The 44,528-nt window shown below is 69.5% G+C and carries 42 protein-coding genes, 1 tRNA gene and 1 pseudogene; 16 read left to right on the top strand and 28 right to left on the bottom strand.

What is annotated here, in order from left to right; translation table 11 throughout:
• The 7 genes from VGD44_RS08775 to VGD44_RS08745 all read right to left on the bottom strand — a co-directional run.
• Positions 1–2,267: M1 family metallopeptidase (locus VGD44_RS08775; protein WP_331085977.1), on the bottom strand; the 2,267-nt coding region annotated here is incomplete at its 3' end.
• Positions 2,268–2,551: 284 nt separating this feature from the next.
• On the bottom strand, positions 2,552–3,343 hold the full coding sequence (locus VGD44_RS08770; protein WP_331085975.1) for a glutathione S-transferase family protein: 792 nt from the start codon (positions 3,341–3,343) through the stop codon (positions 2,552–2,554).
• The gene (locus VGD44_RS08765) at positions 3,340–3,975 is read right to left on the bottom strand and encodes a glutathione S-transferase family protein (protein ID WP_331085973.1); all 636 of its coding nucleotides are present in this window, start codon (positions 3,973–3,975) and stop codon (positions 3,340–3,342) included. The genes VGD44_RS08770 and VGD44_RS08765 overlap by 4 nt, the downstream gene beginning before the upstream one ends.
• Positions 3,972–4,316 (bottom strand): c-type cytochrome, encoded by a 345-nt coding sequence (locus VGD44_RS08760; RefSeq protein WP_331085971.1) that lies wholly within the window; start codon positions 4,314–4,316, stop codon positions 3,972–3,974. Before VGD44_RS08760 ends, VGD44_RS08765 begins: the two co-directional genes overlap by 4 nt.
• Position 4,317: 1 nt before the next feature.
• The gene (locus tag VGD44_RS08755; protein WP_331085969.1) at positions 4,318–5,277 is read right to left on the bottom strand and encodes a virginiamycin B lyase family protein; all 960 of its coding nucleotides are present in this window, start codon (positions 5,275–5,277) and stop codon (positions 4,318–4,320) included.
• Between the two features lie 29 nt (positions 5,278–5,306).
• Positions 5,307–6,104, bottom strand: coding sequence for an enoyl-CoA hydratase/isomerase family protein (locus tag VGD44_RS08750; RefSeq protein WP_331085967.1), 798 nt, complete (start codon positions 6,102–6,104; stop codon positions 5,307–5,309).
• Positions 6,105–6,106: 2 nt separating this feature from the next.
• On the bottom strand, positions 6,107–7,072 hold the full coding sequence (locus tag VGD44_RS08745) for an alpha/beta hydrolase (protein ID WP_331085965.1): 966 nt from the start codon (positions 7,070–7,072) through the stop codon (positions 6,107–6,109).
• A 169-nt stretch (positions 7,073–7,241) separates the two neighbouring features.
• On the opposite strand from VGD44_RS08745, the gene VGD44_RS08740 reads away from it, so the two are divergent.
• Complete coding sequence (locus tag VGD44_RS08740) at positions 7,242–8,033, top strand: tetratricopeptide repeat protein (protein WP_331085963.1); 792 nt, start codon at positions 7,242–7,244, stop codon at positions 8,031–8,033.
• A 77-nt stretch (positions 8,034–8,110) separates the two neighbouring features.
• Positions 8,111–9,193 (top strand): NAD-dependent epimerase/dehydratase family protein, encoded by a 1,083-nt coding sequence (locus VGD44_RS08735; protein ID WP_331085961.1) that lies wholly within the window; start codon positions 8,111–8,113, stop codon positions 9,191–9,193.
• A gap of 3 nt (positions 9,194–9,196) precedes the next feature.
• On the opposite strand, the gene VGD44_RS08730 is transcribed toward VGD44_RS08735, so the two are convergent.
• Positions 9,197–10,444 (bottom strand): cytochrome P450, encoded by a 1,248-nt coding sequence (locus VGD44_RS08730; protein WP_331085959.1) that lies wholly within the window; start codon positions 10,442–10,444, stop codon positions 9,197–9,199.
• 183 nt (positions 10,445–10,627) lie between these two features.
• Between VGD44_RS08730 and VGD44_RS08725 the strand changes: the two genes are divergently transcribed.
• The gene (locus VGD44_RS08725) at positions 10,628–11,122 is read left to right on the top strand and encodes a hypothetical protein (RefSeq protein ID WP_331085957.1); all 495 of its coding nucleotides are present in this window, start codon (positions 10,628–10,630) and stop codon (positions 11,120–11,122) included.
• On the opposite strand, the gene VGD44_RS08720 is transcribed toward VGD44_RS08725, so the two are convergent.
• Positions 11,119–11,520 (bottom strand): hypothetical protein, encoded by a 402-nt coding sequence (locus VGD44_RS08720; protein ID WP_331085955.1) that lies wholly within the window; start codon positions 11,518–11,520, stop codon positions 11,119–11,121. The genes VGD44_RS08725 and VGD44_RS08720 overlap by 4 nt on opposite strands.
• A gap of 101 nt (positions 11,521–11,621) precedes the next feature.
• Between VGD44_RS08720 and VGD44_RS08715 the strand changes: the two genes are divergently transcribed.
• A complete protein-coding gene (locus VGD44_RS08715) occupies positions 11,622–11,927 on the top strand; it encodes a hypothetical protein (RefSeq protein ID WP_331085953.1) in 306 nt (101 codons plus the stop codon).
• Between the two features lie 18 nt (positions 11,928–11,945).
• Here VGD44_RS08715 and VGD44_RS08710 read toward each other — a convergent pair whose 3' ends face one another.
• Entirely contained in the window at positions 11,946–12,197 is a 252-nt protein-coding gene (locus VGD44_RS08710) for a hypothetical protein (RefSeq protein WP_331085950.1), read from the bottom strand.
• Positions 12,198–12,424: 227 nt separating this feature from the next.
• On the opposite strand from VGD44_RS08710, the gene VGD44_RS08705 reads away from it, so the two are divergent.
• The 3 genes from VGD44_RS08705 (at position 12,425) to VGD44_RS08695 (ending at position 16,341) form a co-directional block, all read left to right on the top strand.
• Positions 12,425–14,623: a M10 family metallopeptidase C-terminal domain-containing protein gene (locus tag VGD44_RS08705; protein WP_331085948.1), complete on the top strand. Its 2,199-nt coding sequence runs from the start codon at positions 12,425–12,427 to the stop codon at positions 14,621–14,623.
• A 137-nt stretch (positions 14,624–14,760) separates the two neighbouring features.
• Positions 14,761–15,573, top strand: a complete 813-nt coding sequence (locus VGD44_RS08700) for an enoyl-CoA hydratase/isomerase family protein (protein ID WP_331085946.1) — start codon at positions 14,761–14,763, stop codon at positions 15,571–15,573.
• A gap of 3 nt (positions 15,574–15,576) precedes the next feature.
• Entirely contained in the window at positions 15,577–16,341 is a 765-nt protein-coding gene (locus VGD44_RS08695; protein WP_331085944.1) for an SDR family oxidoreductase, read from the top strand.
• 2 nt (positions 16,342–16,343) lie between these two features.
• Here VGD44_RS08695 and VGD44_RS08690 read toward each other — a convergent pair whose 3' ends face one another.
• A complete protein-coding gene (locus tag VGD44_RS08690; protein WP_331085942.1) occupies positions 16,344–17,156 on the bottom strand; it encodes an enoyl-CoA hydratase/isomerase family protein in 813 nt (270 codons plus the stop codon).
• Positions 17,157–17,216: 60 nt separating this feature from the next.
• Here VGD44_RS08690 and VGD44_RS08685 point away from each other — a divergent pair, with 60 nt between their 5' ends.
• The gene (locus VGD44_RS08685) at positions 17,217–18,146 is read left to right on the top strand and encodes an aldo/keto reductase (protein WP_331085940.1); all 930 of its coding nucleotides are present in this window, start codon (positions 17,217–17,219) and stop codon (positions 18,144–18,146) included.
• A gap of 140 nt (positions 18,147–18,286) precedes the next feature.
• Here the strand turns inward: VGD44_RS08685 and VGD44_RS08680 are convergent, their stop codons facing one another.
• Genes VGD44_RS08680 through VGD44_RS08670 form a run of 3 tightly spaced genes read right to left on the bottom strand, consistent with a single transcriptional unit; the run spans position 18,287 to position 22,597 of the window.
• Positions 18,287–18,949, bottom strand: a complete 663-nt coding sequence (locus tag VGD44_RS08680; protein WP_331085938.1) for a hypothetical protein — start codon at positions 18,947–18,949, stop codon at positions 18,287–18,289.
• Between the two features lie 7 nt (positions 18,950–18,956).
• Positions 18,957–21,611 (bottom strand): phosphoenolpyruvate carboxylase, encoded by a 2,655-nt coding sequence (gene ppc, locus VGD44_RS08675; protein WP_331085936.1) that lies wholly within the window; start codon positions 21,609–21,611, stop codon positions 18,957–18,959.
• Positions 21,611–22,597 (bottom strand): DUF885 family protein, encoded by a 987-nt coding sequence (locus tag VGD44_RS08670; protein ID WP_331085934.1) that lies wholly within the window; start codon positions 22,595–22,597, stop codon positions 21,611–21,613. Before VGD44_RS08670 ends, ppc begins: the two co-directional genes overlap by 1 nt.
• Before the next feature lie 78 nt (positions 22,598–22,675).
• Between VGD44_RS08670 and VGD44_RS08665 the strand changes: the two genes are divergently transcribed.
• A complete protein-coding gene (locus tag VGD44_RS08665; protein WP_331085932.1) occupies positions 22,676–23,599 on the top strand; it encodes an alpha/beta hydrolase in 924 nt (307 codons plus the stop codon).
• Here VGD44_RS08665 and VGD44_RS08660 read toward each other — a convergent pair.
• Together VGD44_RS08660 and VGD44_RS08655 are read right to left on the bottom strand one after the other, a co-directional pair.
• A complete protein-coding gene (locus VGD44_RS08660; protein ID WP_331085930.1) occupies positions 23,586–24,014 on the bottom strand; it encodes a hypothetical protein in 429 nt (142 codons plus the stop codon). The two genes, VGD44_RS08665 and VGD44_RS08660, sit on opposite strands and share 14 nt — an antisense overlap.
• A 73-nt stretch (positions 24,015–24,087) precedes the next feature.
• Positions 24,088–25,692 carry a pectate lyase gene (locus VGD44_RS08655; protein WP_331085928.1) on the bottom strand — a complete coding sequence of 535 codons (1,605 nt, stop codon included), beginning with the start codon at positions 25,690–25,692 and terminating at the stop codon, positions 24,088–24,090.
• A gap of 87 nt (positions 25,693–25,779) precedes the next feature.
• Here VGD44_RS08655 and VGD44_RS08650 point away from each other — a divergent pair, with 87 nt between their 5' ends.
• From VGD44_RS08650 to VGD44_RS08640, 3 genes are all read left to right on the top strand, one after another.
• Complete coding sequence (locus tag VGD44_RS08650) at positions 25,780–27,348, top strand: carboxylesterase/lipase family protein (RefSeq protein ID WP_331085927.1); 1,569 nt, start codon at positions 25,780–25,782, stop codon at positions 27,346–27,348.
• 106 nt (positions 27,349–27,454) lie between these two features.
• Positions 27,455–27,622 carry a YdcH family protein gene (locus VGD44_RS08645; RefSeq protein ID WP_331085925.1) on the top strand — a complete coding sequence of 56 codons (168 nt, stop codon included), beginning with the start codon at positions 27,455–27,457 and terminating at the stop codon, positions 27,620–27,622.
• A gap of 267 nt (positions 27,623–27,889) precedes the next feature.
• Positions 27,890–28,120 carry a MotA/TolQ/ExbB proton channel family protein gene (locus VGD44_RS08640; protein ID WP_331085923.1) on the top strand — a complete coding sequence of 77 codons (231 nt, stop codon included), beginning with the start codon at positions 27,890–27,892 and terminating at the stop codon, positions 28,118–28,120.
• 225 nt (positions 28,121–28,345) lie between these two features.
• Here VGD44_RS08640 and VGD44_RS08635 read toward each other — a convergent pair whose 3' ends face one another.
• The 6 genes from VGD44_RS08635 to glmU all read right to left on the bottom strand — a co-directional run bounded on the left by VGD44_RS08635 (position 28,346) and on the right by glmU (position 35,276).
• Positions 28,346–29,170: a class I SAM-dependent methyltransferase gene (locus VGD44_RS08635; RefSeq protein WP_331085921.1), complete on the bottom strand. Its 825-nt coding sequence runs from the start codon at positions 29,168–29,170 to the stop codon at positions 28,346–28,348.
• A complete protein-coding gene (locus VGD44_RS08630) occupies positions 29,170–30,549 on the bottom strand; it encodes a class II 3-deoxy-7-phosphoheptulonate synthase (RefSeq protein WP_331085919.1) in 1,380 nt (459 codons plus the stop codon). The genes VGD44_RS08635 and VGD44_RS08630 overlap by 1 nt, the downstream gene beginning before the upstream one ends.
• Before the next feature lie 87 nt (positions 30,550–30,636).
• Positions 30,637–31,821: an O-antigen ligase family protein gene (locus VGD44_RS08625; protein WP_331085917.1), complete on the bottom strand. Its 1,185-nt coding sequence runs from the start codon at positions 31,819–31,821 to the stop codon at positions 30,637–30,639.
• Between the two features lie 27 nt (positions 31,822–31,848).
• The gene (gor, locus tag VGD44_RS08620; RefSeq protein ID WP_331085915.1) at positions 31,849–33,231 is read right to left on the bottom strand and encodes a glutathione-disulfide reductase; all 1,383 of its coding nucleotides are present in this window, start codon (positions 33,229–33,231) and stop codon (positions 31,849–31,851) included.
• Positions 33,232–33,240: 9 nt separating this feature from the next.
• On the bottom strand, positions 33,241–33,927 hold the full coding sequence (rpiA, locus tag VGD44_RS08615; protein ID WP_331085913.1) for a ribose-5-phosphate isomerase RpiA: 687 nt from the start codon (positions 33,925–33,927) through the stop codon (positions 33,241–33,243).
• Entirely contained in the window at positions 33,924–35,276 is a 1,353-nt protein-coding gene (gene glmU, locus VGD44_RS08610; protein ID WP_331085911.1) for a bifunctional UDP-N-acetylglucosamine diphosphorylase/glucosamine-1-phosphate N-acetyltransferase GlmU, read from the bottom strand. The genes rpiA and glmU overlap by 4 nt, the downstream gene beginning before the upstream one ends.
• 109 nt (positions 35,277–35,385) lie before the next feature.
• Between glmU and VGD44_RS08605 the strand changes: the two genes are divergently transcribed.
• The 4 genes from VGD44_RS08605 to VGD44_RS08590 all read left to right on the top strand — a co-directional run bounded on the left by VGD44_RS08605 (position 35,386) and on the right by VGD44_RS08590 (position 39,202).
• A complete protein-coding gene (locus VGD44_RS08605) occupies positions 35,386–37,647 on the top strand; it encodes a transferrin receptor-like dimerization domain-containing protein (RefSeq protein ID WP_331085909.1) in 2,262 nt (753 codons plus the stop codon).
• Entirely contained in the window at positions 37,637–38,347 is a 711-nt protein-coding gene (gph, locus tag VGD44_RS08600) for a phosphoglycolate phosphatase (protein WP_331085907.1), read from the top strand. The genes VGD44_RS08605 and gph overlap by 11 nt, the downstream gene beginning before the upstream one ends.
• An 18-nt stretch (positions 38,348–38,365) precedes the next feature.
• Positions 38,366–38,440, top strand: a tRNA-Val gene (locus tag VGD44_RS08595).
• A 192-nt stretch (positions 38,441–38,632) separates the two neighbouring features.
• Positions 38,633–39,202 (top strand): hypothetical protein, encoded by a 570-nt coding sequence (locus tag VGD44_RS08590; protein WP_331085905.1) that lies wholly within the window; start codon positions 38,633–38,635, stop codon positions 39,200–39,202.
• Positions 39,203–39,548: 346 nt separating this feature from the next.
• On the opposite strand, the gene VGD44_RS08585 is transcribed toward VGD44_RS08590, so the two are convergent.
• From VGD44_RS08585 to VGD44_RS08560, 6 genes and pseudogenes are all read right to left on the bottom strand, one after another.
• Positions 39,549–39,956 (bottom strand): hypothetical protein, encoded by a 408-nt coding sequence (locus VGD44_RS08585; protein WP_331085902.1) that lies wholly within the window; start codon positions 39,954–39,956, stop codon positions 39,549–39,551.
• 9 nt (positions 39,957–39,965) lie between these two features.
• Complete coding sequence (locus tag VGD44_RS08580) at positions 39,966–42,002, bottom strand: hypothetical protein (RefSeq protein ID WP_331085900.1); 2,037 nt, start codon at positions 42,000–42,002, stop codon at positions 39,966–39,968.
• Between the two features lie 137 nt (positions 42,003–42,139).
• Positions 42,140–42,379, bottom strand: coding sequence for a hypothetical protein (locus VGD44_RS08575; protein WP_331085898.1), 240 nt, complete (start codon positions 42,377–42,379; stop codon positions 42,140–42,142).
• A gap of 48 nt (positions 42,380–42,427) precedes the next feature.
• Positions 42,428–43,012, bottom strand: a complete 585-nt coding sequence (locus tag VGD44_RS08570; RefSeq protein ID WP_331085896.1) for a carboxymuconolactone decarboxylase family protein — start codon at positions 43,010–43,012, stop codon at positions 42,428–42,430.
• A 182-nt stretch (positions 43,013–43,194) separates the two neighbouring features.
• Positions 43,195–43,796: pseudogene (locus VGD44_RS08565) on the bottom strand (protocatechuate 3,4-dioxygenase subunit beta); the annotation flags it as partial.
• A gap of 33 nt (positions 43,797–43,829) precedes the next feature.
• On the bottom strand, positions 43,830–44,528 hold a 699-nt coding region (locus tag VGD44_RS08560), incomplete at its 5' end, for a TonB-dependent receptor (protein ID WP_331085894.1).

Below are 44,528 nucleotides of genomic sequence, written 5' to 3'. Positions count from 1 at the left end.
CCTTCGAACAGGTTGTTCTCGCGGTCGGCGTCGGCGGTCTCCCACAGAGGGTCGATCTCGGCGCGGCGAAGGGTCTTGGGCGTGACGTACTGCCAGTTCACCTCGCGGCTGTTCCGCCGCCAGATCTCGGCCGGGATGCGGACCGTCTCGGTCGTGCCGTCGGTGAAGTCGAGCTTCAGGATCACCGGCATCACCACGCCGCCGACATTCTTGAACCGGAACCGGTAGAAGGTGTCGGTCTGGTTGCGGGCTCTGCGCTCCTCGGGCGTCAGCTCCTCGTCGGCGGTCTTGGCCTTCTTGCGCTGCGCCTTGGTGGCGTCGTCGCGGTCGATGCTGTCGTAGTAGTCGCGCACCTTCGGGTCGCGCTCGGCCACGGTGGGCGCGGTGTTGCGGCTCTCGGTCAGGCTGGGCGGCTCGCCGGCCTTGCGCTCCTTGCGCAGCGTCGCCGCGGCATCCGGATCGGCCGGCTCGAGCCTGCCGGCGATCACCCGGTCCAGGGCGATGTCCACGTGGTCGGTCGAGTAGAACCAGCCGCGCCAGAACCAGTCGAGGTCCACGCCGCTCGACTCTTCCATCGTCCGGAAGAAGTCGTAGGGCGTCGGGCCCTTGAAGCGCCAGCGCGTGGCGTAGTCGCGGAACGCCTTGTCGAACAGCTCGCGGCCCAGGACCGTCTCGCGCAGGATCACCAGCGCCGTCGCCGGCTTGTGGTAGCTGTTCGAGCCGAACTGCAGCAGCGAATCCGACTGGGTCATGATCGGTACCTGGTTCTGGCTGACCATGTACTCGACGATGTCCTTGGGCTCGCCGCGGCGGCTCGGGAAGTCCTTCGACCAGCGCTTCTCGGCCTGAAACTGCAGGAACGAGTTCAGGCCTTCGTCCATCCAGGTCCACTGCCGCTCGTCGGAATTGACGATCATCGGGAAGTAGGTGTGGCCGATCTCGTGGATGATCACGCCGATCAGCCCGGCCTTGGTGCGTTCGGTGTAGGTGAGGTCGCCGGTCTTGCGGTCCTTCACCGGGCGCGGCCCGTTGAAGGTCATCATCGGGTACTCCATCCCCCCGTTGATCCCGTTGATCGACTGGGCCTTGGAGTACGGATAGGGGAACGCGAACTCGTTGTAGGTGTGCAGGGTGTGGGCGATCGCCTTGGTCGACCAGGCGTCCCACAGCGGCCGCGCCTCCTTCGGATAGAAGCTCATCGCCATGACCAGCGGCCGCTCGGCGCTGTCCTGGCGCACGCCCATGGCGTCCCAGACGAACTTGCGGCTCGAGGCCCAGGCGAAGTCGCGCACTTTCTCGGCGCGGAACACCCAGGTCTTCACACCCGTCGGCTTGCCCTTCTCGGCCGCCAGCGCCTCGGTCGGCGTGACGACGTAGACCGGGTCCTTGGCGCTGCGCGCCTGCTCCAGCCGGGCGCGCTGGGCCGCTGTCAGCACCGCGCCGGGGTTGGTGAGGTCGCCGGTCGCGGCCACCACGTGGTCGTTCGGCACGGTCAGCGCCACCTCGTAGTCGCCGAACTCCAGGGTGAACTCGCCGGCCCCCAGGAAGGCCTTGTTGTGCCATCCTTCGTAGTCGGTGTAGCGCGCGAGCCTGGGAAACCACTGGGCGCCCAGGAACAGGCAGTTGCCGTCCTCGTCAGGCTTGGTGAAGCACTCATAGCCGTCGCGGGCGCCGACCACCTTGGTCTCGTTCAGCGCGTACGACCACTCGATGGTGAAGGTCGTGGACGCGCCCGACGCCAGGCTCTGCGGCAGGTCCAGGCGCATCAGGCTGTCGACCACTTTGTGCGGGATCGTGCGGCCCGAGCCGTCGCGCACCGAGGTCAGCTTGAAGCCGCCCTCCCAGTCCTTGAACTTCTGGATTCGCCGCAGCGACGGCAGGCTGATCTCGTCGGCCGAGCCGACCGTCGCCGTCCGTTCGGCGATCGAGTCGCGGCGGAAGATGTTCTGGTCCAGCAGCAGCCAGAGGTAGCTCAGCCGTTCGGGCGAGTTGTTGCGGTAGGTGATCGTCGCCTTGCCGGTGACGGTTTTGGAGGGTTCGTCCAGGCGGGCCTGGATGCGGTAGTCGACCTTCTGCTGCCAGTAGCGATGGCCCGGCGCGCCGCTGGCGGTGCGGTAGTCGTTGGGCGTGGGCCACGCCTCGCCTTCCAGCTGCCGGAACACGTCCTCGAATGGCGCCTTGGTCTGCTCGATGGGATCCGCCGCGGCGGAGGACATGCAAAACACGCTGGCGAGACCCGCCAGCGCGACCACCAGAAACTTCTTCATAAACGCCCCGAACTGACCGTCCGCGTGCATCCCGTCTTTTCAGGCGGTTGGCAAGACAGACCCCGTTGCTCGGGGATACCCATTCGACGAACGGTCGGAGGCGCCTGACAGCCTTCTGCCTAAGCCCTCCTCCTCGATGGAGGAGGATTGGGTGGAGGTGTGGCCGCCGAGCTGACGCAAATGGCGCAAGTGGGCGCCGACGCCTGACGGCGTTCCAAACGTCCACCGCCCTGCGCGCACCTCCATCCCCGGCCCTTCCCCCATCGAGGAGGAAGGGAGGGAACCTACCCGAACCGCGGGGCGAAACGGATGTTGTCGCGCTCCAGGCCCTTCACCACCACGTCCAGGCCGCCGGACTTGATCATCCACTCCAGGCGGTGGTCGCGGTACTCGCGCTTGAAGAGCCCCTTCTCCACCAACTCGGCCACGTTGGGCATCGTCGCGCCCGAGTTCAGCGCCGCGATGTCGGCCACGCAGGCGGCGACCGAGGCGCGCGCGTTGGCCCGCTCCAGCCATGCGGCGAGCTTCGTGCCCCGCGCGGGCGGATTGCCCTGCCCCACCGAGCCGTTGACGTACGGAACCACCGACAGGTCGCCCCACCCGAACGCGTCGCCGTTGAACCACGGCCGGTCGCCGAGTTGCTTCTCCAGCCAGGCGAAGAAGCCCTCGGTCTGGGCCTTCGCCGCGGCGAACAGGGCCTCGGCCTGCTCGCCCTCGGCGCGGCGGAACCAGCGGATCTCCGAGATGCCCCAGTTGATGGCCTCGAAGTGGGTGTCCATCACCTCTTCCAGCATCCGCACCCGCGCCCGCTCGGCCGCCGACGTCGGGCGCATGGCGGGGTCCGGATAGGCGTCGTCGAGGTACTCCAGGATGATCGTGGAATCGAAGATGCGGACGTCGCCGTCCACCAGCGCCGGCACCTCGGCCCGAGGGCTCGCCTCGACGAACTCGCCCTGTGCGCCGCCGGCCCCGAGCCCGCCCGGCATCTGCGTCTCGAACGCCAGACCCTTCTCCCGGAGTGAGATCTTGACCTTCTGGGCGTAGGGCGACAGCGGGTGGTCGTAGAGCGTGATCATGACGACAGCGCCTCCGAGAGATCCATCTTCTGCGCCGCCTTCGCGGCCCTGAAAGCCGGGCGCGACGAGAGCCGCTCCCAATAGCCCAGGATCGCCGGCGAGAACTTCGCGTCCAGCTTCAACTGACGCGCGAGGAGCAGCGCATAACCGACTGATATATCGGCCGCTGTGAACCGACCGGCGCACAGCCAGTCGCCCTTCTGCAAGGCCCGGTCGACGTGCCGCAGCCGGCTCAGGAACCACTGCGCATAGTCATCCGCCACCACCTCGGCCTTCCCCGGCTCGAACTGCCGGTAGCGCAGCACCAGGGTCTGCGGAAACGTCAGCGTCGCCTCCCCGAAATGCAGCCAGTTGAGCCACGCCCCGTAAGCCGGATCGTCCACGCCGACGGCCAGCTCACTCGGCCCATACCGCGTCGCCAGGTACTGCACGATGGCCGCGCTCTCGGTCATGAAGGTGTCGCCATCCTTCATGGCCGGGATGGTGCCCAGCGGATTGACCTCCAGGTACCCCGGCTCCCGAACCCGCGGCGGGAATGGCAGCAGGTGCAGCTCGTATTCCAGCCCCAGTTCCTCCAGCGCCCAAAGCGGCCGGAACGAGCGCGCGTCCGGGCAGTGCCAAAGCTCGATCATCGGGCTCCCTTCAGGTAGGCGATCAGAGCGGCGCGGTCGGCGGGATCGCGCAGCGGCGGTGTGAACATGCTCGTCTGCGGCACGACGGCCTGGGCGTCTGTCAGGAACCGGTCCAGCTCAGCCTCGGTCCAGGCCAAGCCACGGTCGCCCGCCGCGCGCATCGCAGGAGAATAGTCGAAGCCCTTCACCGCCGCAGCGCGTCGGCCGACATCACCGGCCAGGTTCGGCCCCTGCAGTCCCTGTTCGGCTGGATTCAACGAATGGCAGGCATAGCAGCGCTGGAAGAGCGCCTCGCCCGTCGCCGTGGCGGCGACCAGCGCCATGACCAGCGCCGTCCCCACCCTAGCCGCCGTACTTCACGACCACGAGGCGATCGAGCGCCGACTCCGCGCCCCAGGCCTCGCCCTTGCGGCCCAGCATCTGGCGCACCATCGCGCCCGGCCGGTCGCTCGGGTAGCTCTCGAATGTCTCGGTGGCGGGGTCGAAGCGCATGATCGCGTTCGAGCTCCACTGGGTGATCCAGACCTTGTCGGCCTCATCGACGTAGACCGAGTAGGTGCGCGGCTTGTCCCCCGGCGGCGTCCAGGCCTTCCAGCTCTGGTCCTTCGGATCGTACCGGCTGAGCTGGCCCGAGTTCCACTCGCTGATCCAGAGCCGGCCCTTGCTGTCGGACCAGACGCGGCGCGCGCCCTGCCCCGGCGTCGGCGGCTCGACGACGGTGGACTCGCCGGTGTCGAGGTTCACCTTCGCCAGATGGTTGCCGGCCAGCGAGACGTACCAGATGTCGCCCGCCGGCGTGGCGGTGATGCCGTAGGGCCCGCGGCCCCGCGACGACTTCCACACCTGCATGTCGCCCGTCTTGGGGTCGAGGCGCCCATAGAAGCCCGTCTGGCCCGTGAACCAGATGCGCCCGCGTTTGTCGAAGGCGGCGGTGTTGAGGTTGGCGTAGCCGGTGTCGGCCGGCAGCTTCCAGGCCTTGACGGCCTTGGTCTTGGGATCGACGCGGACGATGGCGTTGAGCCCGCTGTCAGTGATCCAGGCCGCCTTGTCAGGCCCCACGATCACGCCGTGCGGCGCCGAGCCCTCGCCCAGCGGCGTCTCTTCCACCTTTCCGGTTTTCGGGTCGAGGACGCCGAGCTTCCCGGTCCGCTGGGCGGTGTACCAGACCGAGCCATCCGGGGCGGCGGCCACGTCGTGGGGATGCGTCCCCTTGGGCACGTCGTAGTAGCGGACCTGCTGGGCCTGGGCCGGCGCGCAGGCGAGCAGACCGGCGGCGAGGGCCATCATCAGAAGCTTGCGCATCGGGCGTCTCCTTCCGCGGCCAGACTAGCTCACCCCTCCCGGGTCGCGTACTGCGGCCTGCGCTTCTCGAGGAACGCCTGGACGCCCTCCTGGAAGTCGCCGTCGGAACTGGCGAGGATCTGATTGCGGTCCTCCATGGCGATCGCCGCCTCCAGCCCCTGGGCGTCGATGGCGTGGTTCAGCGCCTCCTTGGTCAGGCGCAGGCCCAGCGGGGTGGCGTGCAGCATGTCCTCCACGAAGCCCGCGGCTTCGGCCTGCATCTGCTCCGGCTCCACCACCCGGCTCACCAGCCCCAACTGGTGGGCGCGCTGCGCGTCGATGAACCGCCCCGTCAGCATGTACTCGGCCGCCACGGACGAGCCGACCATGCGCGGCAGGAAGTAGCTCACCCCGATGTCGCAAGCCGACAGGCCGATGCGGATGAAGGCGGCGTTCATGCGCGTCTTGGGCGTCGCGATCCGCACGTCGGAAGCCAGCGCCAGCGCGAAGCCGCCGCCGGCCGCCGCCCCGTTGACGCAGGCGACGATTGGCTGCGGACAGCGGCGCATCGCGATGACGATCTCGCTGATCTCGCGCTGACGGGTGAGGCCCGCGCCGATCGAGCGGGACCCTTGCGGGTCGCTCCGCTCCTTCAGGTCCAGGCCGGCGCAGAAGGCGTTCCCCGCGCCGCTCAGCACCACCACGCGGACGTCGCGCCGCCAGTAGAGGCCCACGAAGAACTCGCGGAGCTCGGTCACCAGGTTGCGCGAGAGCGCGTTCAGCCGGTCGGGCCGGTTCATGGTCGCCCAGACCACCTCGCCCTCTTGCCGGAGTTCCAGGTCGGCCATGGTCAGATCCCTTTCAGCCAGTCGAGCAGAAGCCGGTTCACCTCTTGCGGCCGCTCCTGCTGGGTCCAGTGTCCGCAGCCCGGCAGCACGTGCACGCCGCGCAGGTCGGTGACCTGGGTCCGCATCAGGGCCCCGGGGTCGGGGATGCGGCCGAACCCGTTGAACGCCGGGTCGCGGTCGCCGCCGATCAGCAGCGTCGGCATCTCGAGCTTGCGGTCCCTGAACTGCTGCAGCCAGGCGAAGTCGCGCTCGTGATTGCGGTAGCGGCTGATCGGTCCGCGGAACCCCGAGCGCTCGAACTCGGCCACGTAGTAATCGAGGTCCTCCGCCGTCAGCCACGCTGGAAAGACGCCGGGGTCCATCATCCCTTCCAGCAGGCTCGCGCCGTGCTTCTTCACCGGCCAGCTGCCGTCCGGCGCCTCGCCGGCGATGCCGAAGTAGAACTTGCGCAGGAAGTCGCGGACGTCCTTCTCGGCCTCGGCCTCGGGCGGACCGACCTCCTGGAACCAGGCCTGGTAGAAGAAGTGGCCCTTGTCGGTGAAGAGCTCCTTGAAGATCTCCGTGAAGGGCCGCTGCGGCACGCCGGTGAACGGCACCGACAACCCCGCCACCGCCCGGATCTTTTCGGGCCGCGACAGCGCCGTATTCCAGACGATGGGGGCGCCCCAGTCGTGGCCGATCAGGATGGCCTTGCCGTCGGGCGACAGCGCATCGATGGCGCCGGCCACGTCGCCGGTCAGGGCCTGCATGTCGTAGGCCTCGATCGGGTGCGGCTTGTCGGAGCCGCCGTAGCCCCGGACATCGAGGGCGGCCACCTGGAAGCCCGCCTCGGCCACCGGCCCGATCTGGTGTCGCCACGAGTACCAGCTCTCGGGGAAGCCGTGGACCATCACCACCAGCGGCCCCTCGCCCTCGACGGCGGCGCGCAGCTTCGCCTGGCCCGTATCCAGGGTGCGGAATTCCGGCATGCGCGCGCCTCCCGAACGCTTGTTCGGCGCCATGCTTCGTCCTGCCGCGGAAGACTGGCAAGACTGACCGTGCGGCAGGGTCTACGTCCTCGCGCCAGGATTGAACACTGCTACCCGGACCCCCTTTTGGTGGTACCATGCCGCGACAGTCACTGACGGGGGCAAGGCATTGGCCGAGGAAGCACCGGGTGGGCATCTGTCGGCCGCATCGGCCGTCGTCCGCAATCCGCTCAGCGTGATCGCCATGTTCGTGCTGCTGGTCGAGGCGATCGCCACCGTCACGCTGGTCAACGTGGCCAACGTGGCCCACATCGCGATCCCGCTGGTGTGGTTCGTCGTCGGCTTCCCGACGCTGATCGCCATCCTGTTCTTCGCCACCCTGTGGTGGCGGCACCAGTTCCTGTACTCGCCGATGGAGTACCGCTCGGACGAGTCGTTCCTCAGCGCGATGCAGCGGTTGCAGCGCGTCGAAGCCCGACAGGAGGCGGCTGACCTCAATCCGAAAACCGCGGGCGAGGAGCAGAGCATCTCCGTCGTCGACCGGCTGCTTGCACTAGGCGACGTCCGCGCGGCCGTGAAGGTGGGACGGACCTTCCTCGAGGCTGGGCAGTTCGAGCCGGCCAAGCGCATCTTCGAGCACATCCTCGGCAAGACACCGCGGACGCACGAGGACCGATACAACGCGCTCTCCAATCTTGGTTACGCGGAGATCGGGCTGGGTCGCTATGCCGAGGCGATCAAGCAGCTGGACGAGGCGGTCTCGATCCTGGGCGAAGCCCGCGCGGGCCCCTGGCACCGCCTCGCGCTGGCGTACGCCCACTTCCGGCTCTCGGCGAACCCGAAGGATGCCCATCACAAGGCGTTCGAAAAGCAGCTGGCCGCCGCCAAGGCACACCGCTGGTTCAACTACAACAGGGATTTCTTCAGCACCCTCTATCCCGAGATCGCCGACAAGCTCTGAGCGCGTCGTCGGTGACGGGGCGTCACCGTTGACCCCTCCGCGGCCTGAGCGAACAGTCGCCGGCCAGGGAGACGCGCATGGGCACGGTGCTGGTGGCGGGCGCCACGGGGCTGGTGGGCGAGGCCGCGGTGACGGCGTTCGCAGCGGCCGGGTGGCCGGTGGTGGCCGTGTCCCGCCGCCCGCTCGATCCCGTTCCGCCGGGCGACGTACGCCATCTCCCGGTCGACCTCACGGACGCTGAGGCCTGCCACGCGGCCTTCTCGAATCTCGAGGACGTCACCCACGTCGTCTATGCGGCGCTGTACGAGAAGCCGGGCCTGATCGCGGGTTGGCGCGAGGCCGACCAGATGGAGACCAATCTCTCCATGCTGCGGAACCTGATGCAGCCCCTGACCGCCGCAGCGCGGCTGCAGCACGTCACCCTGCTGCAGGGCACCAAGGCCTACGGCGCGCACCTGAAGCAGCCGCCCATCCCCGCCCGCGAACGGGCCCCGCGCGACGACCACGCCAACTTCTACTGGCTGCAGGAGGACCATCTGAAGGGCCACGCCCAGGCGCGCGGGTTCGCCTGGACCATCTTCCGCCCGCAGATCATCGTCGGCGCGGCCTGGGGCGCCGCCATGAACCCGCTCCTGGCCATCGGCGTCTGGGCCGCGCTACGGCGCCAGCAGGGCCTGGCCAACCTGCCCTACCCCGGCGGCGCGCCGCACGTGATGGAGCTTGTCGATCCACGCCTGCTGGGCGAGGCCTTCGTGTGGGCGGCCGAGGCGCCGGCCGCAGCCAACGAGACCTTCAACATCACCAATGGCGACGTCTATGCCTGGCCCGAAGTCTGGCCGGCGATCGCCGATGCGCTGGGGATGCAGGCCGGCCCAGACGAGCCGACGCGGCTCGCACCGTTGCTGGCCGAGAGCGCCGGGGCCTGGGCCGACGTCGTTGGGAAACACGGCCTGCGCCACATTCCGCTCCCGGCGCTCCTGGGCGAGAGCCACCACTACGCCGACGCCCTGCTGCGGCCCGGCGTGGACGCCATAGCGCTTCCGATCCTGGTCAGCACGGTGAAGCTGCGCCAGGCGGGCTTCGCGCCCTGCTACGACAGCGAGGACACGCTGCGCCACTGGCTCAGGGTCATGGTCGAGCGCCGGCTGCTGCCGGCCTGACCCTCATGCCTTGGCCGGAATGACCACCATCATCTTGCGGTAGGCCCGCAGGAAGCACGACTTCAGGCGCTCGGGCTTCTCGACGATCTCGATGGTCGGGAACCGCTTCAGGATCTCCTCCCAGACGATCTTGAGCTGCATCTCGGCCAGCCGCATGCCCACGCAGCGGTGGATGCCGAACCCGAACGAGACGTGGTGGCGCGGGCGCTCGCGGTCGATGATGAAGGCCTCGGGGTTCGCGATCGCCGTCTCGTCGCGGTTGCCCGAGACGTACCACATGACCACCTTGTCGCCGGCTTTGATGGTCTTGCCGCCGAGCTGGAAGTCGGCCCTGGCGGTGCGGCGCATGTGCGCCACCGGGGTCTGCCAGCGGATGATCTCGGGGATCGTGGAGTCCAGCAGCGCGGGGTTGGCCCGCAGCTTGGCGAGCTGATCCGGGTTCTCGGTGAAGGCGATGAGGCCGCCGGTGATCGAGTTGCGGGTCGTGTCGTTGCCGCCGACGATCAGCAGGATGATGTTCCCGATGAACTCGAAGAACGGCATGTCCCGCGTGGATTGGCCATGCGCCAGCATCGAGATCAGGTCGTTGGCCGGCGGGGCGTCGGCGCGCTGGTCCCAGAGGTTCTTGAAGTAGGCGCCGCAGGCCAGGAACTCGGCTTGGACCTGTTCCTTGGTCATCACGTCGCTCATGTCGGTGACGGCGAGGTCCGACCAGTAGCGGAGCTTCTGCCGCTCCTCGAACGGGAAGTCGAAGAGGGTGGCGAGCATCTGGACGGTCAGCTCGACCGAAACCCGCTCCACCCAGTCGAAGGGCTCGCCGATCGGAAGGTCATCCAGGATCCTGGCGGCACGCTCCCGGATCAGCGGCGCGAAGTGGACGAGATTCTCCGACGAGACGATCGGCTGGATGGTCTTGCGCTGGGCGTCGTGCTTCGGCGGGTCCATGGCGATGAAGTTGGGCAGCTCCATATCGCCGTCCTGCGGGTCGTAGATCGAGATCGCCCGCTCCGACGAGAACACATCGTGGTGTGTCTCGACCTCGACGATGTCGTCGAAGCGGGTGACCGACCAATACGGGCCGAACTCGCTGTCGGCGCAGTAGTGGACCGGATCCTCCCGGCGCAGGCGCTCGAAGAAGGGCCAGAACGTGTCGGTGACGAACCGGTCCTGCAGGCTGACGTCGATCTTCTCGAGCGGGGTGGCGTAGGCTTCGGCGCGGGCGGCGTCGAAGGCGGCGGCGTCGTCGGCCATGACCGGAGCCTTCCATGTTCAGCGCGTTTCACGAAGGTGAGACCCGCGTCACCATTCTGGCAAGCCCCTGTGGCCTGATGCGCACAGTCCCCGGCGTGGGTAGTCGAATGCGTCGCGTAACGCGTTTTGCCCTCGACACGGGACGATTGCGGCGAGATGGTGACTCCCTAGTCGGAGTTGTTGATGCCACCCCAAACTGGGATGTTGCCCGCCGCGGCGGTCGAGCATATGTCGGCCATCGCACGCATTCACCTGCCCCAGCACTTACGTGATCAGGTGGCCGATGAGGGTATTTACTCGGACACAGGACTATATGGCGCCGGTCCGGGTTGGTATCACATTGGCACCTCCGCCGATCAACTCTTCCTGGGACATGAGGGAGAGGCCGATTACTTCGTTTTCGATTTCGACGTGCTGGCGAACGGAACCGGGCGGCCTCAAGGGTTCGACGTAGCCACGCAGTTCGAGCGCGCGTTGGACGGCATCATCGTCCTCAACACCTTCGCCGAGACCGGCCCCGGCGAGTCCTACGGCGTCGTGGCCGAAGGCGTCGGCCCGAAGTCAGGGCTCGAGGATCGGGTGCACTACACCCTGGTGCAGCTGCGGTTCGAGGGGCCGGTGGCGGTGGAGACCGAGATCGCCAGGCTCGGGACCTTCGGGTTCGGAGAGCTGGTCTAGCCGTCCCGCCCCGCCTGTTGTTTCGACGACTTACGCCGCGCCCCGAGCACGGTGAGCACCGCGAGACCCGCCACGGCCGAGACCACGGCGATCGCCAGCGCCGGCCGAGGCTTCGGACCTTCGACACGGAAGCGATGGAAGGATGTCCTGTCGGCTCCCCACCAGGCGCGGGTGGCCTTGTCGAAACCGTGGCGGCGGAAGGCCAGGGCGGCGTCGCGGGCGATGTCGGCGGCGTCGGACGCGGTCCGCCGGCTGGCCAGGACCTCCACCTGTGGACTCACGGCCTGAGGGTCGTCCTTGAGCCGCCAGCTTTCGCGCCTGACGCTGAAGACGCGGCCCAGCGCCGGGCGCTTGGAGCCGTCGGCTCTGTGGGATCGAGCGGGCTTCGAGTGTCGCATGCGAAGACAGAGCTCTTGGACGGTCGACAAACGCGCGGCCGGTACCTACAGCACAGCCGCGCCGCGATTTTGCCAGTGTCCGGATATTGTGTGGACCGACCATGAAGGATTTCGTCGATCTCTCGGGCGCATCAGGCGCGTCCTACCGGTTCCGGCACGCGCGAACCGTCGAGCCGCAACGCATCGCGGGCAACTATGCCGTGCTGCGACCACGCGCGAAGGGCTTTGCGGTCCTCCATGTGGGCGCCACCGACGATTTGTCCGCGGCGCATAGGGAATGTCCGCCGGAACTCATGAAGCGCGGCTCGCAGCTCTACGTGCGCCTCAACGTCTCGCGCGCGCCTCGTGAGGCTGAGCACGCCGACCTGCAGGCGAAGTACGGCGCCCCGAGCCGCGCGTCCGAATAGCCGCCCCCCGGCGCGGCGCTATCGCGAGAAGCCGAACTTCTTCTCGAGCTGCTCGCGGGTGAAGGTCCGCTTGCGGTCGCCGCCGTCCGGCAGGCGCAGGTTGCCCGTCTGCAGCTCGTACAACCCCGGCCGGACCTCCCGGTACCACGGGCCGTCCATGTGCGACCGCTTCTCGAGGTAGGCGAGGTAGGCGTCGAGACTCGGGAACCGCTCGTTGATCGGCACAGGCCTGGCTTTCTCTTCGGGCGCATTGACTCCCGGCGGCGCCATTGCCGGCCCTGCGTCCTTGAGCGGTGCGGCGACTGCGGCCGCGGGCAGGAGAAAAGCAGCGAGGCTCGAGGCAAGCTTCACCGTAAAAACCACCATCGCGCGCAATTTGATGCCTCTCAGGTGAATCCTGCCAAAGTCATTGCAGGGGTCTGTAAACCATGATGCTTTCGCTGTCCTGAGGCCTCAGGGGGCCTGGAATATTTGTTTATATTAGGGAGCCGTTCTACATGTTGCCAACCACCTTGGACGACTTTGCGCCCGTCTCGCACGGCGGCGGCAAGCCCTGGTCTGGGACAACGTTCGTGGGCCCGACGCCCACTTCGGCGCCGCCGCTGACGATCGCGGACGGCGATACGCCCACCACCTCGACGGGCACGATCTCGGTCGATCCCCGCAATGCCACGGCCGTCGTGCTGACGGCGGGCACGACCTATTCCTTCGCCTATCGCGCGGCTGCCGTCGGCGGCATCGAGGACCCCTACCTCCTGCTGGCGGACTCGGAAGGCAACGTCATCAGGGAGGACGACGACGGCGGGCTCGGCCGCTCGTCGATGATCACGTTCACCCCGACCGTGACCGGAGAGTACTTCATCTACGCCAGCTCCTGGTACCATGAGGATCCCTCGGCGCCCGGCTATCCGGACTACCGTGACGTCGGCGACTACACGATCGACATGTGGACGGCGGACGCCGCCACCGACGCCCCGGCCGGGATCGCCGGCGCCTTCGATCTCGCCCTTGGCACGACCTACGGCCACCTGAACGTCCCCGGTGACAAGGACATGTACAAGGTCGAGCTGACCGCGGGCACGTTCTACAACTTCACCTATGCGGGCGGCATCTACGGCCCCGACTGGCCGAACGAGGTGGCCGGCGACAACATCGGCATCCTGCGCCTGTTCGACGCCAACGGCGTGCAGATCGCCGCGGCCGTGAACTTCGAAACCGGAATTGGCCTGATCGCGCCCGAGAGCGGGACCTACTACCTCCGCATCGAGGGCTACGAGGCCGACATGACGGGCGGCTATACGCTCGACTTCACCGGCGTGAACCCCGCCGACTACGATCCGCTGGACTCGGTCAACTGGTTCAGCGCCAACAACGTCCCGACGACGGACGTGGGTGGCCAGGCCACGGCCTACGTCTACTTCGCGCCGGCCAGCGACGGCGGATTCGGGGAGCTCGACTCCGAAGGCCAGCCCGTCGAGACCTACGGCTGGCAGCAGTTCCAGATCGACGGCGTCATGAGCGCCCTGCAGCAATACACGCCGATCACCGGCATCAACTACGTGATCACCAACGACGTGAACCAGGCCACCTTCCGGCTCATCACGGTGATCAGCCAGGACTTCGGGGCCTACTTCTATCCGCAGGACCCCGCCTACGGCACGCAGCAGGGCATCGGGGCCTTCAACCTGATCAGCGGCGGCTTCACGCTCCCCGAGAGCCTGCAGCCTGGCGGCTTCTCGTACGCGGTGATCCTCCACGAGTTCGGCCACGCCCATGGTCTCGCCCACCCGCACGACGACGGCGGCGGCTCGGACCTCCTGCTGGGCGTGACCGACTCCAGCTCGCTCGGCCTCTTCGACCTGAACCAGGGCGTCTACACCGTCATGTCCTACAACGACGGCTGGCAGACGCACCCGGACGGGACGCTGGAGTTCTCGCGGCAGACCCTGGACTCCGGCTGGTCGGGGACCCTGAGCGCGTTCGACATCGCCGCGCTGCAGCAGCGCTACGGCGTACACGCCCACAACGACGGGGACACCGTCTACGACATCGCCGCCCAGCAGAAGGGCGCCTTCTACTCGACGATCTGGGACAGCGGCGGCACGGACACCATCGCCTACAGCGGTGGCCGCGACGTGCACATCGACCTGCTGGCCGCGACCCTGGACTACACGCCCACGGGCGGCGGGGTCGTCTCGTTCGTCGAGGGCACCTTCGGCGGCTACACCATCGCCAATGGTGTGGTGATCGAGAACGCGACCGGCGGCGCCGGCCACGACGCGCTGGTCGGCAACAGCGCCGCCAACACCCTGACCGGCAACAACGGCAACGACACGCTGGTTGGCCGCGAGGGCGATGACGTGCTCGCAGGCGGCAACGGCAAGGACGACCTGCGCGGCGGCGAGGGCAGCGACAGCCTGAGCGGCGGCGGCGGCAAGGACGTGCTCAACGGCGGGGCCGGCGACGACCAACTGACCGGCGGCGCCGACGTCGACGTGTTCGTGTTCACCGACGCGGGCACCGACACGATCGTCGGCTACGAGAAGGGCGAGAAGTTCGACCTGTCGGCGTTCGACGTCAGCTGGTCCGACGTCACGATCAGCGCCAGCCAGATCCTGGTCGAACTTGGCGCCGAAGACCTCGTGATCGTGCTGGACACGGCCGGCGTGAAGCAGAGCGACTTCATCTTCGGCTGACGATCGATCGCGACCGGTGGAGGGGCGCGCCGGGCGACCGGCGCGCCCCTTCTGCATGACGGCCCCTCTATGACGGGACGTCACCGTTGACCTCCCCCGCCGGCAGTCGAACAGTTGCCCGAAAGGGAGGAGCGCCCATGGTCTCGCTGGCCGAGAAGAGCGCCGCGTTCGAACACACGCGGGTGACGCTGGAAGACCACGTCGCCACGATCACCCTCAACCGGCCGCACCGGCGCAACGCGCTGAACTATCCGGCCTACGACGAGCTGGAGCAGAGCCTGCGGGCGGCCGCGGCCGACCCCGATGTGCGCTGCGTGATCATCACCGGCGCCGACCCGGCCTTCTGCTCGGGCGACGACGTGGGCGAGATCATGGCTGGGCCCAAACCGGTGTCGCGTGCGCCGATGCCGGTCACCTTCCAGCCGACGCCGGCGGCCATGGCGGCGCTCGAGTGCGACAAGCCGCTGATCGCCGCCGTCAACGGCGCGGCCGTCGGCTGGGGCATGGAGCTGGCCCTGTTCGCAGATATCCGCATCGCCTCGGAGAAGGCGAAGTTCGGCGAGCTGTTCGTCAAGCGCGGCCTAGTCTGCGACGTCGGCGGCTTCTACCGCCTGCCCGCCATAGTCGGCCCCGCCAAGGCTGCCGAGCTGCTCTACACCGGCGACGTGATCGACGCCGCCGAGGCCCTGCGCATCGGCCTGGTCACCCAGGTGACCGCCCACGACGACCTCCTGCCCCAGGCCCGCGCGCTCGCCGGCCGCATCGCCGCCAACCCGCCGCTGGCCGTGCGCCACCTGAAGGCCGGCCTGTCGCGCTACGCCTACGGCGACCCGCGTGAGATCGGCGCGTGGGCCATCGAGAAGATCCGCCTCCTGATGCAGACCGAAGACCACAAGGAAGGCGTCGCCAGCTTCCTCGAGAAGCGCCCACCGGTCTTCCAGGGACGCTAGGCCATGACCACCCGCTCCGTCGAAGGCTCCGTCGTGCTCGTGACGGGCGCCGCGTCCGGCATGGGCCGCGCCACTGCCGAGGTGTTCGCGGCCGAGGGCGCGCACGTCGCCGTCACCGACCTCAAGCTCGAAACCGCCCAGCCCGTCGCCGACGCCATCCGCGAAGCCGGCGGCAGCGCCGAGGCGTGGGCGCTGGACGTGGCCGACCCGCAGGCGATCCAGGACGTCGTCGACTCCATCGCGCTGAAGTTCGGCCGCCTGGACGCCATCGTGAACAACGCCGGGATTTCGGCCTTTTCACCCATCGATTCAGAGGACTACGACCGAATCTGGGGCCGGGCGATGGAAGTGCTGGTCACCTCGCACCAGCGGATCATCCGCGCCGCCCTGCCCTACCTGCGCCAGTCGCCGGCCGCCCGCATCGTCAACATCGCCTCGACCGAGGCCCTCGGCGCCACCAGCCGCGACAGCCCCTATTCCGCCGCGAAGGCCGCCGTCACCGGCCTCACCCGCGCGCTCGCCGTCGAGCTGGGTCCCGAGGGAATCACCGTCAACTGCATCTGTCCCGGACCGATCCTCACCGGCATGACCGAAGCGATCCCCGACGCCGACAAGCAGACTTTCGCCCGGCGCCGCACGGCGCTGCGTCGCTACGGCCGGCCCGAGGAGGTGGCGCACATGACGCTCAGCCTCTGCCTGCCGGCCGCCTCGTACATCACAGGCGTCACCATTCCGGTTGACGGAGGCCTGATGGCGCGCAACGCCTGAGCCTACGCGCCCGTGAACTTGCCCGGCCGCTTCTCGCGGAAGGCGGCGATGCCTTCGCGGAAGTCCTGGCTGGAGGTGGCGAGCAGGTACTGGTCGCGGTCCATGTAGATCGAGGCGTGGGCGGTGGCGTGGGCGACGGCGTTCACCGCCTCCTTGGTCATGCGGATCGGGAGCGGCGGCAGGGCGGCCACCTTGTCGGCCCAGCGGCGGGCGCAGGCCAGGGCCTCGCCCTTGGCCACGCCTTCGTCGGCGAAGCCCCAGTCGAGGCACGTCGCCGTGCCCACCGCCTCGCCGAACATCACGAACCGCTTCGCCCGCGAGGGGCCGACGAGCGCGGCGATCTTCGGGATCGAGCGCCAGCTCATGTTCATGCCCAGCGGAACCTCCGGCAGACGCAGGTAGGCCCCCTCGCCCATCACCCGGAAGTCGCAGCTGATCACCAGCGCTGCGCCACCGCCGATGCAGTAGCCCTCGATGGCGGCAATCGTGACGGCCTCGATCTCGTTCCAGGCGCGGCACATGTCGGGGCCCGCCATCACGGCCCGGCGGCTCTCGATAAGGGTGGGCTGGGCCAGGCGCTGCTGGCTGGCCGAGAGGTCCGCACCGGCCGAGAAGTAGCTGTCGTTGCCGGTCAGGATCACCGCGCGGACGTCGGTGCGCAGGCGCAGCAGCCCCGCCGCCTCGGTCAGCTCCTCCATCAGCTCGCCGTTCAACGCGTTGCGCGCGTCCGGCCGCGCCAGCGCCACCTCGACGATGTGCTCCCGCCGCTCGACGCGGATCGTCCGCCATTGATGGTCGAAGAGCTTGTCGGCCACGGTCGCCTCCCCCAGGTTTCGTCCATCTTGGAACGGAGCCGCGCCTGCGCGGTAGTCCCCATGACCTGGAACCGACGGGAATTGGCCGCCGCGGCCCTGGCGCTCGCGGGCTGCGCCCGGGCGCCGGCCGAGGCGCAGGAGCCTGCGAAGATGGACACCACGCCGCTGATCACCCGCAAGATCCCGTCGTCCGGCGAGGCGCTGCCGATCGTGGGTCTTGGCACGTGGCAGGCGTTCGACATCGCGCCCGGCGGCGAGGACTGGGCCCAGGCCCGCGAGGCGCTGAACGCCTTCGCCGAGCGTGGCGGCAAGGTGGTGGATTCCTCGCCCATGTACGGCCGCGCCGAGGCCGCCATCGGCGCGCTCTCGGCCGAGCTCAACGTCCGGCCGAATCTGTTCCTGGCCAGCAAGGTGTGGACGCAAGGCCGCGCCGCCGGCGAACGGCAGCTCGCCGACTCCCATCGCCTGATGCAGGCTCCCGTGCTGGACCTGATGCAGGTGCACAACCTGCTCGACCTTTCGACCCAGCTCGCCACCCTGCGCGCCGCCAAGGACGCGGGGCGGGTCCGCTACGTCGGCGTCACCCACTACACGGAAGGCGCCTACGACGACCTGGAGGCGGTGATGCGCCGCGAGCGGCTCGACTTCATCCAGATCAACGCCTCGGTGGCCGAGCGCGAGTCCGAGGCGCGCATCCTGCCGCTCGCCGCCGAGCGCGGCATGGCGGTGCTGATCAACCGCCCCTTCGCCGGCGGCGACCTGTTCGGCCGCGTCCGCCGCCTGCCGCTGCCAGGCTGGGCCGCAGAGATCGGCGCGCAGAGCTGGGCGCAGGTCCTGCTGAAGTATGTCCTGTCGAACCCCGCCGTGACCTGCGCCATCCCCGGCACCCGCAACCCGCGCTACGTGCTCGACAACCTGGGCGCCGCGACGGGCGTCCTCCCCGACGCGACCCAGCGACGGCGGATCGTGGCGGCGGTGGCGGGGGCCTGAACCCACCACCGCTCCCCAAAGGATCGTCATCCCGCGGCTTGTCCGCGGAATCCATCCACCGGCGGCGATGCCGCAGAGTCTCGTGGTGCCGGAACCATGGGCCCCGCGGACAAGCCGCCGGGCGACGAACAGAAAGGAGGCTAGTCCTTCCCCAGGCCCAGCCTGCGCCGCAGCCAGCCGTCCTTCTTCGCGGGCTTGGCGGCGGCTTCGACCGTCGCGGGCTCGGGCGCCTTGGCCTCCTCCACCTTCGCGGGCTCGGCCGGTGCAGGTTTCGCCACCGCGACCGGCGGCGGCGTCACGTCGTTGGCCGCCACCTGCTGGACGCCCAGGTCGCGGTCGCAGCGCTGGTCGCGGGCCTTGGCCTCGAACACCGTGGCGGTGAGCACGGGCTGACGGCCGGGCTTCGAGGTGCTCACGAACACCGCGAGGGCCCGGCGGCCGGGGATGTTGCACCAGGTTTCGCGGCTGGCCCATTCGCCGGGCTCCCAGGCGGTCCTCGCCGGCGCGAAGATCTCGGCGCGCCGCTTCATCGCCACCTGGATGGCGTCCTTGATCAGCACCGGCTCGCCGGCCGTGACCCTCACCGTGCAGCTCACCGGCTCCTGGCCGCGCCGGATGGTGACGTCGTCGCCGTCGATATCCTCGACCGGCGCATTGTCGATGATCGCCGCCAGGCACGCCGCCGTCGCCGAGCGGGCCTCCTGTACGGGGTCGGCGTGCGCCGCGGCGGCGGGAATGGTGAAGAGAAGAGCCAGGGCGAACGTACGCATGGCGCCCCGTTCGCCCAGCATCGCGGCGGTCATGTGGCCGTCAGCCGGTATTGCGGAGACCGGACGCTACGCCCGCCACCGTCAGCTGGATGGCGAGCTTGAGCTGCGGATCGTCGTCGCCGGCGCGCCTGCGGGCCAGGAGCTCGACCTGCAGGTGGTTGAGCGGATCCACCACCTCCGCGGCCAGCGCGACTGACTCGGCCATCTCCGGGTGATTATCGAGCAGCCGCGTCCCGCCCCGGATCGCCAGCACCAGCTCGATCGCTTCGTCGTGCTCGGTGCGGATCTTCTCGAAGATCGCCTTCCCGCGCGGGTGCAGGCCCGCGTACTTGGCCGCGATCGCCATGTCGGACTGGGCCAGCGCCACCTCCATGTTGGAGACCATGGTCGCGAACACGTTGTCCTCGGCCAGGCCCTTCAGGTCGCCGAGCGACAGGCCCGCCTTCGCCACCCCGCCGGCGAGACCGAACCACGCCGGCAGCATGAAGCGCGCCTGCGACCAGGAGAACACCCACGGGATCGCCCGCAGGTCCTCGATCCGGCGGCTGGCGGTGCGCGAGGCCGGGCGGCTGCCGATGTTCAGGCCCACGATCTCGGAGATCGGCGTGGCGCCCCAGAAGAAGTCCTCGAACCCGGGGTCGTCGTAGACCAGCTCGCGGTAGGCGGCGAACGAGGCCTTGGACAGCGTCTCCAGCATCGGCGATGGCAGCGCGCCCTCGTCGTCGGGCCTCGCGCTGGCCATCAGGACGGCCGCGGCCAGGCTCTCCAGGTTGCGCCGCGCCGTGGGCTGGTCACCGAAACGGCGCGAGATCATCTCGCCCTGCTCGGTCAGGCGCAGGCGGCCCTTCACCGTCCCCGGCGGCTGCGCCAGCACGGCCTGGGCGGCCGGACCGCCGCCGCGCCCCACCGAGCCGCCGCGGCCGTGGAAGTACCAGAGGTCGTAGCCCCCGACCCGCGCCTGTGACGACAGCGTCTGGGCGGCCTTGGCCACGTTGTGCCGCGAGGCCACGTAGCCGCCGTCCTTGTTCGAGTCGGAATAGCCCAGCATCACCTCGCGCCAGCCGGGCTCGCCGAACAGCTGCGGCGGCAGGTCCAGCGCCAGCCACTGACGCAGCAGCTCGGGGCCGTGCTCCAGGTCGCCGATGGTCTCCAGCAGCGGCGTGATGCGGACAGCGCTGCGCCCCTTGTCCCCGCCCTGCACCAGGCCCGCCTGCTTCAGCAGCACCAGCGGCTCCAGGATGTCGGAGAGCGTGGCGGTCTTCGAGATGATGTAGCTCGAGAGCGCCTTTTCGCCGTAGAGCCGGACCACCTCGGCGGCGGCGTCCAGCGTGCCCAGCTCGCGCATCGTCTCTTCGGAATAGTCCAGGAACGGGGAGCGCAGCGGCCGGTCGTGGCTGAGCTCCTTGCTCAGCACCCGCACGCGCTCGGTCTCGTCCGAGCCCAGGTAGTCGATGTTCACCGAGGCGCGGACGTACAGCTCGTGGATCATCCGCTCATGCACGTCGGCGTTCTGGCGCAGGTCCAGCGACAGCAGGTGGAAGCCACAGGCCCGGGCCACGGCGATCAACGTGCGCAGCCGCGCGCCGATCACCCGGTCGCCCAGGTGCTTGCGGATCGACTGACGGATGGTCTCGAGGTCGGCGACGAAATCGGCGGCCGCGTCGTAGGGCCTGGCCTGGCTGCCCCAGGTCGTGCCCGCCAGCTTGTCGGTGGTGGCCGAGAGCCGGGCGGAGATCTCCTGCAGCGCCTGGCGGTAGGGTTCGTCCTGGCGGTGGACCGACATGTCGGGCGAGGACCCCGCGAGCGCCAGCACACCGGCGCTGGCCGGCGCCAGGTCGGAGGTGACGGCCAGGTCGAACCACAGCCTGCGCACCTCGTCGAAGTAGTGGTTCAGGATCAGCCGCGCCTGTGACCGCAGGGCCAGCTTCAGGGTCTCGCCGTTCACGCCCGGATGGCCGTCGCGGTCGCCGCCCAACCACGAGCCCAGGGTCAGCGGCGTGGCCGTCTCGAACCGCTCGCTCCAGCCGTCGTAGATCTCGACCATGGCGGGCAGGATCGAGCGGCGGACGATGGCCAGCGAGTTGCGGATTTCGTCGCCCGGCGTGATCCGCTCGGGTCGGTGCATCCGCGCCTTCCAGAGCAGCGCCACTTCGCGGAACAGGTCTTCGCGCAGCCGACGCTCGACGTGCGGCGGCAGGCGGTGGGTGCGCAGCGACATCAGCCGCGCGATCTCGGCCTCGCGCTCCACCACCGCCCGGCGGCGGACTTCCGTGGGGTGCGCCGTCAGCACCGGCGCCACGGCCATGCGCAGGATCAGCTTGCCGGCGGCCCGCTCGCCCACCCGGTCGGCGGCCTCGGCCAGGGTGCGCGGCAGCTCGCCCGGCAGCTCCTCGGCCTCGACGGAGCGCCTGCGGCCCGCCACGTCCTCCCCGAGGTTGGACAGCATCGAGGCGCAGGTGAAGGCCCGCGCCAGGTAGACGGCCTGATCGACGCGCAGGCTGGAGAACAGCGCCTCCAGCGCCTCCTCGTCGTCCTGCTGGGCCACGTCGCGGGCGCGCTTGACCAGGGCGGCGGCCTCGTCGCCGTCGAGGTAGTCGATGACCTCCTCGAGCAGGTCCTCGAGGTAGCGGACGGCTTCGCCCGCACTGCGCGGGACACCTGCGCCTGCGTTCTGCGGAGCCAGCTTCATTTCCATCAACGCGTCCCGCCCTTCGCACGTGCAGCAAGCATAGCGCATGGCCACGGCCCGTCAGCCAGGATCGCGCGGTGGAAGCGGGGCCAGTCGCGCTTTTTCCGCGGCCGCAGACGCGCGATCTCCAGCGCGCCGAGGCCCTGGGCGGCGTAGACCCCGGGCTGACGGCGCATGCGCTCGACGTCGGCCTCGATAGTGACGAACGCGATGTCGCGCCCCTGCAACTCCCGCATCTCGGCCACAGCGCGCTCATGGCCCCAGCCGAGCGCCCCCTGCCCCGTGTCGGCGACGATGCGGGCCAGGCGGAACAGCCGCCAATGCAGGGCGCCCAGCTCGCCCAGCGGATCGCCCGCGTAGACGCCGAGCTCGTCCGCCAGCTGCTCGGCGTAGGTCGCCCAGGCCTCCGAGTAGACGCCGAACCAGCGCTGCTTGGCCGGATCGGCCGACTGCAGGCTGGCCTGCAGCGCGTGGCCTGGGACCGTCTCGTGGAACGCGACGCTGGGCAGGGTCCAGGCCGGCCGCGCCCGGATCGCCTTCAGGTCGACGTAGTAGGCCGGCGGCTCGCGATAGCCGCCCCGGCCGCGGGCCTCGTCCTCGCGCGCCATCCGCCGAACCTGGGCGTCCGGCATGGCCAACTCACCGAACGCGTAGGCGAGCCTGGGCCGCAGCGCTGTGAGGCGGGTGTTCATATTGACCACGGCGCGTTCGCGGCCGGCGTCGTCATCGGCGTAGAGATGCCGCGGGTCCTCGGCCAGCCGCCGGATCCGCTCGGCGACCGATCCGTCGGCCAATCCGAGGCCGCGGAGCAGGAGGTCGGCGCGGCGTTGCCGTCTTCGCGCCTCGGCAATCGCCGCGCGATGTGCGGCCGCGGGATCCAACGGCCCGCCCCACGCCGCGGAGAGGGCTTCGCGATACGCCTCCGCCCCGGTCGCCGTTCGCGGCAGGGCCAGCGCGGCGGCGGTGGCGATCACGGTTCGGCGGGTCAGCATGTCGCTCCCATCTAGCCCTCCGAAATCACGAATGCTACCGGTGTCATCATGCAAATCGATCGCCGGACGCTGCTTTCCATGGCTTCCCTCGCCGCCGCCGGGCCGGCCGTCGCCGAGCCTGCGGACCCGACCGAGACCCTCGAGCTCTGGCCCGGCCGTCCACCCGGCGCGCCCGCCGTCCTGCCGGTGACGAAGATCACCGACCGCGTCGCCACCTCCGGCTTCCAGGACCGCTACGCCACCGACATCGGCGAGCCGCTGATGACCGTCTTCCGGCCCGCGAAGCCCAACGGCGCCGCAGCCTTGATCGCCCCCGGCGGCGGCTACATCCGCGTGGTGATCGACAAGGAAGGCTTCGAGATCGCGCGACGCCTGGCCGACGCGGGCGTCACCTGCTTCGTCCTGCGCTACCGCCTCCCCAAGGAAGGCTGGGCCAACCCAAGCGACGTTCCCCTCCAGGACGCCCAGCGCGCCATCCGCCTGATCCGCGCCGGCGGCGGCATCGACCCGAAGCGGGTGCTGGTTCTGGGCTGCTCGGCTGGCGGCCACGTCGCCGCCTCCCTCGCCACCGGCCACGCGCGCCATGTCTACGCGCCCGTCGACGCCGCCGACCGCCAGCCCGCACGGCCCGACCTGTCGATGCTGCTCTATCCGGTGATCGACATCGCTCCGCCCTTCGCCCACGCGGGCTCCCGGGAGGCCCTCCTCGGCCCCTCCCCCACGCCGCAGGCCGAGGCCAAGTATTCGCCCCATCGCCAGGTCACCGCCGACACCCCACCCACCTTCCTCGTCCACGCCGCCGACGACGCCTCGGTGCCGGTCGAGAACGCGCTGGGCTACCTCGCGGCCCTCCGCGCCGCCAAGGTCCCAGCCGAAGCGCACCTCTTCGAGGAAGGCGGCCACGGCTTCGGCATCCGTCTGGCTGAGGGCAAGCCCTGCGCCGCCTGGCCCGACCTGCTGGTGGCCTGGCTCGCCCGCCGCGGCTTCTTCAGGGCAGCCTAGCGGGCGTCGGGATGTAGGTCTTGTGGCAGCCGTTGCAGCTGTCGTAGAGCTGCCCGCCGATCTCGAACGCCTTCTCGGCGTCCCTCGCCTGGGCCGCGGCCTCGCCCTCCTTCGAGACGTCGATCATCATCTGGGCGAACTCGTTCCAGCGCCCCGGGCGGCTGTACTTCATCAGCTCGGGGCCCTTCGCCTGCAGGGTCTGGGCGCCCTTCACGGCGGCTTCCCAGCGCACCGCCGCCTGCGCCGGCGTCTCGCCCTCGGGCGGATCGTTACCGCCCGCCCAGAAGGCCAGCGCGCCGGGGTTCACGCCCGTCGCCATGATCGCTTGCACCGGCAGGTCGTGGTTCACGATCTGGGCGACGGCCCCGCCCGCGGCGAGCGCGGCGCAGGCGGCGAGCAGCAGGCGGACGCGCATTTGGAATCTCCGGTACGGCGCTGAGCCTAGGCAGAAAACCCTTCCCCTCAAAGCTAGGGTTGGGTCCGGAAGATCACTTCGCCCGGTCCAGCCAGTCGATCAGCGTCGTCATGTTCTGGATGTAGGTCCCCGTCGAGATCCCGATCACCGGCTTGTCGGTCGGGTACGGCGACGTGTCGGTCAGGTCGCCCACGTGGGTCGTGGCATAGTCGCCGTCGGGCGTCTTTGGCGGCGCGGCCCCCGTGTACGGATGGCTCGTCGCCACCAGCGGCGTCGGCCAGTAGCCCTCGCGGTTCAGCCCGGCCACCAGCTTCTGCGCCTGCGCCCCGTCCACCGCTTTGCCCGCCTGGACCTTCAGGTTCAGGTCCGAGGTCTCCAGATCGCGGGTCGCGAAGTACCTCGGCAGCGGGACCTGGTTCTTCGCCTTCAGCGGCGAGTCCTTCGTCACCGCCGCCGGGTCCGACGCCTTCAGCTTCTCGTAGCGGGCCCGCAGCTTGGTCACGTCGATCTTCCGATAGGCGCCGTAGTGCGCCAGCGTGCGCTCGGGGCTGTAGTCGGCGTAGTACTCCCCGTTCTCCACGTTCGAGCCGCGGCGATGGACGTAGAGCGGCCGGTCCGTCCCGATTTCGATGAAGGTCGGGTGCGTGCGCCCATCCGCCGTCGGCGTCGCCAGCTTCACCTTGTCCAGCCAGTCCAGCGCCTCGCCCACCCGCGCCAGGTACTTCGTCTCGCCGGTGAGCTCGTAGAAGTTCATCAGCTGGGCGACGTTGTTGGCCGTGGTGTGGGTGGCGAAGGCCTTCGGTTCGTAGGTGCGCGCGCCGGCCGGCTTCAGGTCGTCCGGCGTATGCTGCAGGCCCCAGGCCGGCTGCGGCTGGCCCTGCTGGGTGACGAGGAAGCTCCCCATCGCCCGGTTCACCGCCTCCAGCGCCCGCGCATCGCTCAGCACCTGATAGACCATGACCAGGAACTTGATGTTCTCGCCGGCCACGTCGTCGTTGAAGGTGATGTAGCTGGTGTAGTCCGGGTTGCCGTGGTGAACGAACTCGTGCTGCAGCGGGTAGCGCTGGGGCCAGCCGCCGACCGGATACTGGCTCGCAAGGACGAACCCGATCGCCTTCTCCAGCGCCGGCCGCCACTTCGGGTCGCGCTTCTCGACGTAGAGGCGCAGCAGGAACTGCATCGCCTCCGACGTGCCGGCGTCGTCGAAGGTGGCGTTGCCCCAGTGGTGCTGGAATTCCTCCATCCGCCAGGCGTTCTTGCCATAGGTGGCGTACCAGTCCTTCAGCGAAGCCTCGCCGCCGAAGTCGATCATGTAGTGCCAGCCGCCACTGGGATGCTGGCCCCAGATCAGCGCTTCGGCGGCCTGCTCGGCGGCGCGGTAGTAATATTCGTCGCCCGTCGCGTGGAAGGCGTCGAGGAACACGTGGCCCATGGTCGCCGTGCCGGGCGGCTGCACCCAGATCATGCTGGGCTTGGCCTCCAGCTCGCCCCAGCGGCGCTTCATGTCGGGCGTGTACGACCAGACGTAGCCGCCGTTCGTCGCCACCTTCTCGACCATGAAGGTCGTGGCGGTCTTCATGGCCGACAGCGTCTGCGCCTTGCTCGGCTGAGCCGCCGCGGCCCCTGCCAACACCAGAGCCACAGCGCCGATCACGCCGGCCAGCACGCCCCGCAACATCCACGTTCCCTTCCTCTTTGAATGGGATGTAGCGCGAAATGATACCGGTGTCATAGTGTCCGGAATGCAGAAGATAGGGCGGATTCCATGGTCCCCGAGCTTACCCGGCGAAACGCGATGGCGGCAGGCCTGGGGCTCGCGAGCCTGGCCTGGAGCGCACGCGCGGCGCCGCCCAAGGCCTCCCCGGTCGCGACGACAGCGCATGGGCGGGTGCGGGGCTACGTCGACGACGGGGTCCTGGCGTTCCGCGGAGTCCGCTACGGCGCCGACACCGGCCCCCGCCGCTTCCGGCCGCCGGCGGCGCCCGCGCCCTGGCGCAACGTCGCCGACGCCACGCGCTATGGCCCGGCCTCCCCTCAACGTGGCCGCGGCGACGAGCCCCGGAGCGAGGACTGCCTGTTCCTCAACGTCTGGACGCCGGCGCTGACCGGCCACCGTCCGGTGATGGTCTACTTCCACGGCGGCGCCTACTCGTCCGGCTCCGGCTCGGCTCCGCTGTACGACGGCGTGCGGCTCTGCAAGCGCGGTGACGTGGTGGTGGTGACCGTGAACCACCGCCTGAACGCCCTCGGCTACGCCTACCTCGGCCGCCTCGTCCCCGACCTCGCCGACAGCGGCAACGCGGGCCAGCTCGACCTGATCCTGGCGCTCAACTGGGTGCGCCAGAACATCGCCAACTTCGGCGGCGACCCCGACAAGGTGATGGTCTTCGGCCAGTCGGGCGGCGGGGCCAAGATCGCCACCCTGATGGCCACCCCCGCGGCCGCCGGCCTCTTCCATCGCGCCGCCACCATGAGCGGCCAGCAGGTCACCGCGTCCGGCCCCGGCAACGCCCACCGCCGCACGCTCGCCTGGCTGGACGCGCTGAAGCTGAAGCCCGAGCAGGCGGGCGAGCTGCGCACGCTGCGGGTCGAGCGCTTGGTCGAAGGCCTTGGCGCCGAAGACCCGGTCCTGGGTTTCGGCGGCCTCTACTTCGGCCCGGTGCTGGACGAGCGCTCGCTGAAGCGCCACCCGTTCTATCCGGACGCGCCTTCGCAATCGGCGGCGATCCCGATGATCATCGGCAACACCCACGACGAGACCCGCGCCTTCCTGGGGAACGACCCGACCAACTTCACCGTCGACTGGGCCGGCCTGCCCGGCAAGCTCACCCAGGCCAACATGCGGGTCGACATCGACGCCGCCACGGTGATCGCCGAGTACCGGCGCCTCTATCCGGCCTACTCGCCCAGCGACGTCCTCTTCGCCGCCACCACCGCCGCCCGCTCGTGGCGCGCCGCCATCATCGAGGCCGAGCAGCGTGCGAAGGCGGGGACACCGGCCTACGCCTACCAGCTCGACTACCCCGCCGGCGGCGAGCGCCTGCGCGCCCCGCACGCCAGCGACATCCAGCTCGTCTTCGACAACCTCGCCAAGCCCGGCGCCACGGCCAAAGGAGCCGATGCCCAGACGATGGCCGACCAGATGAGCGAGGCCTTCATCGCCTTCGCCCGCACCGGCGACCCGAACTGCCCCGCCATCCCCCGCTGGGAGCCCTACGCCCTGCGCCGCCGCCAGACGATGGTGTTCGACGTCCCCTCGCGCCTCGCCGACGACCCCCGCGGCGCCGAACGCCGGCTGTTCGAGAAGGTCCCGTTCGTCCAGGCGGGAACGTGAGGCCTACGCACATTCGCGTGAGCTTAACGACTGCCCGACGAATTCGCGCTCAACATAGCCTGGCCTGCGCACGACATGTCGTCAGGGCGCCGGCGAGGAGCACCGCATGAGCCGCCAACACCTGCTGCAGCTGACCCGCAAGCATCAGGACCTGGACGCCAAGATCCTCAAGGAAACCCGGAGCCCCAGCTCCGACGATCTGGCGCTGGCGGCGCTCAAGCGACAGAAACTCAAGCTCAAGGAACAGATCGCCCAGGTCGAGCGATCGCTCTAGCGGCCCAAGCCCTTCACTGAGCGCTCCACCGGCGCTCTCCCAAAATAGATCGTCATCCCCCGGCTTATCCGGGGGATCCATCCCACGGCGGCGATGCCGTGGAAGCGGGCCGCGCAGCGCGGCCCGCCGCAAGGCTTGCGGCGGCGCAACTTTGGATCCCCCGGACGCGTGCTTTGCGTTCGTTCGAGGCGTGTGCTTTGGAGACCGTCGCGCCCGCCGAGGCGCGCCCTTAGTCCCGGGAACGACATACGCAATTTGGGGGCGTCGGTGCGGAGATCCTACGTCACGTCAGGCGTGGGGCTGCTGGGCATGAGCTACGGGCTGGTCGCCATCTGCATCGGCATCACCAACAAGCGTCCCGGACCGACTCTGCTGGCGCTAGCGCCGGGCCTGGCAAAGGCCCTGCTGTCATTGGGGCTCGGCATCCTGGCCGCCGCGATCGCAACTGTCGCTCACCACCATCTCAGAGCCCGCCTGGGCGCGATCACGCAAACCTAGTCCGCCCGGGCAGGGCCGCCGGCGCACCTCCCCCGCGAAGCGGCGGGAGGGGGACCGCCCGCCGAGGTCGGCGCCAGCCGACCGTAGAGCGTGTGGTGGAGGGGGCGAGCCTCCTCAACGGAGTTCGCGACGGCTCATTCGATCCGCGCCGCCCTGAAGCTCGCCCCAAAGAGGCGCGGAGACTGGCGCCCGCGTCAAAAGCTGGCAAGGCCAGCGTGGCCGTCGTCAGCGGTCCGAGCTGGGCCGTGGCTCCTGAGGCACACGCGCGGTGTAGGCGATGGTGACCATGTTGCGCTCGACACGGCCGCCGAACTCGCGCTCGGCCACGTCCGCCACGCCGTCCAGCAGCCGGGCCCGCGCCTCGGGCTCCAGCCGCGCGACCGGCGAGTAGGTGGCGTAGAGCGCCCGCACGCCGGCCGGATCCAGCTCCAGCGTCCAGCTCTCGCGGCCGACGTCCACGTCCACGAAGCCCGCGGCCCGCAGGTCCGTCCGCCGAACCTCGACGTCGAGCGCGAACGGGACGCGGCCGGCGAGGCCTGCCGATGGACTCTCCTCGGGCGTGCGCATGATCTCCAGCGTGGCGTCGTGGAACGCGTCGGCGCGCTCAGGATCGCCGTAGACGTTCCACACCATCGCCCACGCGCCGCCCGGGCGCAGAGCGGCCGCGGCTGCGGCGAGGCCCTCGTCCTGGTCCAGCCAGTGGAAGGATGTGAAGGCGCAGCCCAGGTCGAAAGCCCCGGCCGGCAGGACCGCGTGTTCGAATGGCCGCCGCAGCACCTCAAGCCGCGACGACGGCAGGCGCGCCTCCAAGTAGTCCGCCAGGCGGACATCGGGCTCTATCGCTGTCACCGCCGCTCCGCGCGCCAGCAGCTCCTGTGTGCCGATGCCGGTGCCGGCCCCCACTTCGAAGACGCGGCAACCGGCCGCGAGGCCGCAGCGCTCGGCCAGCAAGGCCCAGACCCAGTCGGGGTAGCCCGGTCGCGCGCCGTGATACCGGGCCGGATCGGCGCCAAAGACCTCGCGGCCGTGGCGCCGGTCCATGCTGCCCATCAGATCGCCTGCGCGACGCGTTCCGACAGGTCGACGCGGTCGTCCTTGAGGCGCTCGGCCACCAGGAACGCGAGTTCCAGCGCCTGCTCACCGTTCAGCCGCGGGTCGCAGTGGGTGTGGTAGCGGTCGGCCAGGTCGCCCTCGGTCAGCGCACGTGCCCCGCCCAGGCACTCGGTCACGTTCTGGCCGGTCATCTCCAGGTGCACGCCGCCGGGATGGGTCCCCTCGGCCATGCAGATATCCACGAAGGACTTCACCTCGGAGAGGATGCGGTCGAACGGCCGGGTCTTGTAGCCGTTGTTGGCCGTCAGCGTGTTGCCGTGCATCGGATCGACGGCCCAGACGACGTTGCGGCCCTTGGTTGCGTTCAGCAGGCGCGGCAGGCGGTCGGCGATCTTGTCGGAGCCGAAGCGGCCGTAGAGCGTGAGCCGGCCCGGCTCGTCCTTGGGGTTCAGCACTTCGATCAGCCGGTTGAGCTCATCGCCTTCCAGCGTCGGGCCGACCTTCACGCCGATCGGATTCCTGATACCGCGGAAGAACTCCACGTGCGCGCCGTCCAGCTGGCGCGTGCGCTCGCCGATCCAAAGCAGGTGGGCCGAGGTGTCGTACCATTCGCCCGAGGTGCTATCGACCCGGGTCATGGCCTCCTCGTAGCCCAGCAACAGACCCTCGTGGCTGGTGAAGAACTCTACCCGATGCATCTCGGGATGGGTCTCGGGCGTGACCCCGATGGCGGCCATGAAAGTCAGCGCCTCGGAGATCTTCTCCGACAGCTCGCGGTAGCGGGCGCCCTGCGGGCTGTCGTTCACGAAGCCCAGGGTCCAGCGGTGGATGTTGTAGAGGTCGGCGTAGCCGCCGCCCGCGAAGGCGCGCAGCAGGTTCAGGGTCGACGACGACTGGCCGTAGGCCTGCATCAGCCGGTTCGGGTCGGGCGTGCGGCTCTCGGGCGTGAAGTCCATGCCGTTGATGTTGTCGCCCCGGTAGGACGGCAGCTCGACGTCGCCGATCTTCTCCACCGGCGAAGAGCGCGGCTTGCCGAACTGGCCGGCCATGCGGCCCACCTTCACGATCGGCTTGCCGCCCGCGAAGGTCAGGACCACCGCCATCTGCAGGATCAGGCGGAAGGTGTCGCGGATGTTGTCCGCCGCGAACTCCTTGAAGCTCTCGGCGCAGTCGCCGCCCTGCAGCAGGAAGGCCTTGCCGGCCGCCACGTCGCCCAGGAGGCTCTTCAGCCGGCGCGCCTCGCCGGCGAACACCAGGGGCGGCATCTTGCGGAGCTGGGTCTCGACGCGCGAGAGCTCGGCCAGGTCCGGGTAGTCGGACGGGATATGCTTCGCGGGCTTGCCCCTCCAAGATGCGGGCGTCCAGTGTTCGATCATCGGTTTCAACTCGAGAACCGCCGGTTGTTCGACGGGCCGCGCGTTTTACTCGACAAGGCCCGGAGCGTCGATGGGCCTTGGCCGTGGTCAGTCGGCCACGTCGTCGCGTCCTTCCGCATCCGCCAGGGCGGCGATCACCGCGGCCAGGGCGCCGAGCGCCAGCCACCACTCCTGCCAGACGCCGAAGCTGACGGCGCCGAAGAAGACATAGACGGCGGCGGAGGCCGCCGCGCCGGCGGCGACCAGGCTGCGTTCGCCGCGCGCAAGCCTTCGGAAGGCGAAGACCCAGACCAGGGCGGCGGCGGAAACGCCGAGAAGGCCAAGCTCCAGCCAGAGCTGCAGCGGGCCGTTGTGCGGATGAAGCTGGATGTGCGGGCTGAAGGCGCGGCTCGCATCCAGGCCCCAGCCGCGCCATGGGTGCTCGGAGATGCGCGCCAGCGCGTAGTTCCAGTAGCCGACCCGCTGGGCCCAGGACTCCGGCAGCTGCTGGCCGAGACCTAGCGGGCGGATGGCCAGGATGATCAGCGGCATGCCGACTATCAGCAGCGCCGTCGCGACGCCGAACGCCCTTGGCGCGGAGCGCGGCCACACCAGCACCATGCCGCCCACGCCCATGGCGAGCGCGACGGCCAGGGTCGGCGCGTCGGTCAGGAAGTGGCTGGCCAGGAGCGCCGTCCCTGCGGCCATCGGTAGCGCAAGCCACGCCGGGGCGCCGGCCCGGATCCCGCCGGCCAGCGCTACCGGCCACAGTAGCGCCAGCGCAAAACTGCCCTGCGCGATGTTCTTCTGCGCCAGGTCCGGGCGGATGGGATCGTCCAGGGCGTTGCGCAGCGCCTGGTAGATGCCCGCGCCCGTGAACGCTTCGATCAGCAGGACCACGCCGTAGAGGGCGAGCCCCCACGCAAAGATGAGCAACGTCAGCCGCCGCAGCCCCGGGTCGACCCGTTTGGCGGCCCACCAGGCGGCCCAGTAGAGCGGCGCCTGCAATGCCAGCTTCAGGGCCGTGTAGTCCTCGAGCTCATCCGGCTTGTGTGGGCTCCATAGCGTTGAGAGCGCCGCCCAGGCGACGACGAACAACAGCACGACCGCCAGCGGAGCCTCGCGGCCGCTGATCCGGAGCGCCGGCAGGCACAGGAGGCCGGCGAGCCCAACCAGCGGCGCGAAGCCCAGCGGGCCCAGCCAGGCGAATAGCGGCGTGAAGGCGGCCGCCACGGCCAGGACCCAGCCGCACCAAATCCCCAGCCTGTCCCGCGTCGGGGCCGCCTCGCTCATGCGCGCCTGATACGGGGCTTCGGCGCGCTACGCCACCGCGCCCAGCGCAGGCGGCATGTACTTCTCGCGCATGGTGACCAGTTCCTCCGCCAGCGTCGGGTGCACCGCGCAGGTGGCGTCCCACTGCGGCTTGGTCACGCCCATCTTCAGCGAGATGGCGGCCATCTGGATGATCTCGCCGGCGTCCGGCCCCACGACGTGGCAGCCCAGGATGCGCTCGCTCCCCTGCTCCACCACCAGCTTGATCAGCGCCCGCTGTTGGCCGCCGTAGAAGGTCTCCTTCATCGGCCGGAACTTGGAGAGGTAGATGTCCACCTTGCCGTGCTTGTGCCGGGCGTCGGCCTCGGAGAGACCCACCGAGCCCACCTGCGGCTGCGTGAAGACCGCCGAGGCGACCATGTCGTGATCGAAGGTGGTGGGGTTGTCGTAAAAGACCGTCTGGGCGAAGGCCGCGCCCTCGCGAATCGCCACCGGCGTCAGGTTGATGCGGTCGGTGACGTCGCCAACGGCCCAGATGTTGTCGACGTTGCTACGGGAATACGCATCCACCTTGATGGCGCCCGTCTCGGTCAGCGCGACGCCGGCCGTGTCCAGGCCCAGGTCGTCGGTGTAGGGCACGCGGCCGACGGCGAACATGACCACGTTGGCCTCGAGGTTGTGGCCGTCGATGCAGTGGGCGATCAGGCCATCCGGGGTCTTCTCGATCCGGTTGAGCTGCGAGCCGAGGCGGATGTTGATCCCGGCGGCTTCCATCTCTTCGGCCACATGGCTGCGGATGTCGTCGTCGAAGCCGCGCAGGACGTTTGGGCCGCGGTGGACGACGGTCGTGTCCACGCCCAGGCCATTGAAGATACAGGCGAACTCGAGTGCGATGTAGCCGCCGCCCACGACGACCGCCCGCTTTGGCAGCTGCTCCAGATGGAACGCCTCGTTGGAGGTGATCGCATGCTCGATGCCGGGCAGGTCGTGCGGCATCCAGGGTCGGCCGCCGGTGGCGATCAGGATCTTGTCGGCGGTGACGCGGCCGTGGCCTTCCACTTCGACCGTGTGGCGGTCCACGAGGCGGGCCTTGCCGTGGACGAGCTCGGCGCCCGCGTTTTGCAGGTTGCGGACGTAGATGCCGGACAGGCGCGCGATCTCGTTGTCCTTGGCCATCAGGAAGCGGGGCCAGTCGAAGCTGGGCTCGGGGACAGTCCAGCCGTAGCCCCGGGAGGTCTCGAAATGCTTCGAATATTCCGAGGCATAGACCATGAACTTCTTGGGCACACAGCCGCGGATCACGCAGGTGCCGCCGACGCGGTGCTCCTCGGCCACCAGCACCTTGGCGCCGCTCATGGCCGCCAGGCGCGCGGCGCGCACCCCGCCCGAGCCGGCGCCGATGACGAAGAGGTCGTAGTCGTAGTCCGCCACCGGCGACTCCTAGGGTTCGAGCTGGATCACGCCGTCGGGCGTGCCGACCAGCGCGCGATCGGCCAGGTCGAGGAACAGGCCGTGGTCGACCACGCCGGTGACGCTCTTCAGCGCCGCCGCCAGGGCCGCCGGTTCCTCGATCCGGCCGCAATGAGCGTCATAGATAAGGTTTCCGCCGTCGGTTCTTACAGCCTGGCCGTCCTTGCGCCTAAGCATCGGGGCGATGCCGATATCGCATTCCGCCAGCGCGTCGCAGATCCGCTCGGCCGTGGTCTTGTGCCCAAACGCCACCACCTCGATCGGCAAGGGAAATTTTCCCAGTATTTTCACGCTCTTGGCGGCGTCCGCTATCACGACGCACGACTTCGACGCCTCCCACACCAGCTTCTCGCGCAGCAGCGCCGCGCCGCCGCCCTTGATCAGTGACAGGCCGGGCCCGATCTCGTCGGCGCCGTCGACGGTGAGGTCGATGCCCTTGGTCTCGCCGAGCTCGCCCAGCCGGATACCGAGGCTCGCGGCCAGATCGGAGGTGGCCTGCGAAGTCGGCACGCCCAGGATGTCCAGCTTCCGCTCGGCGAGCGCGCGGACGAACCAGGCCGCCGTCGAGCCGGTACCCAGGCCCACGACCATGCCGGCCTCCACCAACGCCGCTGCGGCTTCCCCGGCGGCGCGCTTCTGAGCGTCTGGATCGGTCATTTCTTCGCCTTGGCCTTCTTCGCACTCATCGCCTCGCGGAAGCGCGCGGCCCAGCCCGGCTTCTCGGCCTGCAGCCCGCGGCCCAGCGCCAGCGCGTCGGCCGCCACGTCTCGGGTGATCACCGAGCCCGAGCCGGTGTAGGCGCCCGCCCCGATGGTCACGGGCGCCACCAGCGCCGAGTTCGAGCCGATGAAGGCGCCCTCGCCCACGTGGGTGTCGTATTTGAAGAAGCCGTCGTAGTTGCAGAAGATCGTGCCAGCGCCGATGTTCGCGCCCGCGCCCACCGAACCGTCGCCGAGATAGGCCAGGTGGTTGGCCTTGGCGCCCTTGCCGATCATGACCTTCTTCACCTCAACGAAGTTCCCGATGTGGGCTTCCTCGCCGATGTCGGCGCCCGGCCGCAGGCGGGCGTAGGGGCCGATCAGGGCGTCCTCGCGCACCACGGCGCCCTCCAGGTGGCTGAACGCCCGGATCACCGCGCCCGTGGCCACCTTCACGCCGGGCGCGAAGACCACATAGGGTTCGACGGTGGCGCCGGCGGCGATCTCGGTGTCCCAGGAGAAGAAGACCGTTTCGGGCGCCGTCATGGCGACGCCCTCGGCGAGGAAGAAGGCGCGACGCCGCTTCTGGAACTCGGCCTCGGCCTGGGAGAGCTGCATCGGCGTGTCGGCGCCCATCACCGCGGTCTCGGGCGCCACGTGGGCGCGGACCAGCAGGCCCTCGTGCACCGCCTCGGCGATGATGCCGGTGAGGAAGTACTCCTTCTTCGGGTTGTCGTCGGTCAGCCGTGACAGCCAGCGGAACAGGTCCCTGCGGCCCGCCAGGTACATGCCGGCGTTGCACAGCTTGACCGCCCTGACCTCCTCGTTCGCCTCGCTGGGCTCGACGATGCGCAGGACGTGGCCGTCGGCGCCGCGCAGCACGCGACCGTAAAGCAGCGGATCCACCGGCTCGAACCCCAAGAGCGCCAGCGCCGCACCGCCCCGGCGCAGTGTGAACAGCGGCTCGAGGTCCTGGGCCGTGAGCAGCGGCGGGTCGGCGTTGACCACCAGCACGTCGCCGTCGAAGTCGGCCAGCGCCGCCTCGGCGCACATCACCGCGTGGCCTGTGCCCTTCGGCGGGTCTTGGACCACCACAGCACTCTCGCCCAGGCGGTCGACCACCAGCTGGCGGACCTCGGGGATCGTGCCGACGACCACGTGGATGCGCTCGCAGCCCGCCGCCTGCACGGTGTCGATGATCCGGTCGAGCAGCCGGCGGCCGCCCACCCGGTGCAGCACCTTGGGCGTCTTGGACTTCATCCGCGTGCCGTGGCCGGCGGCCATGATCACGGCGGCTCTGGCGGTCATGCAGCTCTCCCCACGGCAGCGCGAGTCTTCGAACGCCCACCGCTTAGCAAGCCTTGTGAGCCGGCGCGACAACCGGCTAGCGTCCGCGCCGTCCTGTCGGGGAGTCTCCATGAAATCTCGTTCGCGTCTGGCCGCCCTCTTCACCGCCGTGGCCGTCGTGGCCCTCGCTCCGGCCGCCGGGCAGGCCGCGCCCGACAAGGCGCTGGAGGCCAGGTTCGACACGATGATCGACCCGGCCGAGATGGGCGGCTGGCTGAAGACCATGGCCGCCGGGCCGATCCACGTGGGCGCGCCGCACAACAAGAAGAACGCCGAGATGACCCTGACCCAGTTCAAGAGCTGGGGCTGGGACGCCAAGATCGAGACGTTCTGGGTGCTGTACCCGACGCCGAAGGAGGTGGCGCTGGAGCTGACGACCGGCGCCGGCGCGCCATTCAAGGCGACGCTCTCCGAGCGGCCCGTCCCCGGCGACGAGACCTCCAGCCGGACCCAGGACGAACTGCCGGCCTATGTGGCCTTCCAGGGTGACGGCGACGTCACGGCCCCGCTGGTCTACGTGAACTACGGCATGCCGGCCGACTACGACGCGCTCGAGCGCATGGGCGTTTCGGTGAAGGGCAAGATCGTCATCGCCCGCTACGGCGGCGGCTGGCGCGGCCTCAAGCCCAAGCTGGCCCAGGACCACGGCGCGGTGGGCGCGATCATCTATTCCGACCCGCGAGACGACGGCTACGCCATCGACGACGTCTATCCGAAGGGCGCCGCACGGCCGGCCCAGGGCTTCCAGCGCGGCTCGGTCATGGAGCTGCCGACCGCGCCGGGCGATCCGACCACGCCGGGCTACGGCTCCACCAAGGACGCCAAGCGCATGGCGCGGGAAGACGCCGCGACGATCCTCAAGATCCCGACCCTGCCGATCTCGTACGGCGACGCCCAGGTCCTGCTGCAGGCCCTCGACGGGCCGGTGGCCCCAGCCGCCTGGCGGGGCAGCCTGCCGATCACCTATCACGTGGGCGGCGGCGACGCGGCGAAGGTCCACCTGAAGGTGGTCTCCGACTGGAGCCTGAAGCCTGTCTACAACGTCATCGCGACCCTGAAGGGCCGGCAGAAGCCCGACGTCTGGATCGTGCGCGGCAACCACCGCGACGGCTGGGTGTTCGGGGCCACCGACCCGCTCTCGGGCCATGTGGCGATGATGGCCGAGGCCAAGTCCATGGGCGCGCTCGTCAAGGCCGGCTGGAAGCCGAAGCGGACCATCGTCTACGCGAGCTGGGACGGCGAGGAGCCGGGCCTGCTGGGCTCCACCGAATGGGCGGAGACCCATGCCGCGGAGCTCAAGAAGAAGGCGCTCGTCTACATCAACTCGGATTCCAACGCCCGCGGGTTCCTGGGCGTGGGCGGCAACCACGCGCTGCAGCACTTCGTGAACGCGGTGGCGGCCGACGTCACGGACCCGCAGACCGGCGTCTCCATCCGCGATCGCCTGCGCGCACGCCTGGCCGTGCAGGGCGCCGAGCCGGGCGCCAATCCACGCGCCGTGGCGCTGGGCAAGATCGCCGGCGATCCGGCCCGCGATCTGCCGATCGAGGCCTTGGGCTCCGGCTCGGACTACTCCGCCTTCCTGCAGAACCTGGGCCTCGCGAGCCTCAACGTCGGCTTCGGCGACGAGGGCGAGTCGGGCGGCGTCTACCACTCGGCCTACGACACCTATGAGCACCACAGCCGCTTCGTGGACCCCGGCCACGCCTACGCTGGCGCACTCGCAAAGATCACCGGCCGGATGGTCCTGAGGATGGCCGACGCCGAAACGCCCGTGCAGCGCTACGCCGACGTCGCCGACACGGTCGCCACGTACCTCGACGAGGTGAAGAAGCTCGCCGTCACCCGCAGCGACGAGGCCCAGGTGCGCTCCCGCCTGCTGGCCGGCGGCGCGTTCAAGCTCTCGGACGACCCCACCATGTCGCGCGGCGACCCCGCGCCGTTCCCGGCCTCGCCGCGGATCGACTTCAGCCGTCTCGATGCGGCGCTCGCGAAGGTGAAGGCCAGCGCCTCGGCCTTCGACCAGACCCTGGCCTCGAAGGCGGCGTCACTGACCCCCGCCCAGAAGACCAGGCTCGACGCGGCCCTGCTGCCGCTGGAGCAGCGGCTGCTGCGCGACCAGGGCCTGCCGTTCCGGCCCTGGTACAAGAACATGATCTACGCGCCCGGCCGCTTCACGGGCTACGGCGCCAAGACCTTGCCGGGCGTGCGCGAGGCGATCGAGGAGCGCCGCTTCGACGACGCGTCCACCTACATCGGGCTGACCGCCGAGGCGCTCAGCGACTACGCCGCCGGCCTCGACACGGCGACCGCGGTGCTGAATGGCAACTAGGCCCCTCGACGGCGCGGTGATCGCCTTCGACCTCGACGGCACGCTGGTCGACACCGCGCCCGACCTGATCGGAACGGTGAACCACCTGCTGGCCCAGGAGGGCCTGTCGCCGCTGGCGCTGGAGGCGGCGCGGCCCTTCATCGGCCACGGCGCGCGGCCGCTCATCCAGCGCGGCTTCCAGGCCGCCGGCCAAGTGGTGCATCCCACCCGCCTGCAACAGCTCTTCGAGCGGTTCATCCCGCACTACCTGGGCCGTATCGCGCAGGAGAGCCGGCCGTTCCCGGGCTGCATGGCGGCGCTCGACGCGCTGGCGGCCGAGGGCGCGAAGCTGGCGGTGTGCACGAACAAGCCCACGGACCTGTCGGTCGCTCTTCTCGAGGCCTTGGACCTCGCACCGCGCTTCGCCGCGATCGTGGGCCCGGACGCCGCGGGCGCCGCGAAGCCTGATCCGCGGCACCTGCACGCCGCCGTGGACGCCGCCGGCGGAACCATGGACCGCACGATCCTCGTCGGCGACTCCGGGACCGACGCGGGCGCCGCCCGGGCGGCCGGGGCGGGGCTGATCCTCGTCAGCTTCGGCTACACCGACATCCCGGCCGCCGACCTCAGCCCCGACGAACTGATCCACAGCTTCGACGACCTACCCGCCGCCTGCCTGCGGCTGTTGAGCGCTTGCGGCGCGCAAACGGGTCCGCTATAGCGCGCCACTTCCTGCGGCGGATGCGTAGCTCAGCGGGAGAGCACCTCGTTCACACCGAGGGGGTCACAGGTTCAATCCCTGTCGCATCCACCATTCCTCCCTGAAATCGGTAAACTTTTTGGCGATCATGGGTTCGCACCCATCATCACGCCCACCAATCGGCAAGGTGCGGAAGATGGACTGGATCTTGGCCGGCGCGTCCCGCGTGGCGCTTATTGGCGCCGTCGTATTTGCTACTTCGGGTCCCGGCTCACCATCAGCGGACAAGCCGGCCGTGAGCTCAGCGTGCGGGTCGGCCATGCCGGGGTGTCGCTCGTACTGGACCATCCGAAGGCCAAGCCAAACCGTCAGGGCGAGTGGCAAACCCGCGACGGCGCCGCGGACACGTTACAGCTGACCATCGGCCAGCTCGGCGCGAACGCCGGCTACCAGGCCATTTGGTGCGACACGGACCCGGCCGAGCTCGAGTCGCAACTGACCGACATCGGCCTCGACATCCTCATCGCCGGCGAGGCCGCCTATCGGGCGGAGCGGCAACGCCGCTACGAATGGGACTTGGAGCAGCGCGAGCGGCTCGCGGCCGAGCTTGCGGCGCGCCGCGCGGAGGCCGAACGGCGGGCCCGCGAGCAGCGCGCGGCGGAAGCACAGGCGCGCCGTGAGCTGTTGTTCTCCCAGGCCCAGGCTTGGCGGACGGCCCGCGATATCCGTGGGTTCGTCGCGGACGTGCGAGGCGCCGCCGACGGACAGACGGAGGCTTGGGCCGCGCTTGCCGAAGCCGACGCGCTTGATCCTGTGACCGCCGGGTCGTCTAGCGCTACCGCCGCACACGGGGGGCCCGAGGCGGACGACCGTTGACTTCGCACCGGGCCCCCGGGGGCCTCAATACGAGGGCGTAGGCTGCTGCCGAGCTTGGGCAGGCGATGCTCTACGTGCAGAACGTCGCCGGCGCCAACGCCAATGTCGACCGCATCTAGCGCAGGACCGACGTACTGCGCCTTGTCCTGCGCTCGCGTCCCTTGCGGCGTCCACAGGTCTGGGTTGGGCGGAGCCTACGGTCTCGACCAATGCCTCAGTCGTCCGCGACCTTGGCCCGATCGCGCCCAACCCCGCAGTGAGGCGGCCCGATGCAGGTCTGCTATGCAGACCTTGCGACCGCCGCTGCTGGCGGCAGCGACCAAGGCGCGCCACCTCAAGCTCTCGGCTAGGGCGGCGGATGATGGCCCCGCTCGGGGATCGTGAAGTCCGGCATCGTCGTGGGGTGGCTCCGAATGTCCCCGGACATGCACTTCAGGCGCAGGTCGCCGAAGAACACCGGGTCGGGCGGCAGGGAGGACCTCACGTCGGCGACGAGCCCGGTGGCGATATCGAAGCTGAACTCACGCTTAAGCGGCCGCCACTCGAAGGCCCGGGCGTCCAGGGAAACGTCGAAGCGCAGTGTCCATTCGTCTGCCGCCGGCGAAACGGCCCAGCCTGGCGCCGGGTTGAGGAATTCACCGTCCGCCGCGCCGGCGCCTGAGATCGTCAGGCGCATTGCGGTGAGGCCAGGCCGGCGCTCCAGCAATTCCGAGATGATGTGCCAGCGGCCGTAGAAGATCAGGAGTTCTTCCATCCGCGCCTCCTAGGGCTCGAGCCCGGTGCGGCGGGTGAATGCGCTGGAGAAGCCGCCGCTTCCGTTGAACTGCCCCAGCACGCCGCGCCACGCCGTCAGCCTCGCGCCAAACCGCCGCTCGACCTGCTGCCGGTTCGCGGGGTTGTACTGCCCCCAATGGAGGACCCCGCCCATGTTCGGGTTCAAAGCAAGTTGGGTGGCGTACTCCACCATATCCTCGCTGCCGCTCATGTCCTTGAGACCGGCCACCTCGACCGCGCAGGACCTGTCCCATAGCTGCATGCCGAGGGTCGCCTGCGTCGGGCCCATGAACCGCAGGGAGGCATAGCCGAGGAACGACTTGCCACGGAGTTCCTGCTGGATCTCGAAGGCGATCAGGGCGTCGATGAAGGCGATCAGACGGCTGTCGTTCGCGTCGAAGAAGACCTCCACGGACGCCACATTGTGCTGGCAGCTCTGGTCCAGATAGTCGTGGCCATCCATCACCGCGTAGCTGCGCGCGCAGTAGTCCTGGTCGCCCTGCATCGCCTGGAAGACGCCGTAGGCGATCAGTTGCCAGGCGAAGAGCCCGGCCGCGCGCTTGATGGGGTCCGGCTCGTTCGGGTCCAGGAGCTTGTTCTTGATGGCCTCCAGCGCCTCGCCCAACCGGTCGTCGGCGTCGAAGGCCTCCAGAAGCTCCTTAATCAATAGCGCCACCAGCGCCAGCGCCCCCAGCATCGTCAGCAGCCCCGCGCCGCCGGCGGCAGCGACCGCGGCGATGCCTGCGCCCACGGCGGCGCCGTTGCTCTCCACGAAGTCCTTGATCTCCTCGTAGACGTACTCCAGCACGCCATGGAGGAAGCTGCCGCTGGAACAGATGCGCTCGAGGAGCGACCCGCTGCCGGCGCGTTCGGGATGGTCTTCATCCGGGGCGTACGGATGCGTCTTGCCGGCCTTGTCGAAGACCAGCGGCGCGCCCGCCGGGCTGACGACCGAGCCGACCCGCTGGGTCAGCCCCTGCGGGCCCATCGCCAAGGGGACCTGCCAGCGTTTCGTCACGCCCACGAGATTGCGCTGGAAGTTCAGGTGCGGCGTCAGGCAGACCACGACCTGCAGGAAGCGCTGAGGCGGGTCCGGCGGCTGGCCCAGCGGGTCCTGGAAGAGGCCCGGATTGCCAGCCGAGTTCGCGTTGATCTGATGCTTGACGTCCTGCCACAGGTGCAGCCGGCGTCGTTCCCACAGCGAGTACTGCGGCGTCGCCCGCACCACCACGGAGTAGATGATCCCGAACCGGCCCACAGCGACCCGCACCGCATTCAGGACGTTGTTGTCGCGGATGACGTGGAACTTTGAGGGACCGCCGAACTCGGGCGCGCCATAGAGCGCGCGCAACTTCGCATCGTCGGTGAGATGCGGGTGGTAGCGCTGGTCGTCGACGCCCTCGATCCAGTAGTGGTCGCCGCCGTCGGCCACCAAGTGGACCGCCACCACGCTGTCGGCGACCGCGCCGCGGTCGAAATCGCCGCCGTGGGTTCCCGTGCTGAAGGCCCCCACCACGGTCTGACCGCCCGCGCCGCCGAGGGTCTCGAACGCCCATGGACCGGCGAAATGCGACGTCCCCGAAATCTGCCGGATGTAACCGCCCAGCGTCTTGGGATCGTCACACTGATCGATCTGCTCCATCTCGGCGTAGGCCTGGTAGATGCGCTTGCCGCTTTCGAAGTGGATCAGCGTCCCGTAGCGGGCGGGCCAGGCTTCGTCCTTCATCCTCTCCAGGACTGTCGGATGCAGGCAGCCCGGCACGACGTCCGTGAGCGTGCGGTCCATGGCCTGGACCTGGTCCTGAGGATCATGGCTCTCAATGAAGACGTCATCGCTGATCGCCGCCTCGGACAGCGCCCAATGGCTGCCGGCTGCGCGAAGACGCGATTGCGGCGGCCGATCGCGGCAGAGCTCGATGACCTCTGCCAGGCTGGCAGGATAGTCGACCTCGGAAACCTGGTTCAGAAGGACCGTTCGCGGATCGTCGTGGAAGCGCGTCCAGCTGCGGTTGTACTCGCGGTGCATCCCGGCGCCCTCCTCCGCCGCAACCGCCCCCGCCTGAGCCTAGGTCGGACCATGGGCAGGATGCAAACGGTGGAACGGTTGCAAGGCCGGGGAGATGCGCAAGCCGTCGTCTGGGACGCGCCAGCTGCGGTCGCTCGTCAGCGTGGCTCGAACGACCCCTTCACCATCCAGAGCATCATCGCCGCGTGGGCTTCGCGCGCCCGCGCCGGCGGGCCGGAGATGAAGAACTCGCTGCCGCTGAAGCTCTTGCGCTCGGTCCAGCGAACCGTCTCATCGACGGCGGCGCGCAGGCGTTCGCGCACGCGAGCGCGGGCGGCCTTAGCCGCGAAGATCACATAGGTCGCATCATCCACAGCCGCACCCCAAGTTCTGGTCATCATTGAGCCCGAACGGGGGCGCTTCGCGCCAGTGAAATCGCTGAGGTTTCACAGTTTTTTGGCGCGGTGTGCTGCGCTTGCGACGGCGCGCTTCGCATAACGACACATCGGCGCGGACGCCCCATAGCTATCGCGGAGTTCGCGGTGTAGCCCCGGCAGGACTCGAGCCCGCAACCCGCAGATGCGCCGCAGGCCACGTCCGTCAGCTCCGCCTCCGTGCCCCCAGGTTCTGGAGACGAGTTCCCGGACAAAACCGGCCGGGTCTCCGCCGGCTATTCGCGCAAGGCGGCTACGGCCCTTGGGCCTCAAGCGCGTCGACAATGGCGGCGGCCTCCGCGAAAGCCGTGTTGGCGGCCGGGACCCCGCGTAGACCGCGGTCTCCAGCAGCACTTCCTTGAGCTCGTCCTGCGTGAAGCCGCCCTGCTCCAGGCCGGCGCGCACGTGCAGGCGAAACTCCTCCCAGCGGCCCAGAGACGCGGTCATGGCTACGACCAGCAGCCGCCGGGTGCGATGGTCGAGACTGGGGCGACCCCAGACCTCGTGCCAGGCGTAGCGGGTGATCATCGCCTGGAAGTCGGCGTTGAAGGGCGTGCGCGACGCCAGGGCGCGATGGACCCAGGCGTCGCCCAGCACCTGGCGGCGCACCGCAAGGCCGGCGTCGAAGAGCGTGTCGCGCGCGTCGACTACGGCGTCGCTGGCGCCACGAAGCAGGAGGGCCTCGACGGCGCTGGAGAAGGCGGCGGGCGCCTCCAGGCACGGCAGGTGTGCGGCGTCGAGCCTTGCGACCTCGGCGCCCGCGATGGCCGCGGCGATGCGGCCACCATGCGGTCGCGGTAGGGCTCGGGCACGGAACAGGCGATGAGGTCCAGCGGGATCAGCGGATCGTCCGGGAAGTACATCTGGGTCGCCAGCCGCGTCGCGAACGCCGGCCCCAGCAGCGACAGGTGGATGTGCGACGGCCGCCAGGCGTTGTCATGGTCGCCCCACGGGTATGCGCCCGGCCGCACGGTGACGAACTCGTGGCGCCCCTCGTCGTCGGTGATCACCCGGCCCATGCCCGTGAAGTTCGGGTCGATCGGCGCGTCCCACTGGTCCTTGGCGTGGATGTAGCGGCCCGCCGCGTTCGCCTGCCAGATTTCGATCATGGTGTTCGCCACCGGCCGGCGCCGCTCGTCCAGCACCTGCCCCGCCACGACGATCCGCTGGCCCAGCGGGACGCCGGCGTGCTGCGCGGTAAGGTCCGCCATCGCCGGACCCATGAGTCGGCCCAAGTCGTGCGGCCCTGTCGTCTCGGTCAGGGTCTGCGGGATGCGCACCAGCGGCTGCGAGGGCGAACGCAGGACCGTGGACTTGTACGGGGGTACAGCGACGGCGGCTGGCCCGCGTCGTCGCGCGCATACTCGTCGGGCTCAGCCATTCCGTTCCATCTCCGCCCGCGATCCCGCGGAGCCTACATCCTCCAGACCAGGGTGACGCCATAGGTCCTGGGCGGCGCGTACGGCACCAGCACCTGCCGGTAGGGCGCGAAGGCCGTGACGTAAGTGGCCACCAGCTCGTCGGTGAGGTTCTTGCCCCACACGGCCACCTGCCAGCGCTTGTCGGGCGAGGTCAGGGACACGCGCGCATCGACGTTGATGTAGCCTTCCTGCTTCTGCGTCGCGATGTTCGAGCCCTCGAAGAACATGTGCGCCTGGTTCGTGTAGTCGACGCGGCCCAGCGCCTCCCAGCCCTGGATGTCGACGCTATACTGCGCGGCGAGGTGGATCTTGTCCTTCGGCGAGCGCGGCAGGTCGTTGCCGGTGAAGTTGCCCGTGGCGCCGGTGGCGAAGCTGGTGAACTCGGCGTCCAGATAGCCGTAGGCCGCCTCGAGTTGCAGCCCCGGGATCGGCCGCGCCACCAGTTCGACCTCGAGGCCCTCGATCTCGGCGGTCGCGGCGTTGCCGACCACCACACAGCAGAGCGGCACCAGCTGCGAGACCTGCAGGTCCTTGTACTCGGTATGGAACACCGAGAGGTTCACCTGCAGGCGCTTGTCCAGCCACTGGGTCTTGGCGCCGCCCTCGTAGCTCCAGGCGTACTCGGGGTCGTACGGCGTCGACTGGCTGACGCCCGAGCCGGCGATGCCCTGGAAGCCGCCGCTCTTGAAGCC

The organism is Phenylobacterium sp. (assembly GCF_036402295.1).
GTDB lineage: Bacteria > Pseudomonadota > Alphaproteobacteria > Caulobacterales > Caulobacteraceae > Phenylobacterium.
This window is presented reverse-complemented; position numbering and strand designations above follow the sequence as displayed.

What these genes read in the sequence shown, in the direction of transcription:
- VGD44_RS08770 (WP_331085975.1), bottom strand. Translation starts at nt 3,343, where the DNA reads ATGATCACGCTCTACGACCACCCGCTGTCGCCCTACGCCCAGAAGGTC.
- VGD44_RS08765 (WP_331085973.1), bottom strand. Translation starts at nt 3,975, where the DNA reads ATGATCGAGCTTTGGCACTGCCCGGACGCGCGCTCGTTCCGGCCGCTT.
- VGD44_RS08755 (WP_331085969.1), bottom strand. Translation starts at nt 5,277, where the DNA reads ATGCGCAAGCTTCTGATGATGGCCCTCGCCGCCGGTCTGCTCGCCTGC.
- VGD44_RS08750 (WP_331085967.1), bottom strand. Translation starts at nt 6,104, where the DNA reads ATGGCCGACCTGGAACTCCGGCAAGAGGGCGAGGTGGTCTGGGCGACC.
- VGD44_RS08745 (WP_331085965.1), bottom strand. Translation starts at nt 7,072, where the DNA reads ATGCCGGAATTCCGCACCCTGGATACGGGCCAGGCGAAGCTGCGCGCC.
- VGD44_RS08735 (WP_331085961.1), top strand. Translation starts at nt 8,111, where the DNA reads ATGGGCACGGTGCTGGTGGCGGGCGCCACGGGGCTGGTGGGCGAGGCC.
- VGD44_RS08730 (WP_331085959.1), bottom strand. Translation starts at nt 10,444, where the DNA reads ATGGCCGACGACGCCGCCGCCTTCGACGCCGCCCGCGCCGAAGCCTAC.
- VGD44_RS08725 (WP_331085957.1), top strand. Translation starts at nt 10,628, where the DNA reads ATGCCACCCCAAACTGGGATGTTGCCCGCCGCGGCGGTCGAGCATATG.
- VGD44_RS08720 (WP_331085955.1), bottom strand. Translation starts at nt 11,520, where the DNA reads ATGCGACACTCGAAGCCCGCTCGATCCCACAGAGCCGACGGCTCCAAG.
- VGD44_RS08715 (WP_331085953.1), top strand. Translation starts at nt 11,622, where the DNA reads ATGAAGGATTTCGTCGATCTCTCGGGCGCATCAGGCGCGTCCTACCGG.
- VGD44_RS08710 (WP_331085950.1), bottom strand. Translation starts at nt 12,197, where the DNA reads ATGGCGCCGCCGGGAGTCAATGCGCCCGAAGAGAAAGCCAGGCCTGTG.
- VGD44_RS08705 (WP_331085948.1), top strand. Translation starts at nt 12,425, where the DNA reads ATGTTGCCAACCACCTTGGACGACTTTGCGCCCGTCTCGCACGGCGGC.
- VGD44_RS08700 (WP_331085946.1), top strand. Translation starts at nt 14,761, where the DNA reads ATGGTCTCGCTGGCCGAGAAGAGCGCCGCGTTCGAACACACGCGGGTG.
- VGD44_RS08695 (WP_331085944.1), top strand. Translation starts at nt 15,577, where the DNA reads ATGACCACCCGCTCCGTCGAAGGCTCCGTCGTGCTCGTGACGGGCGCC.
- VGD44_RS08685 (WP_331085940.1), top strand. Translation starts at nt 17,217, where the DNA reads ATGACCTGGAACCGACGGGAATTGGCCGCCGCGGCCCTGGCGCTCGCG.
- VGD44_RS08680 (WP_331085938.1), bottom strand. Translation starts at nt 18,949, where the DNA reads ATGACCGCCGCGATGCTGGGCGAACGGGGCGCCATGCGTACGTTCGCC.
- ppc (WP_331085936.1), bottom strand. Translation starts at nt 21,611, where the DNA reads ATGGAAATGAAGCTGGCTCCGCAGAACGCAGGCGCAGGTGTCCCGCGC.
- VGD44_RS08670 (WP_331085934.1), bottom strand. Translation starts at nt 22,597, where the DNA reads ATGCTGACCCGCCGAACCGTGATCGCCACCGCCGCCGCGCTGGCCCTG.
- VGD44_RS08665 (WP_331085932.1), top strand. Translation starts at nt 22,676, where the DNA reads ATGGCTTCCCTCGCCGCCGCCGGGCCGGCCGTCGCCGAGCCTGCGGAC.
- VGD44_RS08660 (WP_331085930.1), bottom strand. Translation starts at nt 24,014, where the DNA reads ATGCGCGTCCGCCTGCTGCTCGCCGCCTGCGCCGCGCTCGCCGCGGGC.
- VGD44_RS08655 (WP_331085928.1), bottom strand. Translation starts at nt 25,692, where the DNA reads ATGTTGCGGGGCGTGCTGGCCGGCGTGATCGGCGCTGTGGCTCTGGTG.
- VGD44_RS08650 (WP_331085927.1), top strand. Translation starts at nt 25,780, where the DNA reads ATGGTCCCCGAGCTTACCCGGCGAAACGCGATGGCGGCAGGCCTGGGG.
- VGD44_RS08645 (WP_331085925.1), top strand. Translation starts at nt 27,455, where the DNA reads ATGAGCCGCCAACACCTGCTGCAGCTGACCCGCAAGCATCAGGACCTG.
- VGD44_RS08635 (WP_331085921.1), bottom strand. Translation starts at nt 29,170, where the DNA reads ATGGGCAGCATGGACCGGCGCCACGGCCGCGAGGTCTTTGGCGCCGAT.
- VGD44_RS08630 (WP_331085919.1), bottom strand. Translation starts at nt 30,549, where the DNA reads ATGATCGAACACTGGACGCCCGCATCTTGGAGGGGCAAGCCCGCGAAG.
- VGD44_RS08625 (WP_331085917.1), bottom strand. Translation starts at nt 31,821, where the DNA reads ATGAGCGAGGCGGCCCCGACGCGGGACAGGCTGGGGATTTGGTGCGGC.
- rpiA (WP_331085913.1), bottom strand. Translation starts at nt 33,927, where the DNA reads ATGACCGATCCAGACGCTCAGAAGCGCGCCGCCGGGGAAGCCGCAGCG.
- glmU (WP_331085911.1), bottom strand. Translation starts at nt 35,276, where the DNA reads ATGACCGCCAGAGCCGCCGTGATCATGGCCGCCGGCCACGGCACGCGG.
- VGD44_RS08605 (WP_331085909.1), top strand. Translation starts at nt 35,386, where the DNA reads ATGAAATCTCGTTCGCGTCTGGCCGCCCTCTTCACCGCCGTGGCCGTC.
- gph (WP_331085907.1), top strand. Translation starts at nt 37,637, where the DNA reads ATGGCAACTAGGCCCCTCGACGGCGCGGTGATCGCCTTCGACCTCGAC.
- VGD44_RS08585 (WP_331085902.1), bottom strand. Translation starts at nt 39,956, where the DNA reads ATGGAAGAACTCCTGATCTTCTACGGCCGCTGGCACATCATCTCGGAA.
- VGD44_RS08580 (WP_331085900.1), bottom strand. Translation starts at nt 42,002, where the DNA reads ATGCACCGCGAGTACAACCGCAGCTGGACGCGCTTCCACGACGATCCG.
- VGD44_RS08575 (WP_331085898.1), bottom strand. Translation starts at nt 42,379, where the DNA reads ATGACCAGAACTTGGGGTGCGGCTGTGGATGATGCGACCTATGTGATC.